General features: G+C 32.3%; 54 protein-coding genes and 1 pseudogene (1 of these 55 running past the window's edge). 29 read left to right on the top strand and 26 right to left on the bottom strand.

The annotated features are described in order from the left end of the window. Window positions 1-560, top strand: the final stretch of a protein-coding gene (locus tag ACVC5O_RS06440) for a S46 family peptidase (RefSeq protein ID WP_452220650.1). 1,531 nt of this gene lie to the left of the window's left edge; the window shows 560 of its 2,091 coding nt (coding positions 1,532-2,091); its start codon lies off the left edge, out of view; its stop codon occupies window positions 558-560. A gap of 252 nt (window positions 561-812) precedes the next feature. On the opposite strand, the gene ACVC5O_RS06435 is transcribed toward ACVC5O_RS06440, so the two are convergent. From ACVC5O_RS06435 to ACVC5O_RS06425, 3 genes are all read right to left on the bottom strand, one after another. After that, complete coding sequence (locus ACVC5O_RS06435) at window positions 813-1,508, bottom strand: LytR/AlgR family response regulator transcription factor (protein WP_452220649.1); 696 nt, start codon at window positions 1,506-1,508, stop codon at window positions 813-815. Between the two features lie 344 nt (window positions 1,509-1,852). After that, window positions 1,853-1,954: a GIY-YIG nuclease family protein gene (locus ACVC5O_RS06430; RefSeq protein ID WP_452220648.1), complete on the bottom strand. Its 102-nt coding sequence runs from the start codon at window positions 1,952-1,954 to the stop codon at window positions 1,853-1,855. Between the two features lie 143 nt (window positions 1,955-2,097). Then, on the bottom strand, window positions 2,098-3,069 hold the full coding sequence (locus tag ACVC5O_RS06425) for a sensor histidine kinase (protein ID WP_452220647.1): 972 nt from the start codon (window positions 3,067-3,069) through the stop codon (window positions 2,098-2,100). 185 nt (window positions 3,070-3,254) lie between these two features. On the opposite strand from ACVC5O_RS06425, the gene ACVC5O_RS06420 reads away from it, so the two are divergent. Continuing rightward, complete coding sequence (locus ACVC5O_RS06420) at window positions 3,255-4,160, top strand: thioredoxin family protein (protein ID WP_452220646.1); 906 nt, start codon at window positions 3,255-3,257, stop codon at window positions 4,158-4,160. Between the two features lie 82 nt (window positions 4,161-4,242). On the opposite strand, the gene ACVC5O_RS06415 is transcribed toward ACVC5O_RS06420, so the two are convergent. Further along, window positions 4,243-5,127 carry a hypothetical protein gene (locus ACVC5O_RS06415; RefSeq protein ID WP_452220645.1) on the bottom strand — a complete coding sequence of 295 codons (885 nt, stop codon included), beginning with the start codon at window positions 5,125-5,127 and terminating at the stop codon, window positions 4,243-4,245. Between the two features lie 189 nt (window positions 5,128-5,316). Between ACVC5O_RS06415 and ACVC5O_RS06410 the strand changes: the two genes are divergently transcribed. Genes ACVC5O_RS06410 through ACVC5O_RS06400 form a run of 3 tightly spaced genes read left to right on the top strand, consistent with a single transcriptional unit; the run spans window position 5,317 to window position 9,371 of the window. Next, complete coding sequence (locus ACVC5O_RS06410) at window positions 5,317-5,829, top strand: RNA polymerase sigma factor (protein ID WP_452220644.1); 513 nt, start codon at window positions 5,317-5,319, stop codon at window positions 5,827-5,829. Window positions 5,830-5,876: 47 nt separating this feature from the next. Further along, entirely contained in the window at window positions 5,877-6,785 is a 909-nt protein-coding gene (locus ACVC5O_RS06405) for a FecR family protein (RefSeq protein ID WP_452220643.1), read from the top strand. Window positions 6,786-6,788: 3 nt separating this feature from the next. After that, on the top strand, window positions 6,789-9,371 hold the full coding sequence (locus ACVC5O_RS06400; protein WP_452220642.1) for a TonB-dependent receptor: 2,583 nt from the start codon (window positions 6,789-6,791) through the stop codon (window positions 9,369-9,371). A gap of 7 nt (window positions 9,372-9,378) precedes the next feature. Here the strand turns inward: ACVC5O_RS06400 and ACVC5O_RS06395 are convergent, their stop codons facing one another. From ACVC5O_RS06395 to ACVC5O_RS06365, 7 genes are all read right to left on the bottom strand, one after another. After that, a complete protein-coding gene (locus tag ACVC5O_RS06395) occupies window positions 9,379-11,148 on the bottom strand; it encodes a MutS-related protein (protein WP_452220641.1) in 1,770 nt (589 codons plus the stop codon). Between the two features lie 2 nt (window positions 11,149-11,150). After that, window positions 11,151-12,104, bottom strand: coding sequence for a M28 family peptidase (locus ACVC5O_RS06390; RefSeq protein WP_452220640.1), 954 nt, complete (start codon window positions 12,102-12,104; stop codon window positions 11,151-11,153). Window positions 12,105-12,197: 93 nt separating this feature from the next. Then, the gene (locus ACVC5O_RS06385) at window positions 12,198-12,944 is read right to left on the bottom strand and encodes a succinate dehydrogenase/fumarate reductase iron-sulfur subunit (protein WP_452220639.1); all 747 of its coding nucleotides are present in this window, start codon (window positions 12,942-12,944) and stop codon (window positions 12,198-12,200) included. A gap of 9 nt (window positions 12,945-12,953) precedes the next feature. Then, window positions 12,954-14,951, bottom strand: coding sequence for a fumarate reductase/succinate dehydrogenase flavoprotein subunit (locus ACVC5O_RS06380; protein ID WP_452220638.1), 1,998 nt, complete (start codon window positions 14,949-14,951; stop codon window positions 12,954-12,956). Window positions 14,952-14,966: 15 nt separating this feature from the next. Then, window positions 14,967-15,653, bottom strand: a complete 687-nt coding sequence (locus ACVC5O_RS06375) for a succinate dehydrogenase cytochrome b subunit (RefSeq protein WP_452220637.1) — start codon at window positions 15,651-15,653, stop codon at window positions 14,967-14,969. A 97-nt stretch (window positions 15,654-15,750) separates the two neighbouring features. After that, entirely contained in the window at window positions 15,751-17,001 is a 1,251-nt protein-coding gene (locus ACVC5O_RS06370; RefSeq protein ID WP_452220636.1) for a hypothetical protein, read from the bottom strand. A gap of 117 nt (window positions 17,002-17,118) precedes the next feature. Further along, on the bottom strand, window positions 17,119-19,956 hold the full coding sequence (locus tag ACVC5O_RS06365) for a WD40/YVTN/BNR-like repeat-containing protein (protein ID WP_452220635.1): 2,838 nt from the start codon (window positions 19,954-19,956) through the stop codon (window positions 17,119-17,121). A gap of 173 nt (window positions 19,957-20,129) precedes the next feature. Between ACVC5O_RS06365 and ACVC5O_RS06360 the strand changes: the two genes are divergently transcribed. Continuing rightward, entirely contained in the window at window positions 20,130-21,422 is a 1,293-nt protein-coding gene (locus tag ACVC5O_RS06360; protein WP_452220634.1) for an aminopeptidase P family protein, read from the top strand. Between the two features lie 77 nt (window positions 21,423-21,499). Here ACVC5O_RS06360 and ACVC5O_RS06355 read toward each other — a convergent pair whose 3' ends face one another. From ACVC5O_RS06355 to ACVC5O_RS06325, 7 genes and pseudogenes are all read right to left on the bottom strand, one after another. Continuing rightward, window positions 21,500-21,886 (bottom strand): cupredoxin domain-containing protein, encoded by a 387-nt coding sequence (locus ACVC5O_RS06355; RefSeq protein WP_452220633.1) that lies wholly within the window; start codon window positions 21,884-21,886, stop codon window positions 21,500-21,502. Between the two features lie 34 nt (window positions 21,887-21,920). Continuing rightward, a complete protein-coding gene (locus ACVC5O_RS06350; protein WP_452220667.1) occupies window positions 21,921-22,481 on the bottom strand; it encodes a carboxymuconolactone decarboxylase family protein in 561 nt (186 codons plus the stop codon). Between the two features lie 42 nt (window positions 22,482-22,523). Further along, window positions 22,524-22,820 (bottom strand): annotated as a pseudogene (gene trxA, locus ACVC5O_RS06345) (thioredoxin); the annotation flags it as partial. A gap of 171 nt (window positions 22,821-22,991) precedes the next feature. Continuing rightward, window positions 22,992-23,369: a DoxX family membrane protein gene (locus ACVC5O_RS06340; protein ID WP_452220632.1), complete on the bottom strand. Its 378-nt coding sequence runs from the start codon at window positions 23,367-23,369 to the stop codon at window positions 22,992-22,994. Window positions 23,370-23,607: 238 nt separating this feature from the next. Then, window positions 23,608-24,450: a helix-turn-helix domain-containing protein gene (locus tag ACVC5O_RS06335; protein WP_452220631.1), complete on the bottom strand. Its 843-nt coding sequence runs from the start codon at window positions 24,448-24,450 to the stop codon at window positions 23,608-23,610. 14 nt (window positions 24,451-24,464) lie between these two features. Beyond that, window positions 24,465-25,766, bottom strand: coding sequence for a branched-chain amino acid transport system II carrier protein (gene brnQ, locus ACVC5O_RS06330; protein ID WP_452220630.1), 1,302 nt, complete (start codon window positions 25,764-25,766; stop codon window positions 24,465-24,467). A 1-nt stretch (window position 25,767) separates the two neighbouring features. Further along, complete coding sequence (locus ACVC5O_RS06325) at window positions 25,768-27,315, bottom strand: serine hydrolase (RefSeq protein WP_452220629.1); 1,548 nt, start codon at window positions 27,313-27,315, stop codon at window positions 25,768-25,770. A 96-nt stretch (window positions 27,316-27,411) separates the two neighbouring features. Between ACVC5O_RS06325 and ACVC5O_RS06320 the strand changes: the two genes are divergently transcribed. Further along, the gene (locus tag ACVC5O_RS06320; RefSeq protein WP_452220628.1) at window positions 27,412-28,191 is read left to right on the top strand and encodes an alpha/beta fold hydrolase; all 780 of its coding nucleotides are present in this window, start codon (window positions 27,412-27,414) and stop codon (window positions 28,189-28,191) included. 59 nt (window positions 28,192-28,250) lie between these two features. Continuing rightward, window positions 28,251-28,517 carry a hypothetical protein gene (locus ACVC5O_RS06315; RefSeq protein WP_452220627.1) on the top strand — a complete coding sequence of 89 codons (267 nt, stop codon included), beginning with the start codon at window positions 28,251-28,253 and terminating at the stop codon, window positions 28,515-28,517. Here the strand turns inward: ACVC5O_RS06315 and thiL are convergent. Next, entirely contained in the window at window positions 28,507-29,553 is a 1,047-nt protein-coding gene (gene thiL / locus ACVC5O_RS06310; RefSeq protein ID WP_452220626.1) for a thiamine-phosphate kinase, read from the bottom strand. The two genes, ACVC5O_RS06315 and thiL, sit on opposite strands and share 11 nt — an antisense overlap. A 185-nt stretch (window positions 29,554-29,738) precedes the next feature. On the opposite strand from thiL, the gene ACVC5O_RS06305 reads away from it, so the two are divergent. The 11 genes from ACVC5O_RS06305 (at window position 29,739) to ACVC5O_RS06255 (ending at window position 41,395) form a co-directional block, all read left to right on the top strand. Then, on the top strand, window positions 29,739-31,256 hold the full coding sequence (locus ACVC5O_RS06305) for a choice-of-anchor B family protein (RefSeq protein WP_452220625.1): 1,518 nt from the start codon (window positions 29,739-29,741) through the stop codon (window positions 31,254-31,256). Then, window positions 31,256-32,734 carry a choice-of-anchor B family protein gene (locus ACVC5O_RS06300; RefSeq protein ID WP_452220624.1) on the top strand — a complete coding sequence of 493 codons (1,479 nt, stop codon included), beginning with the start codon at window positions 31,256-31,258 and terminating at the stop codon, window positions 32,732-32,734. The genes ACVC5O_RS06305 and ACVC5O_RS06300 overlap by 1 nt, the downstream gene beginning before the upstream one ends. After that, the gene (locus ACVC5O_RS06295) at window positions 32,734-34,083 is read left to right on the top strand and encodes a hypothetical protein (RefSeq protein ID WP_452220623.1); all 1,350 of its coding nucleotides are present in this window, start codon (window positions 32,734-32,736) and stop codon (window positions 34,081-34,083) included. The genes ACVC5O_RS06300 and ACVC5O_RS06295 overlap by 1 nt, the downstream gene beginning before the upstream one ends. A gap of 4 nt (window positions 34,084-34,087) precedes the next feature. After that, window positions 34,088-34,852, top strand: a complete 765-nt coding sequence (locus ACVC5O_RS06290) for an MbnP family protein (RefSeq protein WP_452220622.1) — start codon at window positions 34,088-34,090, stop codon at window positions 34,850-34,852. A gap of 2 nt (window positions 34,853-34,854) precedes the next feature. Next, entirely contained in the window at window positions 34,855-35,922 is a 1,068-nt protein-coding gene (locus tag ACVC5O_RS06285) for a cytochrome-c peroxidase (RefSeq protein WP_452220621.1), read from the top strand. Window positions 35,923-36,121: 199 nt separating this feature from the next. Beyond that, the gene (locus tag ACVC5O_RS06280) at window positions 36,122-36,451 is read left to right on the top strand and encodes a HesB/IscA family protein (protein WP_452220620.1); all 330 of its coding nucleotides are present in this window, start codon (window positions 36,122-36,124) and stop codon (window positions 36,449-36,451) included. A gap of 168 nt (window positions 36,452-36,619) precedes the next feature. Beyond that, on the top strand, window positions 36,620-38,068 hold the full coding sequence (sufB, locus tag ACVC5O_RS06275; RefSeq protein ID WP_452220619.1) for a Fe-S cluster assembly protein SufB: 1,449 nt from the start codon (window positions 36,620-36,622) through the stop codon (window positions 38,066-38,068). A gap of 55 nt (window positions 38,069-38,123) precedes the next feature. Then, complete coding sequence (locus ACVC5O_RS06270; protein ID WP_452220618.1) at window positions 38,124-38,543, top strand: hypothetical protein; 420 nt, start codon at window positions 38,124-38,126, stop codon at window positions 38,541-38,543. Between the two features lie 5 nt (window positions 38,544-38,548). Beyond that, window positions 38,549-39,301 (top strand): Fe-S cluster assembly ATPase SufC, encoded by a 753-nt coding sequence (gene sufC / locus ACVC5O_RS06265; protein ID WP_452220617.1) that lies wholly within the window; start codon window positions 38,549-38,551, stop codon window positions 39,299-39,301. 138 nt (window positions 39,302-39,439) lie between these two features. Next, a complete protein-coding gene (gene sufD, locus ACVC5O_RS06260; protein ID WP_452220616.1) occupies window positions 39,440-40,753 on the top strand; it encodes a Fe-S cluster assembly protein SufD in 1,314 nt (437 codons plus the stop codon). 51 nt (window positions 40,754-40,804) lie between these two features. Beyond that, window positions 40,805-41,395, top strand: coding sequence for an outer membrane beta-barrel protein (locus tag ACVC5O_RS06255; RefSeq protein WP_452220666.1), 591 nt, complete (start codon window positions 40,805-40,807; stop codon window positions 41,393-41,395). A gap of 187 nt (window positions 41,396-41,582) precedes the next feature. On the opposite strand, the gene ACVC5O_RS06250 is transcribed toward ACVC5O_RS06255, so the two are convergent. The 3 genes from ACVC5O_RS06250 to ACVC5O_RS06240 are packed head-to-tail and all read right to left on the bottom strand — an operon-like array spanning window position 41,583 to window position 42,536. Then, window positions 41,583-41,762, bottom strand: coding sequence for a hypothetical protein (locus tag ACVC5O_RS06250; protein WP_452220615.1), 180 nt, complete (start codon window positions 41,760-41,762; stop codon window positions 41,583-41,585). Between the two features lie 10 nt (window positions 41,763-41,772). Further along, window positions 41,773-42,201: a hypothetical protein gene (locus ACVC5O_RS06245; protein ID WP_452220614.1), complete on the bottom strand. Its 429-nt coding sequence runs from the start codon at window positions 42,199-42,201 to the stop codon at window positions 41,773-41,775. Then, window positions 42,201-42,536 carry a PadR family transcriptional regulator gene (locus tag ACVC5O_RS06240; RefSeq protein ID WP_452220613.1) on the bottom strand — a complete coding sequence of 112 codons (336 nt, stop codon included), beginning with the start codon at window positions 42,534-42,536 and terminating at the stop codon, window positions 42,201-42,203. Before ACVC5O_RS06240 ends, ACVC5O_RS06245 begins: the two co-directional genes overlap by 1 nt. Window positions 42,537-42,645: 109 nt before the next feature. Between ACVC5O_RS06240 and ACVC5O_RS06235 the strand changes: the two genes are divergently transcribed. From ACVC5O_RS06235 to ACVC5O_RS06210, 6 genes are all read left to right on the top strand, one after another. Continuing rightward, window positions 42,646-43,860 (top strand): aminotransferase class V-fold PLP-dependent enzyme, encoded by a 1,215-nt coding sequence (locus ACVC5O_RS06235; RefSeq protein WP_452220612.1) that lies wholly within the window; start codon window positions 42,646-42,648, stop codon window positions 43,858-43,860. Window positions 43,861-43,904: 44 nt separating this feature from the next. Continuing rightward, the gene (locus tag ACVC5O_RS06230) at window positions 43,905-44,381 is read left to right on the top strand and encodes a hypothetical protein (RefSeq protein WP_452220611.1); all 477 of its coding nucleotides are present in this window, start codon (window positions 43,905-43,907) and stop codon (window positions 44,379-44,381) included. A 47-nt stretch (window positions 44,382-44,428) separates the two neighbouring features. Beyond that, on the top strand, window positions 44,429-44,854 hold the full coding sequence (locus ACVC5O_RS06225; protein WP_452220610.1) for a SufE family protein: 426 nt from the start codon (window positions 44,429-44,431) through the stop codon (window positions 44,852-44,854). A gap of 108 nt (window positions 44,855-44,962) precedes the next feature. Then, the gene (locus ACVC5O_RS06220) at window positions 44,963-45,289 is read left to right on the top strand and encodes a DUF59 domain-containing protein (protein WP_452220609.1); all 327 of its coding nucleotides are present in this window, start codon (window positions 44,963-44,965) and stop codon (window positions 45,287-45,289) included. A gap of 150 nt (window positions 45,290-45,439) precedes the next feature. Then, complete coding sequence (locus tag ACVC5O_RS06215; RefSeq protein WP_452220608.1) at window positions 45,440-45,943, top strand: DUF2480 family protein; 504 nt, start codon at window positions 45,440-45,442, stop codon at window positions 45,941-45,943. A 107-nt stretch (window positions 45,944-46,050) separates the two neighbouring features. Further along, window positions 46,051-46,989: a DUF3078 domain-containing protein gene (locus ACVC5O_RS06210; protein WP_452220607.1), complete on the top strand. Its 939-nt coding sequence runs from the start codon at window positions 46,051-46,053 to the stop codon at window positions 46,987-46,989. A 75-nt stretch (window positions 46,990-47,064) separates the two neighbouring features. Here ACVC5O_RS06210 and hflX read toward each other — a convergent pair whose 3' ends face one another. Continuing rightward, window positions 47,065-48,279 (bottom strand): GTPase HflX, encoded by a 1,215-nt coding sequence (hflX, locus tag ACVC5O_RS06205; protein ID WP_452220606.1) that lies wholly within the window; start codon window positions 48,277-48,279, stop codon window positions 47,065-47,067. A gap of 74 nt (window positions 48,280-48,353) precedes the next feature. On the opposite strand from hflX, the gene ACVC5O_RS06200 reads away from it, so the two are divergent. Next, on the top strand, window positions 48,354-49,337 hold the full coding sequence (locus tag ACVC5O_RS06200; protein WP_452220605.1) for an endonuclease/exonuclease/phosphatase family protein: 984 nt from the start codon (window positions 48,354-48,356) through the stop codon (window positions 49,335-49,337). Here the strand turns inward: ACVC5O_RS06200 and ACVC5O_RS06195 are convergent. The 3 genes from ACVC5O_RS06195 to ACVC5O_RS06185 form a co-directional block, all read right to left on the bottom strand. Further along, a complete protein-coding gene (locus tag ACVC5O_RS06195; RefSeq protein ID WP_452220604.1) occupies window positions 49,318-49,695 on the bottom strand; it encodes a hypothetical protein in 378 nt (125 codons plus the stop codon). The two genes, ACVC5O_RS06200 and ACVC5O_RS06195, sit on opposite strands and share 20 nt — an antisense overlap. Window positions 49,696-49,762: 67 nt before the next feature. Then, window positions 49,763-51,148, bottom strand: coding sequence for a DUF5689 domain-containing protein (locus ACVC5O_RS06190; protein ID WP_452220603.1), 1,386 nt, complete (start codon window positions 51,146-51,148; stop codon window positions 49,763-49,765). A gap of 31 nt (window positions 51,149-51,179) precedes the next feature. Continuing rightward, the gene (locus tag ACVC5O_RS06185) at window positions 51,180-54,044 is read right to left on the bottom strand and encodes a carboxypeptidase regulatory-like domain-containing protein (protein WP_452220602.1); all 2,865 of its coding nucleotides are present in this window, start codon (window positions 54,042-54,044) and stop codon (window positions 51,180-51,182) included. Window positions 54,045-54,185: 141 nt separating this feature from the next. Here ACVC5O_RS06185 and ACVC5O_RS06180 point away from each other — a divergent pair, with 141 nt between their 5' ends. The 3 genes from ACVC5O_RS06180 to ACVC5O_RS06170 are packed head-to-tail and all read left to right on the top strand — an operon-like array spanning window position 54,186 to window position 57,414. Further along, a complete protein-coding gene (locus ACVC5O_RS06180) occupies window positions 54,186-55,238 on the top strand; it encodes an endonuclease/exonuclease/phosphatase family protein (protein WP_452220601.1) in 1,053 nt (350 codons plus the stop codon). 40 nt (window positions 55,239-55,278) lie between these two features. After that, entirely contained in the window at window positions 55,279-55,719 is a 441-nt protein-coding gene (locus ACVC5O_RS06175) for a LexA family protein (RefSeq protein WP_452220600.1), read from the top strand. Between the two features lie 42 nt (window positions 55,720-55,761). Then, complete coding sequence (locus ACVC5O_RS06170) at window positions 55,762-57,414, top strand: MFS transporter (protein WP_452220599.1); 1,653 nt, start codon at window positions 55,762-55,764, stop codon at window positions 57,412-57,414. Window positions 57,415-57,671: the final 257 nt, after the last annotated feature.

The raw sequence follows: 57,671 nt of genomic DNA, 5'->3' as shown, positions 1-57,671 counted from the left end.
ATAGAGAATTTCAAGAAAAAAACGAGCCAATTACAGCATTGCAAACCAAATATATGACTGCCTTAATGGAGGCTTTACCAAATGCACGCTATTTTCCTGATGCCAATGGTACGCTACGTATTACTTACGGACAAGTTAGAGGTTACTCTCCAAGAGATGCTGTATATTACAATCCTGTGAGTTATTTAGATGGAGTTGTTGAAAAATATGTGCCAGGAGATTACGAGTTTGATGTGCCAGAAAAACTTTTAGAGCTTCACAAAAACAAAGATTACGGACAATATGCAGATAGTAATGGTAAAGTGCCTGTATGCTTTTTAGGAACCAACCATACAACTGGAGGAAACTCTGGAAGTCCTGCAATTGATGCACATGGAAATTTAGTTGGTTTAAACTTCGACAGAGTTTGGGAAGGCACAATGAGCGACATGAATTACGACCCAGAAATTTGTAGAAATATTATGGTAGATGCACGTTATATACTATTTATTGTCGATAAATTTGCTGGTGCAACCCGATTAATTGACGAAATGAAATTAGTGCATCCTAAGAAGAAGTAATTAGTATTTAGCTTACAGTCTCAGTCTTAGTTTCATTTTACTATTATTAAACTTAATAGGTTTTATAATAAGTAAATGGGTCTCGATACAATTTTTTCGTGCCTCAAAAATCACTCGAAGTGACGACATCAAAAAAATTATGGGAATAATTGTTATTTTGATAGAGCGAACTATTAGCGACGAGAACTCTCACTTATTACTGTTTTAAAACTATTAGATTTCTCCTCGTACCTCGTTAGGAATGACATATCTTTAACTAATCCTCAACTGCTTCAACAACTCCTGCTTAAAACTTCTACCAATTGGTAGTTTATTATCGTAGATATAAATAGTATTTCCTGCAATTTTATTTACATATTTACTGTTAATTATAAACGATTTATGAATTTGAATAAACTGATTATCGTTTAACTGTTCTCTCCATTTTTTTAATGAATCTATAAACGAGAATTTTTTAGTTTTGGTTACTATAGTTATATAATTTCTATCGGATTCTAGATATAAAATATCGTCAATTATTATTTTATGAAGCGTTTTATCGACGTTTAAAAAAAGTGATGCTTTAGTGTCGTCTTCTGGTTTAGGCTTAGTGTTTGCAAGTCTTTGTTCTACTTTTTTTACGGCTTTTAAAAAGCGATCAAAACTAAAAGGTTTTACTAAATAATCTACAATAGTGTCTAACTCAAAACTAGGTACTGCATAGTCTGCATAAGCAGTCGTTATAATTACAGCTGGTGGATTTTTTATGGTTTTAATAAAATCTAATCCTGAAATATCTGGTAAATTAATGTCTAAAAAAACAACATCAACTGTATTGTTTTGCAAAAACGAATGCGCTGTTATGGCTGCATTAAAGGTCTCCACCAATTCTAAATTAGGAAGTTTACTCAAAAAATTTTTAATTATTTTTTGAGCAGGTATTTCGTCTTCTATAATAATACAGGTCATATATATTCATTTGTGGATTCTTGCCTTCGCAGGAATGACAAGCTTTTTTTGTTAAAAAAACGAAACTAAAATCACTTTAGTAATAAATTTCAAAGAAATATAGGTTTTTTAGTCTTTCTCTTTTGTCATTCCTGCGAAGGCAGGAATCCATTTATATCTTCCAATCTTTTGATAAATCATTCCAATTAAGATTATCGTCTTCGATAAGATTAATCTTCCACTGACGTTTCCATTTCTTCATGTTCTTTTCTCTTCTTATAGCATCATTAACATATTGATAAGTTTCAAAATAAACCAATCGATTTAAATCATATCGCTTTGTAAATCCTTCATTTAATTTGTTTCTATGCTCTTCTTTCTAAGTCATTTGTAACTCCTATGTAAAGCGTTCCATTCTTCTTATTAGTTAAAATATATAAGTAATATTGATGAATAGTATTATACATAATTTAAGTTGTGGATTCCTGCCTTCGCAGGAATGACAAAAAAGGTCAAACTTATTGTGTTTTCTTAACCTCTTGTCTTCTCGAGCGTAGTCAAAAGGGTTTAAAACTTTAAGGTCTCGACTGCGCTCGAAGAGACGTTAGTATCATTTCAGTTTCAATTTTAAATATACTTTGTATGTTTCAGCTTTAGTAATTTCAAATTTATAATTATCCTTATAAATAAGTTGCAATCGTTTTTCTAAATTCTTTAATCCTATTTTAAAATCTTCTGTACTTACTTTTTCTTTATCGTATTCATTTAAACAAACACATTCTAGAACACCGTTTTTTTCAGAAATAGACACAGAAACATCACTATGCAAAGTACTATGCTTAAACGCATTTTCAATAATTGTAATTAATAATAAAGGTGCGATTTTTTGAGTGCTATTGCTTATAGATTTTGTGTAAGTAATTTGCTTTACACCTTCGGTTCTAATGGTTTGAAAAGTGATGTAATTATCTATAAACTGAATTTCTTTTTCTAACAAAATTGTTTCAGCATTACTCTCATACAATACATGTTTTAAATTATCGGATAGCATTAAAATAAGCTCTGGTGTTTCGTTTGGCTTTTCTAATGCATAGGAATAAATGGTGTTTAAATTATTAAATAATACATGCGGATTTATTTGTGATTTCAAAAATTTAAGCTCCATTTCTGTATGCTGTTTTTTTATTAATTCTACTTCATTTTGTTCGTCTATAAAACGATACAGCATCCAAATAAAAGAGAAAAAAATGAGAGGCACTAAGGTTTGCCACAGGTAATCGCTAAGGCATTTCATTATAGAGCAACCACATTGCGCAAACACATTACAATACAATTGTGTAGCAAAAAAAGAAATGGCTGCAAAAACAAAAACGTAAGGTATATAAAGCTTCTTTTTTATAAAAAATGGAAGCAACACTAAGTTATTAGCATACACAATGACGACCAAAATGGATAGATATTGTAAAAATGGATTTTCTCGCCAATAATAATCCGAAAAAATAAATAATGAAACAATAACAAAAAGCATCCAAAATAAGATGTGTACTAAAATTTGTGAGGTATGTTTTTTAAGCAGTGTCATTATAATATGTTGAAAGTAATTTAAAATGCCAAAACCATCAAAAATTAGGTACAAAATCCAAACTTAACCTTGCAAACAACCATTTTTTGTGCTGTTTGTAAATTTAAGTCTGTTGTTTATCCTATTTATTGGTTTTAAAATAGGTGTACACCTAAGTTTGTTACCATCAATAAAACCGAACTATTATGAAATTAAAAGTACTAATTTTTTTATTTATGAGCTTACAATATGGTGTCGCTCAAACTAGTAATCAAGAAGTTATAGACGATAAAGGTAAAGCAAAACTTTTAGGCGTAATAAATAAAGAGGGCTTAAAAAAACCAGCTTATGCAGAGTGGTTTAACAAAAATTATAATGATTACGCTGTAAATAAAACTATTGTAAAACAACTTAAAGCGTCTTTAAACCATTATACAATTAAGGTGTTTTTAGGCACTTGGTGTGGAGACAGCAAGCTAGAAGTACCACGTTTTTATAACGTATTAGAAACCGCAAAATTCCCAACAAATCAACTAGAAGTTATTGCTTTAGACAATACTGAAGACGCTTACAAACAAGGTCCAAATGGAGAAGAAAAAGGCATGAATATTCATAGAGTGCCAACATTTATTCTTTACAAAAACGGAAAAGAAGTAAATAGAATTGTTGAGCATCCAAAAGAAACTTTAGAGCGCGATCTCCTTAAAATTGTAACTAATAAGCGTTACACACCAAATTATGTTGCTGCTAATTATTTACAAAACGAATTAGAAACTAAAGCTTTAGATACGCTAAAAAAGGAAACTACTTTTCTGGTTTCTATGCTATCAGAATACACTAAAGGCAGTAGAGAGTTAAATACATTAGGCTATGTGTATTTAAGAGCTAAACAGTATGAAAAAGCATTATTTGTGTTTAAATTAAACGCGCTTATTTTTCCTTATAAATATACTGTTTACGATAGTTTAGCTGAAGCTTATTTTGTGATAGAAAATTATACTGAAGCGTTAAAGACGTATTACAAAGTATTAAGTTTACAACCAGACGACAACAATGCTTTAGATATGGTAAAGAAAATAACTGAATTACAAAGGAAAGCCAAAGAATTATAAAAATCCTTCGGCTCTTCCTGCTATTAATCAACTAACTAACCCTTAACTACCTAGTGATTATATTGAGTTTTGACTATAACTTTTAGTTATAACACGCGTCTAAAATAGCGTCAAACTCTTCGTTACTATTTACAGTTTGTTGTGTGCCATCTTCAAGCTCTACAGTTACAGGATATGATAATGCAAATCCAGCTGTTGTTGGATCAAGCGACTCTAAGTAAGTCCAAAAAGCATCATCACTATCAATAGTTACAACTGTACCATTATCTTCTACTAAAGTAAGTGGATATACTAATTCAAAACAATTTACTTCACAATCTGTACAATCTTCATAACCATTACAGTCATTATAAATAGAGTCAAACGCATCAGCATCTTCAACAGTTACTGCAGTTCCATCTGCAAGAGTTCCTGTAATTGGGAATACAAATGATACTACATCTGGTAATGTGTAAAAATCTTCTTCAGAGTTTGCAGTATATTCAGTACCATCTTCATCTACAACTGTTACTGGATAACCAAGTATAAAACAGTTATCGTCTCCGCTACCACCTTGGATATCACAAGCTTCAATTAATGCAGCAAATTCGTCTATTGTCGCTATAGTTTGTACTGTTCCATCACCAAGAGTAACATTAAATGGATATTCTATTGCAAAATTTCCTCCTTGATTTTGACTTTGTAAATAAGCTGCTAATTCTGCATCATTATTAACAACAGTAGATGTTTGACCATCTGTAAAAGAATATGGATAATTAATTACAAAACATTCGCCATCTTCTGAGTTAAGAAAATCTTCTTCTTGGTTTGTAGTTGCAGCAGTTCTTGCATAACTCGTTAAGTTTTCAACTAAAGTTACAGGTGCAGCTGCATTTTCTGGTTGTAAATCGATGTCTTCGTTGTTGTCTTTTGTACAAGATGTAAATACTAATACAAAAACGAGTGCTAATTTTAATACGTTTTTCATTTTGGTGTAATTTTAAGTTATTATTTGTTTTATAAGGCCGTTACAAATTATAAACAACGCAGTTTTAATTAACCCTACAAAAAAACTGACTTTTTTTAAAATAGTTATTTAAACCTCTGTTTTTCAATTGTTTAATGATTTAAAAAAAATTACATAGCTTTGATTTTTATAAATGTCATAAGATACATAATGTCAGAATCTAAAAAATCTATATGCGAAACTAATCATTTTGAAGCGCTTTTTAATGAGCACTCAAAAACCTTAAGAAATTACATGTATTATAAATGTGGTGATAAAGATTATGCTGAAGATATTGTGCAGGAGGCTTATATTAAATTATGGAATAACTGTGCAAAGGTTGTTTATAATGAAGCATTATTTTTTTTAAAACGGATTGTCAACAATACCTTTTTAAATAAAGTAAAGCATGATAAGGTTAAATTAAATTACAGCAAACAAAAAGTACAACAAGTTAATATCCAAAGTCCAGAATTTGTATTGGAAGAAAAAGAGTTTATGGCAAAACTAAAAGCTGTAATCGAAAGTTTACCAGAAAAACAACGCGAGGTTTTTTTACTTAGTCGTATTGATAAAAAAACCTATGCAGAGATTGCAGCACTTTTAGACCTCTCTGTTAAAGCAGTTGAAAAAAGAATGAGTAGTGCACTAATAATAATGAGAGAAAAAATTGGCAAGGTATAAAGTAGGGTATTCTATTTTTAAGTTGTTTATAAAGTATTAAAGCGAATATGAAAGAATTAGACATTAACGAAAACGAATTTTTAGCACGTTGGCTAGACAACCAATTAACGCCTGAAGAGGAAGAAGCGTTTAAAAAAACAGATGCTTACGCTACCTATAGTAAAATTAACGAGTATGCTCAACATTTAGAGGCTCCAGAATACAATAAAGAAAAGGTATTTAAAAACATACAATCAAAAACCACAAAACAAACCAAAGTTAGACGGCTATCTTTTGGTTGGGTTTCTGGTATTGCTGCATCTATTGTGGTATTACTCGGTGTGTTTTTCTTATTACAAAATAACGACACGCAATACACTTCTGGCTATGGAGAGCAATTAGCTGTTGTTTTGCCAGATGGTAGTAATGTAACCTTACATGCTAATTCTACACTGTCTTTAAATGAAGATGACTGGAAGGATGGTAAACGCAATTTAAACTTAAAAGGAGATGCCTATTTTAAAGTCGAAAAAGGCTCATTATTTGCAGTAAATACAGCACATGGTAAAGTTGAAGTGCTCGGAACTCAATTTAACGTTAATGCGCATGCTAATAATTTAGAAGTAAAATGCTACTCTGGCAAAGTACGCGTAACAGATAATTTAAATGAACGTATTTTAACAAAAGGAAAAGCCATTAGATTAATTAATAATACGACAGAAGCTTGGACGTTTGACACCCAAAAAGAAGCAGTAATTTCTAATCAATTTGCGTTTAATAATTCGCCATTATCTAAAGTGTTTGCCGCTTTAGAAAATCAATACAATCTTTCGTTTACTAACAAAGACTCTTTTGGCAACAAACGGTTTACAGGTCGTTTTTCTAAAACCTCTAAAGACGAAGCTTTACAAACTGTTTTAGAAGCCATGAATATAGATTATACTATAGATAATAATACTGTTAAGCTTACTAAATAATGTATGAAACACACTGCATTCGCCTTACTTTTAACACTATTAGTTTCTGTTTGTAATGCGCAGCAAGTAACACCTAAACCTTTTACAGACCAACCTTTAAATCTTATTTTAAAACATATTGAAAGTGCTTACGATGTTGCATTTTCTAATGATGCTAGCCTAATCGAAAACACTAGTTTAAGTCTTACTGTTAAAGGTAGTTTGCTACAAAATCTAAAAAAAATAGAAGAGTATTCTGCTCTTCGATTTAAAAAAATTGGTACTAAAAGTTTTATAATTCAAAAGCAAAGCAACACTCAAATTGTAAATATTTGTGGTTATATTAAAAGTCAATTTAGTAAACTTCCTATTGAATATGCTTCGGTTTACACATCAGATAAAAGCAAACATGCTATAACTAATAATGAAGGTTTTTTTTCAATATATGGATTACAACCAAACCAAGAATTAACACTTCAAATATTAGGTTTTAAGACTTTAAAAATTGTTGCCTCTAAACCAAATACAACAACTTGTAATACGTATTTTTTAATTGAAGACACTCAAGATTTAGACGAAATTATAATTACTAATTACCTCAATAACGGATTTACCAAATACAAAGATGGTAGTATAAAAGCAAAATTAAACCAGATGAGTGTTTTACCTGGTTTAATAGATAATGATGTTATGCAAGCTGTGCAAATTATTCCTGGCGTACAAAGTCCAGATGAAACTGCTACAGGATTAAATGTACGAGGTAGTACATCAGACCATAATTTGATTTTATACGATGGTATTAAAATGTACCACTACGATCATTTTTTTGGGATGCTCTCTGCTTTTAATTCCTCTATTATAGATAATGTCGTGCTTTCTAAAAGTGCAAGTTCGTCTAAATACAGAAGCCATATTGCAGGTGTTGTAGATATAAAAACTCATAGTGATATTCCTGAAGAAATTGAAGCTGGTATTGGTACTAATTTAATTTTTGCCGATGCTTACGTTCGTACTCCAATTGGCAAAAAAACAGCTATAACAGCTTCTGCTAGACGCTCTTTTACAGATGCTTTTCAGACTGTAACTTTCGATGATTATTCGGATCACGTTTTTCAGAATACAAAAATTTCTGAAGTAAATTCTAATGTTTCAACTGAAACGCCTAAGAATAATTACTCGTATTATTTTGAAGATTATACTTTAAAAACGCTTCATAAATTTAATGACGATAGTAAACTTACTTTTAGCGGAATCTATTCGTTTAACGACTTAGATTTTAGGTCCTTGTTTTCAGAAATAAATCAAATATCCAACGATAAATTAAAAATTAAAAGTTTTGGCGCAACACTTAATTACCAAAAACAATGGACTGATAAACTGAAAATTTCTACCTCACTTACTTACTCCAATTATAATTTTGATTATAATGGCAATCAAATATTAGATGCTTTTTTTAACTATAATACAGTAAAGCAAAATGACATTAATGATTTTAATTTTTCTATAAATGCAAACTATACATTAAGCAAAAACAGTTCTATTGCAGCAGGTTACGATTATATTAATGACGAGTTAAGTTATACGATTGGCAACACTTCTGATGTGGAATTTGAAGATGATTTTAGGATAGAACAAAGCAACTCGCAAAACAATACGCATGAAGCTTTTGCAGAATATAGTTACAATAAGAATAAATGGAGTGTAAAAACAGGCTTAAGAACTTCTTACGTCAACAAGCTTAAAAAAGCATTTTTGCAACCTAATGTAAATATAAGATATGCGTTTAATTCTAAGTTTAGTTTGCAATTGCTTGCAGAACAAAAAAACCAATTTATTAGCCAAATTGTGGAGTTTGAAACCGAAAATTTTGGCTTAGAAAATCAAGTTTGGGTGTTGTCTGACGAAAAAACAGTTCCTGTTTTACAAAATAAGCAGGTAAGTTTAACAGGTATTTACAAGCAAAAGGATTGGTATATTGATACTGAGGTTTTTGTAAAAAAAAGTAGCGGAATTACCTCTTTAACCAAAGGGTTTAATAGAGAAATAAATAATTTTTCCGTTGGAAAAAATAAGGTTAAAGGTCTTGAAGTATTAGTAAAAAAACAATTTAACAATTTCTCCACCTTAGTGAGTTATGCTTTAACCTCTAATAAATCTCAATTTTTAGATCTTAATAGTGCGCAGCGTTTTGATGGTAATTTGGATATAAGACATTACCTGAGTGTTATTCAAAACATGAAAATTAATAGATTAGAACTCTCTGCTGGTTGGCGTTTTAGAACTGCGCGAGCCTACACTCCTGCTTTAGGATTATCAGGTGATAATGCAGATAATATTGCTATTAATTATGGTGAAATTAATAGTGCGAGACTAAACGATTATAATAGGTTTGATATATCCTCAACCTATAAATTTACACCATTTAACAACAAGAAGGTTAAAGCAAAGGTTAGTTTGTCTTTACTTAATGTGTTTAATAAGCGAAACGATATTAATAGATCGTATCGAATTGTTTTAGATTTAGACGATACTACTTTTAAACTTAGAGTACTCAATAAGTTTTCTATTACAAGAACTCCGAATCTATTGGTAAGGTTGGATTTTTAATACTCGTTTAAACTATCTCCATCTTCTTTAACAAGAAACTCGCATTCATATTTTGGCAAATGCCTTTTTTAAAGGTGTAATCAAAATACAATTCGTCGTCAACTATTTGTGCATCAAAATAGTAATTTTTAACCTCTTCTAATTCTTTTTCAATTTCACAAAGGCTTAAATCGTGTGTTGCAATAATTCCTGTAGCATCACTCGCAACTAATTTCTCAACAAATTTACGAGAGCCAATAGCTTTATCTGTACTATTTGTGCCTTTTAAAATTTCATCTAAAATAATGAAATAAGGTTCTTTTTGTATAGCATCTACAATACATTTTAAGCGTGTTAATTCGCTAAAAAAATAACTACTTTCATCGGTTAACGAATCGCTTGTACGCATACTCGTTATGAGTTTTACAGGATTATATACACTAGAAGTTGCACAAACAGGCAGTCCAATATTTGCCATAACAATATGTAAAGAAATGGTGCGTAAAAAGGTACTTTTCCCAGCCATATTTGCTCCTGTAACTATAAAAAATTCTTCATTATTAATGGTCACATCACTAGTAACTAGTTTTGCTTTATCTAATAATGGATGTCCTAACTGTTTTGCTTTAATAATGCTAGAGTCTTTAACGATATCAGGAAACACAAAATCTGGATGGTTAAAAGTATAATTTCCTAATGTGTTGTAAGCATCGAAAAAAGACACCACTTCAAACCAATCGTTAACCTTAGTATTATAGGTTAGTATCCATTGTTCTATTTTATAGGCATTTTTTATATCTGTTAAAAATAGTCCATTCCCAAAAATGGCAGAAATCAGGTTATTTCTATTATCTAAAGCATCAATAGCCTTAGAAAGTTCTGTAAAAATAAGCGATGCCTTTTTTTCTTCAGATTTAATTAATTGCTGTTTTTCTAGTAATAACTTAGAGGTAAATTTTTCGCTTTCAATTTCGTTTAAAAGTTGCGCATATTGCTTAAATGTATCTTTTACTTTATCTGTATTTGCTGCTAAGCTATTAATTTTTTTTAGGTATTTCCCTGTTAACGCTAAGCCTAATAATAACCAATAGCCTAAAATTTCGGGAGAGATTATTTTAAATAAAATAAGTCCAAACAACACTAATGTAGCAATAGAAAACACTAATGGTAACCATTTAATTAATTTTGGCATAAACGATTTATAATCTCTAAGCCAATCTGTAATAGTTTTAGCAGGTGTTTCTACTTTAATTAGACTTGCAATAGCGTTGTAATACTGTCTCCATTTAGGTTTAGCGCTCAACTCTTTAATAGCGTCTTGTTTAAGCGGAATGTTATTAATAGAATTGGCTAATAATAATGTTGCAAACTTGCTTTTGCCTTCAATTGTTGCTGTTCTGTTTATAAATTGAAAGAAAGAGCCTCTTCCAAATAAATCGATATCTAAACTATAATGATGCGTTGGGTTTTGAAACTCTAAACCTTCTGCTCTATTATAAAAATCACCTGAAGCAATATTTATTTCGTCAGTATTAATATGTAATAGTGCTTTATGAATAATATGTTTTTTTTTAATATCTGTGTATTTTGATAATAAATACACAAAACCAATACCACCAAATACAATAACAGCAACCATTATTTGCCAATTTGGATAACTAAAATAAGCTCCAATTGCTGTTGCTAAAAACACTAAAATTCTTGCTGTACTTAAGGCAGTTAGCTGCTTATAAAGTTTAGAGACTTCGGTTTTATAACGCTGTGCTTCTTGCTTATAGAAATTGTTAGGATTGTTCATAATTACAGCGTTGTGTTATCTAATTTTTTTAACACTTCTAAGATAGTTTGCACTGTATTTTGGTAAAATTCTGGATGAATATTTTCGAAATCGTCTGTTGGTTTATGGTAATCTTTATGGTCTTCTACTCCAAAGTAAATAAAAGGAATACCTGCTTTATGAAATGGCGCGTGGTCTGATGCAAATGTCCAATCGTCTAATCCATCTTTCCCATCATGACCTTTTATTAGTTTAACATTTCCAATACCTTTAGTTGCATCTATTGCAGGAACTAAAACTTGGTTATATCTGGTTCCAACAGCCCAAAGTTCGTTTTTATCGCTTCTGCTTATCATGTCCATATTAAGATTTAATACAAGGTTCCTTTGTTTTATAACATTGTCTTTTACAAAATATTTAGAGCCTACTAATCCTAATTCTTCCGCATCGAAAGCAGCTAAAATAACATTATGTTTTGGTGGGTTTTTCTTAAAATATTCGGCAAAAGCAATTAAACCAGCTATTCCTGAAGCATCATCATCTGCTCCATTATAGATTTGACCATTTTTTATTCCTTCGTGATCGTAATGTGCTGAAAGTACTATGTATTTTTTTGTATGTTTTGTACCTTTAATAACTCCGAGTATATTAATACCACTGTAGTCTTTACCTCTGGCTTTAAAATCGAAATGCTGCTCGAAATGAGCGTTTAATGGCGTTACACCTTGTTTGCTAAAGGCCTCAATTATATACGTTTTTGCTTTAAAAGCGCCTTCGGTTCCTGTTTTTCTGCCTTGATATTCATCGGAAGATAATTCTTTTACATGCTCTAAAAGCGCTTCTTGGTTATAATCGTATGTAACAGTAGTTTGAACTTCAATAACATTATTATTGTTGGCATTGCCTACAGATTTGTTTTTAGTTTTGCAACCAATTAACATTAAACTTAAGACTATTAATAATGATACTCTTTTCATAAATAAACTATTAAAATGTAAATTTAATTAAAAAACCCAAGCGAATTGCTTAGGTTTTTTATTGTTAGATTCCTGCCTTTACAGGAATTTATGTTATCCTTTTAAACTTGCGGCTAAGTACTCACGATTCATACGTGCAATGTTTTCTAAAGAAATACCTTTAGGACATTCTACTTCGCAAGCTCCTGTATTGGTACAATTACCAAATCCTTCTTCATCCATTTGTTTTACCATATTTAAAACTCTGTCTGTAGCTTCTACTTTACCTTGTGGCAATAAGGCAAATTGAGAGACTTTTGCGCCAACAAATAACATAGCAGATGAATTTTTACAACTTGCTACACAAGCACCACAACCAATACAGGTTGCTGCACTAAATGCATCGTCTGCGTCTTCTTTGTTTACAGGTATGGCATTGGCATCTATAGTATTACCTGAAGTGTTTACAGATATAAATCCTCCTGCATGCTGTATGCGATCAAAAGCCGTTCTATCTACTACCAAATCCTTTATTACTGGGAATGCAGAAGCTCTAAAAGGTTCTATAAAAATAGTATCGCCATCTTTAAACATTCGCATGTGTAGTTGGCAAGTAGTGACTCCTCGGTCTGGACCATGTGCTTCTCCATTTATGTATAGCGAACACGATCCACAAATACCTTCACGACAATCATGATCGAATGCAACTGGCTCATCACCTTTTTCAATGAGTTCGTTATTTAAAACGTCTAACATTTCTAGAAAAGACATATCTGGAGACACATCGTTGATTTTATAATCAACCATTTTCCCTTTATCGTTAGCGCTTGCTTGACGCCATATTTTTAACGTTAAATTCATAGCTTTTCTTTATTTATAACTTCTTTCTTTTACTTTAATATTTTCGTATGCTAACTCTTCTTTATGAAGTACTGCATCTTTAGGTTCTCCTTTATATTCCCAAGCAGATACATATTGAAATTCTTTACGACGCATTGCTTCACCTTCTGGAGTTTGGTATTCTTCTCTGAAATGTCCTCCTGCAGATTCTTCACGTTGTAAAGCATCTTTTGCGAACAGCTCTCCTAATTCTAAAAAGTCTGCTACACGTCCTGCTTTGGCTAATTCTTCATTAAATTCATTTGCAGTTCCAGGAACTTTAACATCCTTCCAGAATTCTGCTCTAAGTTCAGAAATTTCAGTAATTGCAGATTTTAAATCTTCAGCATTTCTTGCCATTCCACATTTATTCCACATAATTTTTCCTAATCGTTTATGGAAATAATCTACGGAATGCGACCCATTATTATTTATTAAGTGGTCTATGTTTTTACGTACTTCAGCTTCAGCTTCTTCAAACTCTTTGGTCTCTGTAGAAATTGGTCCTGTTCTAATATCGTTAGATAAATAATCTCCAATAGTATAAGGTAACACAAAATAACCATCTGCCAACCCTTGCATTAATGCAGAAGCTCCAAGTCTGTTAGCACCATGATCTGAGAAGTTTGCTTCTCCAATAGCGTATAAACCAGGAACGGTTGTCATTAAATTATAATCTACCCAAATTCCTCCCATTGTATAGTGTACTGCTGGATAAATCATCATTGGTGTGTTGTATGGATCTTGATCTACGATTTTCTCGTACATCTGGAATAAGTTTCCATATTTATTTTTCACCACTTCTTGTCCTAATTTTTTCACTAAAGCAGCATCGTTTACATCTAAATGTCTTACTGTGGCTTGTTCTTTACCATAACGTGTAATTGCCGAAGCAAAATCTAAAAATACAGCTTCTCCTGTTGCATTGACACCAAATCCTGCATCACAACGTTCTTTTGCAGCTCTAGAAGCTACGTCTCGAGGTACTAAGTTTCCAAACGCAGGATAACGACGCTCTAAGTAATAATCTCTATCTTCTTCTGCTAGATCTTTTGGTTGCAATGTTTTGTTTCTAATAGCCTCAACATCTTTTTTATGTTTTGGCACCCAAATTCGTCCATCGTTACGTAAGGACTCAGACATTAATGTTAATTTAGATTGATGGTCTCCTGAAACAGGAATACACGTTGGGTGAATTTGTGTGTAACAAGGGTTAGCAAAGTAAGCACCACGTTTGTGTGCTTTCCAAGCTGCTGTTACATTAGATCCCATTGCATTTGTTGAAAGGAAAAATACATTTCCATAACCACCAGTTCCAAGAACAACTGCATGAGCAGAATGACGTTCGATTTCTCCTGTAATTAAGTTACGTGTTATAATTCCTCTCGCTTTGCCATCTACTTTTACAACGTCTAACATTTCGTGACGGTTGTACATTTTTATTTTACCACGACCGATTTGACGGTTCATTGCAGAATAAGCTCCTAATAATAATTGTTGTCCTGTTTGTCCTGCTGCGTAAAAAGTACGTGATACTAACACTCCTCCAAACGAACGGTTGTCTAACAATCCACCATATTCACGTGCAAAAGGAACACCTTGTGCCACACATTGGTCGATAATATTAGCAGAAACCTCAGCTAAACGATATACGTTAGCTTCGCGCGAACGATAATCTCCTCCTTTTACGGTATCATAGAATAATCTATAAGTAGAATCTCCATCGCCTTGGTAGTTTTTTGCTGCATTAATTCCTCCTTGTGCTGCAATTGAGTGTGCACGTCTTGGAGAATCTTGGAAGCAAAATGCTTTTACATTATAACCCAATTCTGCTAAAGTTGCAGCAGCAGAGCCACCAGCTAATCCTGTTCCAACAACAATAACATCTATGTTACGTTTGTTAGCAGGATTTACTAAGTCTATGTGATTTTTATAATTAGTCCATTTGTCTGCAATTGGACCTTGAGGTATTTTAGAATCTAAAGCCATAAATCTCTCTGTGTATTAATGATTAAAAAAATGATAAAGTGCAATGAAGATAAAGCCTAACGGAATACCTATTGCATAAACTTTACTAAATCCTTTTAATCCTTTTGTGTATTTGTTATTTGCTCCAACAGATTGAAATGCGGAGTTAAAACCATGTAATAGGTGTAATGCTAAAAATATAAAGGAAACCACATATAGTGCGACTCTCCATCCATCTACAAATTTATGTTGTAAATGCTCTAAATATCTGTAACCACTATCTGTATTATTGGGATCTATTAATCCAGACATATCACCTTCAATAAATTTAATATTTATTTCTGGAAACCAAAAGTCGTAAAAGTGAAGTGCCATAAATCCTAAGATTGCTAAACCACTCCAAATCATATTACGACTCATCCAAGATGAATTTGCAGAGCCATTATTTTTAGCATAGCTAACTTGCCTTGCTTTTCTATTTCTAATTTCAAGTACAAATCCCATAACAAAATGGAAAATTACTCCCAAAATAAGTACTGGTTGCAACACATACTGTATTACCCAAAAAGTACCCATAAAGTGGGAAACATCATTAAAAGTATCTGGTGCTAATACAGATAGTAAGTTTATAGAAAAATGTTGTAGTAGAAATACCATTAGAAAGAATGCCGAAAGTGCCATGGCAAACTTTCTTCCTATTGAAGAATTTAAAATTCCGCTCATTATAATTGTAGTTAATTATTTGTAACACAAAGATAAGGCGCAACTCATACGCAAGCAAATTTTAAAAGATTTTTAAAATTATTTAGAATTGTTATAATTAAAAGTTGAATCGTGGGTTTACTATAGAGTTATAAATAGATCCAAATTGGTAGCTAAAGCCTATGTTTACCCAATAGTTGTAACCTGATTGCAATTGTTGTTGTTGTAGTAATAGCTCTTCTAAAGAGACATTTCCTGCAGGAAGATTAATTTGATTTCTTGTTATTCTATAATTTCCTCCTACATTAAAGTTAAATCCTTTAAAAACTCTAACGTTTGCTCCTAAATAAAAGCCTAAAGAGTATAGTTTAGTATCATGAAGATATTGATTAAAAGAAGCTTCTGCATTTAAGTTTCCCCATTCTTGCCTTAAACTTCCTCCTAATAATGCGGAGTGTTGCCAAAGCAACTCATTTACTTCCCCAAAAACAGAACGCTCTACATAATCATTATACCTTAATCCATTCCTGTAAGAGAATACAAGTTGTTTTTTTGCAGAATTTTCGTATTTAAAAAAATTATATTCAATTGCTGGTTGTAGTGTCCAATAGGCTTCATAATTACTAAATGTAGATGTTCCTAAACTTCCAAAAACACCATAAGACCAATGGTCGTTTATAGTTAAAACATCACTTATATTTAAATACTTACTGTTATTAATTGCTATAATATCTTCATCATCGTAAGTGAAAGTAGATTTGTTTTCACTAAATCCAATTCGCATAGCAAATTTGTTATGTTCTGTTACTCGGTTTGCTCTAACATTAAAATTTAAATTGCCAGATTTGTTAGATTCTTGTCCATTAAAATACCCACTAGCTGCAAGTCTAAATACCCAATAATTCCAAGGATCTTTTACTTCAATTTTTTCTTCCTCATCTACAGGTTTTGGTACAGAAACTGTAACTTCTTCTATAGATTTATTGGCTATCCAAAAACGTACTAATCCTAATTTTATATACTTTAATATTTCGTTTCTTACATCATCACTGGTCATGTTAGAGTCTGTAAAAAATTGTAGCTTGTAATTTATAGCTTCAAAATCTGTTTTGCCAATAAAATCAATTTCGTATTGTCTTCCTCCAGACCCATTACCTTGTGTGACAAAAAACAAATGAACATCTCCTAAACTTTGATCTCTAACAAATTGAACATTACCAAGGTTTTGTTTAATGTATGTGTTATCACAAACATTACAATCTAAAAATACTTTTAGTTCGTCATTTTCGTCTATTTCTATTAGGGTTTCTTGAGCAAAAACAATTCCAACAGAAAATAATGCAATAAAAATTGCAGTATATTTTAGCATTAATAATTAGTTTAGTTGTAACGAAAGTAGCTTTATTAATAAAAGTGATAAATCATTTTAGTTTATTTTAACATAAAGCTCTAATAGTAATAACTCTACATTTAACTTATTATTACATTATTCTACTTCAAAACTTGTTTTTTCAGAATCTATTTGAATGAAATATTTTCCTTTTGGCAGATAGTATTTTTCGTTTTTAGCTTGGTTTATATCTATACTAGTATTTTCATTTAACAATTTTTTTCTGCCTTTATCAGTAATTGACATGTCGTAGTCAACATAGTTAAATCCCTTGTCAGCTTCAACAGTAATTGTATTTAATACTGAACTATTTTCCGATAAAATTTTAACCTCTTTTTTTGCTGAAGTATTTGAGAAAAACTTAATAGTCTTAGTTGGAGAGTTAGCTTCAAACCATTTACTCCAAGAACTTCCCCATCGAGGAGAAAACTGAACATTTTCCGTAGCAAAAAGTGTTATACTTTTGTTTAATACACTTTCGTTCATTTGTTGTAGTGGCTTTATGTTGGTTTTGTAAATGCTTCTGCCATGTGTACCCAACAATAAATCATTTTCTGTATCGTGTAACACAATATCGTGCACTGCAACTGCTGGTAAATTTTTAGAAAATGCTTCCCATTTTTCACCTTTGTTAAAACTTACATAAGCACCATTATCTGTTCCTAAATACAAAATGTTTTCGTTTACAACATCTTCTTTAATTACATTTACAGGAGATTTTGGAATATTAGAGCTTATATTTTTCCATGTATTTCCATAATCTTCCGACATATATACATATACATTAAAATCATCCCATCTATAGCCATTTAATGTTACATAAACGCGCTCTTTTTTATGTTGGGAAGCAATGACTCTGGTTACCCAAAGGTCTTTAGGGAAACTATTAGAAATATTTTGCCAGCTTCCTCCAGCGTTTTTGGTAACGTGCACCAAACCATCATCACTACCTGTATAAATTAATCCAAACTCAAAAGGCGATTCGCTTATACTTGTTAGTGTTCCGTAAGCAACATTTCCTTTTTTTCCTCCTTTTGTGAGGTCATCACTTATGGCTTTCCAATCGTCTCCTCTATTCATGGAGCGCATTAATTTATTTCCTCCTAAATAAAGAATATCTTGATTGTGCGACGACAATAAAATAGGAGTTTGCCAATTAAAACGGTATGGATTTTCGCCAAGTTCGTGCTTTGGCTGTATGTATTTTTGGTCTTTGGTTTTTCGATTAATTCTATAATAATTTCCAAATTGATATCCTGTATATACAATATTAGAATTGCGTTTATCTATTTGTACATGCATACCATCTCCTCCCATAATGCTTTCCCAAGGATGTTGGCCGCTTTGATGCCAGGCTTTATTTTGCGAGGCATTGTTTGCTCCAACCCAAACGCCATTATCTTGCAATCCACCATACACATTGTAAGGTTTTTCGTTATCTACGTTTACAGTGTAAAATTGACCAACAGATATTACATTTAGCTTTTCCCAACTTTCGCCATCGTCGTAACTTATATTTAATCCTCCATCATTACCATCTATTAAATGGCCCGAAACTTTAGGATTTACCCAAAGCGCTTGGTGGTCTGCATGTACATTTTCTCTACTAATGGATGTAAATGTTTTTCCAGCATCTTTAGACTTTAAAATAGGGACTCCCATTACATAAATGCCGTTTTTATCTTGTGGATCCACACGTATTTCTCCAAAATAGTAACCATAACTATAATACAAATCGTCCAAAAACTCGCTGTGCGTTTTTTTCCATGTTTTTCCGCCATCTTCACTTTTAAACACCTCAGCTCCAATTACAGGAGAATCAAAAAGCATAGAGTTCGCATCTTCTAAATATTTAGCAAGGTCAATAGGCTTAACGTGTCCGCTACGTACCATGTGTTTTACATTTTCGGATTTATATTTTTCTTGGAAACCATTAGTTTTTAAAAAATTGTTTAGTTTTTTGTCTTCAAGATTTAAAAACGCAGCAGTACTCATGGTTTTAAAATCGTCCTTTTCTAAGCCTCTTTTAGATTCTTTGGCTTCTAATGGTCGCCTAAACTGGCTATCGTGTAGCGCGTAAATAGTGTTTTCATCGTAAATTGCCAATCCTATTCTACCAACACCTTCTCCTGTAGGGAAACCACTAGCTTTTGTAGAGATTTTTTGCCAAGTTTCGCCAGCATCTGTACTTTTATATATAGCAGAATTGTTTCCGCTTCCTGTAAAATTCCATGCTTTTCTATCTCTTGTCCACGAGGAGGCAAACATAATATTAAAGTTATTTGGTGCGTGTTGTACATCTATAATTCCGCTTAAATTATCAACAAATAACGTTTGCTTCCAGGTTTGTCCTCCATCTGTAGTTTTATAAATGCCACGTTCGTTATTTGGCGAATATAAATGTCCAATTACACCAACAATAACCTCGTCTGGGTTTTTTGGGTTTAAAAGTATGCGTCCAATATGGTGCGAATCTCTTAAACCAACATTTGTCCAAGTTTTTCCGTTATCTGTAGATTTTAAAATGCCTATTCCTGCGTAACTAGATCGCGAGGAGTTGTTTTCTCCTGTACCAACCCAAAGTGTTCTATTTTGCCAATCTACAGCAATATCTCCAACATTTTGAGTTGGTGAGCTATCTAAAACTGGTGTAAATGATGATCCATTATTAATTGTATGCCAAACACCACCAGAAGCGTAACCAACGTAAAATTCTGTAGGATTATTTGGGTTGACATCAATATCTACCACACGACCACTCATTACTGTTGGTCCAATATTTTCAAAAGGAATATTTTTTACTAAAGACTGTGCTTTTAATTCTGCTTTTTGCTCTAAGGCTTGTGTAATAACCTCAGGATTTGTTGCTGGTTGTTGTGCTTCAGATTTAAAAATACAGAAGAAAAATACGATAATAAGAATTTTAAATTTCATAGAGATAACTATTAAGACCTTGAAGGTAACGATTATGTTAAATATGAACAAAACTGAAACGCTTTTTAGTAATAAAATGTTATTTTTACAACTAGATACTTTTCCGCTTGACGGGAAATTTAAATACACTAACAAGATTCCCATTTTCAGGGGAATTAAAAACAATTTTTTAGATGAAATACCACCAAATAGACAACAAACTCTTTATAAAAAACCGTAAAAATTTCGTTTCGCAAATGAAGCCTAACAGCCTTGCTGTTTTTAATTCTAACGATATTTATCCTGTTAGTGCAGATAGCACAATGCCTTTTGAGCAACACAGGGATATTTTTTATTTAAGTGGTGTAGATCAAGAAGAAAGTATTTTAATGCTATTCCCAGATTGTCCAAATCCTGCAAATCGCGAAGTGTTGTTTTTAAAAGAAACTAACGAACATATTGCAGTTTGGGAAGGCGAAAAATTAACCAAAGAGGCTGCTTTAAAAACTAGTGGAATTAAAACTGTGTACTGGTTGCAAAATCTCGAAAAAGTGCTTTTTGAAATGATGACGCAATGCGATACAGTATATATAAATACTAATGAGCATTATAGAGCAAATGTAGAAACTCAAACGCGCGAAGACCGTTTTACAGAATGGTTAAAAAATAAATATCCAGCACATAGTGTTGCAAAAAGCAATCCAATTTTACAGCGTTTACGCTCTGTAAAAGACCCAATAGAATTAGACCTTTTACAACAGGCTTGTGATATTACCGAAAAAGGATTTCGCCGCATTTTAAATTTTGTAAAACCAGGGATTTGGGAGTTTAATATTGAAGCCGAATTTATGCACGAGTTTTTAAATAACCGCTCTAAAGGGTTTGCTTACACACCAATTGTGGCTTCTGGAAACAATGCCAACGTGTTACACTATATAGAAAATAACCAGCAATGCAAAGCAGGCGATTTAATCCTTTTAGATGTTGGTGCAGAGTATGCCAATTACTCTAGCGATATGAGTAGAACTATACCTGTTTCTGGTAAATTTACTAAGCGACAACGCGAAGTTTACGATGCTGTAAATAGAGTAAAAAACGATGCTACTAAACTATTAGTGCCTGGAACACTCTGGAAAGAATACCATGTAGAAGTTGGCAAATTAATGACTAGCGAATTATTAGGCTTAGGCCTTTTGGATAAAGCAGACGTAAAAAATGAAAATCCGGATTGGCCAGCTTACAAAAAATATTTTATGCATGGCACGTCACATCATATAGGATTAGACACACACGACTATGGTTTACTACACGAGCCAATGCAAGCCAATAATGTGTTTACTGTTGAGCCTGGAATTTATATTCCTGCGGAAGGATTTGGAATTAGATTAGAAGACGATGTTGTAATCCAAGAAAAGGGAGAACCATTTAATTTAATGCGAAATATCCCAATTGAAGCAGAAGAGATTGAGGATATTATGAATGGGTAGATTTACATAAATTTAATTAAAAAAAGCGAGCCTCACAGCTCGCTTTTTTACTACTATTAATCAACTTAATCTACAAACTACTCTACTACTAAAGTATATTGTGGTGTGTTATTAAAAGGACAGAAATACTTATAAGTTCCTTTTGTAAGTGTTACTGCTTTAGACGATTCTGTTTTACCATGTTTTACCATTTGAGACACGTATGCATCTGCAATATGATTTTTTGGATCTTCACCATCTTTTCCTGCTTCTATTAATACTAATCCTACTTCTGGAGCAGCATCTGTATTAGTTACATTAAACACATAAGTACCTTCGCTTAACGTTAATGCTTTTTGTGTAAACTCACCTTTTGTTTGTTCTAAAGCTACAGTTTTAACTGCTGTTTTTTTATTCATTTTGTGTTGTGCAGTAGCTGTAAATGTGAATGCTACTAAAAATAATCCTACTATTAAATTTTTCATTGTTTTGGGTGTTTATTGTTTATATATGCTCTAATTAGTTATTTGTTACTGTAAATTTTCCTGTTTCTACACTAGGGAAATCGACTTCAGTTTCGGCAATATGATTTACATAATTTGTAAGTGTGTTGGACACAACGTTTAATACAATTTCTAAAATATCGCTATCGTTGTAACCTGCTTCTTTTACTGCTTTAATAGCGTCGCTAGAGACTTGACCTCTATTTTTTGTTACTGCTTGTGCAAATTGTAATCCTGCTTGTGTTTTAGGGTCTGCAGCAATACCTTGTCGGCTTAATTCGGTTTGCTCGTCTGTTAAACCATTCATTTTTCCAATTGCTGTGTGTGCAGATAGGCAATAATTACATGCGTTTTCTTCTGCAATAGCAAATGCTAATTGTTCTCTAAATTTGCTGCTAAAGTTTCCACTGGCTGTTAATTCGCCTAAACTTAAATAGGTTTGTAATGTTGCAGGAGAGTTCCCAAATACTTTAATTAAGTTTGGAATAAAGCCTACTTTATTTTGTACAGCATTAAATAATTCTTTTGATTTTCCTGTTGTTGTTTCTGGGTTTAATGTTTTGATTCTAGTTTCCATTTTTTCTGTTCTATTAGTTGTTATTTTTAAATTGTTTATTTTTTCTCTAAGCTCTTTTTCTGTAATTAGCCCTGTATGTCTATCTGTAATTTCCTCGTTATTAATAAAGACTAGTGTTGGGATACTTCGTACTTTAAATTGTGCTGCCAATGCTTTGTTTTGATCTACGTTTACTTTTTTAATAATGACGTCGTTTTGAATTTCTTCTGCTAACTTGTGTATTGTTGGTAGTAAAGTTTGGCAAGGTCCACACCAATCTGCATAAAAATCAAGTACAACGTTTTTATTGTTTTGTATTGTTGTTTTAAAATCTGTTTGGTTTAATTGTATATCCATTTTTTTGTGTTTTTGTTTAACACTACAAAGATGTAACGAGAACTGGCTTTAAAAAATGGACAAAAGTTCCTAACGCTTGCACTTAAGTTATTGTTAACAGAATAAAAATCTTTTTAAACTAAAAACCCAACGCTGTTAACGTTGGATTTTAGCTTGATAATAATTTTTGTGTGTTTATTCTTTATGATTAAGCGCTAATCCTGCTAGTGAGAATAGTAATGCTACGTGAATCATTATGTTCATCCAATTTCCTGATGGAATGTGGACTAATACTAAAGCCATTAACATAATGAATGCTAAAAAGGCATAGGCTTCGAACATTTTTTTGTTTACTAATAATAATATTCCTGCTAGTAATTCTAGTGCTGCAAGTATTGCGCCTACAATATAGGTTCCTGTGTCGCCTAAAAAGGCAAGACCGCTAGATTTTAAAAAATTGGCCATGTTTTCTAATCCAACGCCTCCTAAAAATCCTTCGATAAATTTTTCTAGTCCGCCCCAAACAAATAATAGTCCAAATCCAATTCTAATTAATAAGTTTCCGTTTTTCATTGTTGTAATAGTTAAGTTATACTTTGTTTTAAATTCTTTACAAAGATGCGACTGTGTTTAGCTATTAAAAATGGACAAAGGTTCTCAATGCTTGGACTTATCTAATTTTAGAGGGTTTTATTGGGTTTGGGACTTGTAATTACTGCGTGAAGGATGGAAATGGCATCCTTTTTTTGCTGCCATATATGGCAAAAAAAGATATAATGGACAGCCTGACCTGCAAGGTCACGCCAAAATTTTAATGCTCTTTTTTAAACTGAAGTGGTGATTTTTGGGTTGCTTTTTTAAAGTAGCGCGTAAAATAGGCTGCATCGTTAAATCCTAAATCGTAGGCTATGTGTTTTACAGACTCGTTGGTGTAAATGAGTTGACGTTTGGCTTCGAGAACGATGCGGTTTTTTATAAAATCGCTTGGTGTTTGTACGCCTGTTTTTTGAAAATGCTTGGTTAATGATTTTGGAGAAAGTCCTAATCTGTTGGCATAATCCGTTACTGTGTGTAGTGTTTTGTAATTTTGCTCTACTAAAACGCTAAAGTCTTTAAAGAGCTTGGTTTCTGTATCTTCCTTGATAGTGTGGTGTTCTTTTTTTACGCGTACTGCATGTATGATGAATTGTTTGAGATAGGTTTGAAGCATATCGTATTTTGCAGGTGCATCCTCGCGTTTAAACTCGTCTATTAAGCTATCTAAAATAAACTGAAGCTTTTGCGTATCGCTTTCAGAGGGTTTTACAAAAGGGGTTTCGTAAACGTTATTAAAGAGAATTCCGTTGCATGCGACTTCTTTATCGTGTGTTTGAATACAGTAAAAATCTCTAACAAAATTGAGTTTGTAGGCTTGTTTTATTTTTTCGGAATCTACAGAAAATACTTGTCCTGGAGAAAGAAACACCAACACATTGCTGTTAAATGTATAGCTTTTAAAATCGATGTTATAAGTGCCTTTACCTTCTTTTATCCAATAGACACTATAGGTGTTTATTTGTTCTGGTTTGTTAAACACACAGGCTTTTTCAAATTGAACAACACTTAAGGAAAATATGTTTTTATAAGAATATTTTTTAATGTCTTCTACAGCCATGTTTAATATGTAAATTAATGAGATGTAGTTTTAGTCGTAAAATTTTTAAAATTTAACACTGTAAAGAGAATTAAAGCTGGCAAAACCCAACCTAAACTGTGTTTTGCAAATGGAATGCTATTTATTAGCTCGGTTAAGCCTTTTGAAGGCATTATAAAATTTAGCACATCTGGAATACTAAACAAAAACGTAGTAACTACAACCACTCTAAATACAGTTTGCGAAGCAAATTTTTGATGTATGGCATTAAGTAAAATAAGTACAATTGTTATTGGGTAAATAAACAATAATACTGGTAATGCAATGACTATAATGGAGTTAAAATCTAATTGTCCAACAACTACACCAAGCACACAACCAACTATTGCTGTTATTATGTAAACGGTTTGCGAATTATTTAAAAGGCCTTTAAAATAATCTGCTGTACCAGTAATTATACCAACTGCTGTTGTAAAACAGGCTAAAGAAATTAAAATACTTAATACTGTGTTTCCAAAAGCACCTAAACTTGCAATACTAATACCTCTTAATAAATTTGCACGTTGCATATCGCTACTTAAATTAGCGTTTAAATCGATTTCTGATCCATAAAATGCGCCAACCGAAATTAAACCTGCATAAATAAGAAACAACCCTAATCCTGCAATGAATCCTGCTTTTTTAATGAGTTGTTTTTTCTCTTCAAAAGGTGCTTTTGTTTTTAAATTTATAGAGATAATTATTACTGCTCCTACTACAACTGCTCCAATAGCATCAAAGGTTTGGTAGCCTTCTAAAATACCACTTACTATTGGTGCTTGAAAAGTTGATGGATTTGTTACCATTGAGGTTGAAAACAACCCAATACCAATAACTAGCATTAACATAATAACTATAAAAGGCGTGAGGTATTTACCAATTAAATCTAATATTTTAGACCGATTAAGTACAAAAACAAGCACCAAAATAAAATAGATTGCACTTGTTAATAATGGCGTTGTCCCAAAGGCTGGATGGATTGCAATTTCGTGCGTGGCTGCTGCTGTTCTAGGCGAAGGGATAGCAACTGCAATAACATAAATAAGGATGCAATACATAAAACTAAATGGTTTAGATACTTTTTTACCAAAATCGAATAAAGTACCTTGTAGTTTAGAGTGTGCAATAATACCTATTATAGGAATTACCACTGCAGTAATCATAAAACCAATGGCTACCCAAAACCAATCACTACCTGCATTATAACCTAATAATGGTGGAAGTAGCAGGTTTCCTGCTCCAAAAAATAAAGAAAATAAGGCGAAGCTGGTAACTAGTAAATCTTTTGTTTTTATCACATTACTGGTTTTTAATTAGTGTTAAGTCTTCAAAATCGAAGCTAAAATCTGTTACAGGCGCAATAGGCTTTAGCGTCGCACTTACTGCTTCTCCTTTTTCGTTAAATGTAAATTGCATAAAGCAATCGGCATCATAACTTCTGTTATCCCATTTTGCAATATAAGTTGTTGCGTTATATGGCAATAAGCTACCAACTAAAGTTGGTGACTTTTTGGAGGCAATTTTTAAATCGCTTCCGCTTTGCGAAATCAGCACATCTCCAAACCAGGCGTCTGTATATGTTCCTGTAAGTTGTTGTGGTTTTGGTATTGAGTTACTGTTTTTCATTTTAGCAACTTGATTAAAAACTGCTGTTTTAATACTATCGTTGTATTTGTACCACTCTTTATTGTTTTTGCCTAATCGTTCTAACCAATTTCGATCTTCGTAACCTAAATAACTATCTTTTATAGTATTGGTAATGGTGTTAAACGCAGAACCATTCATTTGATTAGTTAAAACTACAATGGCTAAATCCAACTCTGGTATCATGGTAAATTGTGTAACTGTCCCTAACAAACCTCCTGTATGATAGACTTGCTTATAACCACCTTTAACATCTGTTACAAACCAACCTAAACTGTAACCTTTAAAGTGCGAATTATACATATCGCCTTTTCTAACTTTTAATGGTGTTTGTAATTGCCAAAGCTCATGAAATTGTGCTTCGCTTAGTAATCTCTCACCATTTTCGGTCACAGCATCATTCATTAAAAACTTAGACCATGTTAGCATATCTGTTACATTACTTACTATGCCTCCTGCTGGATTTGCTGTTGGACTCCAGTCGTGTGGTATTTGAACTAATTTACCATCTGCAAGCGTATGTGCTTCGATTATATTGGATTTATTGGTTACACGATTGTAGGATGCTTTACTGTTTTTCATCCCAACTGGTTTCATTATTTTGGTTTCAATAAACTCTTCCCAACTTAATCCACTAACGCGTTTTAATACTTCTCCTGCTATAATATACATGTTATTATTGTAAGCAAAAGTGCTTCTAAAAGAGCTTTCTGGCTCTAAATGGTTTACATTATTAATAACATCATTAACATTAAAGCTTGCTTCTGGAAAAAACATTAAATCTCCTGCACCAAGTCCCATTCCGCTTCTATGGGTTACTAAATCTCTAACTGTAAATTCTTCGGTTACCCAAGCGTCATTCAATTTAAATTCAGGAATGTGTTGTCTCACTTTATCATCCCAATTGAGTTTACCTTCGTCAATCATCATCGCTAGTGCAAAACAAGTAAATCCTTTACTATTTGAGGCTACACCAACCAAGGTGTTTTCATTCATTTTTTTATTATTGGATAAGGCTCTTACACCATGACCTTTGGCATAGACTACTTTTCCGTTTTTAATAATACCAACGGAAATACCAGGAACATTAAACGTTTTTAGAGTGTTTTGTATTAGGTTATCTAATTTAGCGTCTTCTAGTTGCGCATAGATTAAATTACTACAAAGTATTAGCGAAAGTAAAACGGTTTTTTTGATGTTCATTTTTACGGATTTAAATATTGAAAGTCTCCAAATATAGTAAAAATACTTACTGAAGTTGCTGAAGACAAAACACAACAAATACTATATTTGTTACTTATGACGATTTCTTACAAAAATTCAACCGTTTGGTATTCGGTTACTGGAAAAGGCTCTGCGATAGTTTTACTGCATGGTTTTTTAGAAGATAGTAGTATGTGGAATACTATGGTTCCTTTGCTAGCTAAAAAAAACAAAGTGATTTGTATTGATTTATTAGGTCACGGAAAAACAGAGGCTATAAGTTATGTGCACACTATGGAAGATATGGCAGATGCTGTATTTGCTGTTTTAAAACATTTAAACTTAAGAAAATATACTTTTATTGGACACTCTATGGGAGGTTATGTTGCTTTAGCGTTTGCGAAAAAACATCCTGAAAGCATAAAAGGATTATGCTTAATGAATTCTACTTATGAAGCTGATGATGACGAACGAAAAGAACTAAGAACAAGAGCTAATAAAATGGTACAAAACAATTTTGAGAATATGGTAAGAATGTCTTTCGCAAATTTGTTTAGTGTAGAGAGTAAAACACGTTTTAAAGCTGAATATGAAGCGGCTTTAAAGATAGCTCTTAACACATCTCTACAAGGCTACATGGCTGCAAATGAAGGTATGAAGATTCGTGAAGAATCAGTCGGATTTTTTAGTACAGCAAATTTTAAGAAAATCATTCTATTGGGTAAAAAAGATACTATTTTAGACTCCACTAAAATGCTTCAATTTGCTAAAAAACATCAAATTGAAGCACATATATTTAGCGAAGGACACATGAGTCACATTGAAAATAAAGAAGAATTGGAAAATTCTATTTTGCAGTTTATCGAAAAAAAATAGCTTTTTATCGATAATTTAATTTATTTTTTTATATTAGCCTACCGCTAAATTTGAATACAATGAAAAAGCCTACTTTATTTTGCTCAGTTTTTGGACACAAATATGAAATTTCCAAAAAGGTAACCTATCATGTTCACGAATATAAATGTAAGCATTGTTATAAAGAATTAACAACAAATGGAAATGGCAATCTAATAGAATTAACTCCAAAATTTAAGGAGATTAATGCAATCCTAGAAAAAATTCACACCAACAAAATGATGCGCTTAAATAAAGAAAACAATTACAATCAACAGCGTCAATTGGAAACGATGCTTAATCTTTAAAATTTTTCCAGCCTTGCGCTTTTAAAGGTATTTTGGTTTCGGCTCTAGTTACTAAATGCATTCCTGCAGAGGCATCTGTAATATAACCTATAACTGTAAAATTAGGATTCGCTTTAATTTTTGGGTAATCTTCTTGAGAAATAGACATTAATAGCTCGTAGTCTTCACCTCCATTTAAAGCAATAGTTGTACTATCTATATCAAATTCTTCGCAAGTAGAAATAACTTGAGGATCTAAAGGTATTTTACTCTCATACAAATCACATCCAACGTCACTTTGTTTACAGATATGAATAATTTCTGAAGACAAACCATCACTAATATCAATCATAGAAGTTGGTTTTACCTTTAAATCGGCTAAAAGTTTAATAACATCTTTTCTCGCTTCTGGTTTTAATTGACGCTCCATTATATAAGTATAAGCATCTAAATCTGGTTGATTATTTGGGTTTACTTTAAAGACCTCTTTTTCGCGCTCTAAAACTTTTAGACCCATAAAAGCACCTCCAATATCTCCTGTTACTACTAATAAATCGTTTGGTTTAGCTCCATTTCTATACACAACATTATTTTTTTCGACTTCACCAATTGCAGTGACAGAAATTAATAATCCAGAAACCGAAGAGGTCGTATCACCTCCAACCACATCTATATTGTAAATATTTGCAGCAGTTTCAATACCTGCATACAATTCTTCTAAAGCTTCTAAAGGAAAACGGTTAGACACAGCAATAGATACCGTAACTTGAGTAGCCATGGCATTCATTGCAAAAACATCAGATAAATTTACTATAACTGCTTTATAGCCTAAGTGTTTTAGAGGCATGTAACTTAAATCAAAATGCACACCTTCTACCAATAAATCTGTTGTCACAACAATCTGTTTCTTTTTAAAATCTAAAACAGCTGCATCATCTCCAATGCCTTTTACTGTAGAGGTTTGAGAAATTTTAAAATTTTTAGTTAAATGGTCTATCAAACCAAATTCACCAAAATTACTTAATGGTGTACTTGAGTTATTTTTATCTTCAATCATGCCACAAAAATAACAACTTGATAACTAAAATTAGGGTTTTTTTAGTCTAAATTGTTTTATAATTAAGTACTCCCTTTTTTTAATAATAACCAAGAATATGCTTTTGCTTATTTTTTTAACATTAAAATTCGCTGTATTTACAGATTATTCTATTAATTTTAAGCCTTTTAAACTATTTTTCCCAAATGAAATACTCTAACATTGTTGTCCTATTTTTTGCATTTTTAAGTACAACTATTTACAGCCAAAACCCTTGTATTGATGGTTTTGCAACACATATACAAAATGGTGTACAAACACAATATCCTTGTAACGATTATGACTTAATGTCTAGAATACCTGTTTCTATATTAGCAAACGGAAATGGGAACCCAGAAGGTAGCGATATTTGGGGCTGGACAGATAGCCTTACAGGAAAAGAATATGCGCTTTTTGCAACCACCAATAGCACAGCTTTTATAGATATTACTAATCCTACAAATCCTATATTTTTAGGACGATTAAATTCTTCTGCAGGAAATAATGTATGGAGAGATGTTAAAATATATAATGACTACGCTTTTATTGTGGCAGATAATGTTGGTTCTCACGGAATGCAAGTTTTTGATCTTACCAAATTAAGAACAGTATCTTCGCCACCAGAAACTTTTAATGCAGATGTTGTTTTTAAAGGAAATGGTGGAAATGGAGATATACAAATTGGAAGCTGTCATAATATTGTGATTAACGAAAATGAAGGCGTTGCTTATTTAGTAGGTTGCAATTCAGCAAATGGTGGAGGACCTATTTTTGTTGATATTTCAAATCCGCTTAGTCCAAATACATTAGGAGATTATACAGGAGCTGGTTACACACACGATGCTCAAGTAGTGACTTATAATGGTCCAGACACAGAGCATGTAGGAAAACAAATTTTTATAGGAAGTAATGGCGACTCTAATCAGGTAGTAATACTTGATGTAACAGATAAAAATAATGTAAGCGTAATTAATCAATTTTCTTATCCGCAAATTGCTTATGCTCACCAAGGCTGGTTTACAGATAATCAACGTTATTTTCTATTAGGTGATGAAGTAGATGAACAAGCTTTTGGAATTAATTGTAAAACATTAATTTTTGATTTTCTTGATTTGGATGCTGATTTTTCAAATCCTGCATTACTTAAAACATACACAGCTCCTTTTAGCGCTATCGATCATAATGGATACGTTAAAGGGAATAATTTCTTTTTAGCAAATTATAGAGCAGGCATGCGAGTGTTTGATATTAGTAACATAAGCTCCTCAACAAATCCAATGGCAGAAATAGGATATTTTGACACCTATCCCGCAAACAATAATACAGCATTTAATGGTGTTTGGAGTGTATATCCCTTTTTTAATAGCGGTAACATAATTATTAGTGATATTGAACGTGGATTGTTTATAGTAAGAAAAAGTGGCACACTTTCTGTTGAAAACCTAGAAGCTTCAGGAAATAATATAAGTTTAACTCCAAATCCTGCAATAAACTCTACAACTATAAGTAATACAGGTACTAAAAAAATAAATACTATTAAAGTGTACGATATAATAGGTAAAACGATACTAGAAAAAAGTAATATAAATAGTAGTTCTTACGTTCTCTCTACACAACAACTTCCTAAAGGCATTTATTTAATTAAAATAAATAATTCCGTAACAAAAAAACTAATCGTTAAATAATGAATTATTCAACAAAAAAAATAGCATACATTTTATCATTATTAATTTTTGCGCTAGTCGTATTTAATTGTTCTGATGATGAATCTTCAAGCATTGTAGATAGTGATAACGATGGTATAGCTAATAATTTAGACAACTGTCCTAATCTCGCTAACCCAAATCAAGAAGATACAGATGGTGATGGTATAGGAGATGTTTGTGACACTGAAAACAATTTAGATTCAGATGGAGATGGTATAAATAACGACCAAGATAATTGTCCAAACACAGCCAATCCTGGTCAAGAAGATGATAACAGCAATGGTATAGGAGATATTTGTGAAGACACACAGCCTTTAGCGCCATGCGAAAATGGTTTTGCAGGCCAATATCCTTGCGATGGTTATGACTTAATGGCACATATACCAATAGATATTTTAGCAACTAGTGTAGGAAATCCTGAGGGAAGTGATATTTGGGGTTGGACAGATCCAACAACAGGGAAGGAATACGCTATACTAGCAACAACAAATAGTACTGCCTTTATAGATATTACTAATCCTGTTGAACCTGAATTTTTAGGAAGAGTAAATACAAATGCTGGTTCTAACTACTGGAGAGACGTAAAAGTTTATAATAATCATGCTTTTATAGTTGCAGATGGTGTTGGAAACCATGGCATGCAAGTGTTTGATTTAACACGTTTAAGAAACGTTGCAAATCCACCAGAAACTTTTAATGCAGATGCAATTTACAATGGTGTTGGTAGCTGCCATAACATCGTTATAAATGAGAGTGAAGGGGTTGCTTATTTAGTAGGCTGTAACTCAGCAAATGGAGGAGGACCTATTTTTGTTGATATTTCAAATCCTACTTCGCCAACCTTTATAAACGATTATACTCAAGCTGGCTACACACACGATGCTCAAGTGGTTACTTACACTGGTCCAGATACAGATTATACTGGAAAACAAATTTATATAGGAAGTAATGGAGACACAGACAAAGTAGTTATTTTGGATGTTACAGATAAAAACAATGTAATACTAATTAGTGATTTTAGCTACCCTCAAACAAGATATGCGCATCAAGGTTGGTTTACCGAAGATCAACGTTATTTTATAATGGGCGATGAATTAGATGAACAATTTTATGGTTTTAACACAAAAACCTTAATTTTTGATTTTTCTGATTTAGATAATCCTACACTATCATCAACTTACACTGGTCCTACTCGTGCAATAGATCATAATGGCTATGTAAAAGGTAATGAATTCTTTTTAGCAAACTATCGTGCTGGATTAAGAGTTTTAGACATTTCTAACATATCATCACCTACAAATCCTATGACGGAAACTGGTTATTTTGACACTTATCCAAATAGTAATAGTGCTAATTTTAATGGTGTTTGGAGTGTGTATCCTTACTTTGCAAGCGGAAATATAATTCTTGGAGATATTGAAGGTGGATTATTTATAGTAAGAAAAAGTGGAACATAATGAGACTTCAAAATTATTCAAAATACATCGCTCTTTCTCTAGTATTATTATTTATAAATACAAGCTGTAAAGAAAATGATGACACCATGCCTTTAGCTCCTTCTTCTATAGGAGAAATTGATTATGTCACAGTATTAGGTGGATCAAAAAACGAAAGTGCACAGTCTGTAAAAAAAACTATTGATGGAGGCTATATTATTTTAGGATTTACACAAAGTAATGATCAAGATATTACAGACAAGCAAGATGAAAGTTACGATTATTGGATTTTAAAATTTAATGCGCAAAATCAATTAGAATGGTCTAAAACCTATGGTGGTTCGCAAAATGACAGAGGCAACGAAATTATACAAACTCAAGATGGTGGTTACGCTATAGTTGGTTACAGTAACAGTAATAATGGAGATGTTACAGAAAACGCAGGATCATTAGATTATTGGGTAGCAAAATTAGATCCATCAGGAAACATAACTTGGCAAAAATCATTTGGTTATTCTGGTGCAGATTCTGGCACTACAATTATTCAAACAAACGATAATGGATATTTAATTTCTGGTGTTTTAGATGTTTCGGCATCTGGCGGAGAAGGTAATACCAGAAATGCACAAGCAAGACATGCTGGTGGAGATTATTGGACAATAAAATTAGACAGCTCTGGTGCATTAGAATGGAGCAAATATTATGGCGGAAGTTTTACAGACACGCCCTATGGAGTGGTTCAAACCGAGGATAATGGATTTATTATGGTTGGATCATCAGATAGTGCAGATGTAGATATTACAAACAACAAAGGATCGTACGATTTTTGGGTTATTAAAATCTCAAATACTGGTGAAATCCTTTGGGAAAAAAATTATGGAGGATCCGAAATTGATGAAGCTAGAAACATTACTGCAACCACTGATGGTAACTATATAATTGCAGGAGATACAAGAAGCAATACTACAGACGTGTCCTCAAATAATGGAGCTGCCGATTTATGGCTTGTAAAAATAAATCCATTAGGTGAAATTATTTGGGAACAAAATTATGGCGGAACAGGTTTTGATGTGGCTAGAGATATTAAAAACACACAAGATGGTGGATTTATAATCTCAGGAAGCTCCAGAAGTGCAGATGGAGATGTTACAGAAAACAAAGGACAAAATGATGCTTGGATAATAAAAGTAAACAGCTCCGGAAGTTTACTATGGCAACAATCTGTTGGAGGCAGCGATATTGATTTTTCTTATGGTGTTGCAGAGTTAAACGATGGAAGCGTTGTTGCTGTTGGAGAATCTAATAGTAACGATGGAGATATTTTAGAAAATAAAGGATTTACAGATTTACTATTAATAAAAATTAAATAATAAAATGAGAAAAATTTTAATGCTTTTAGCAATTTCAGCTTTAACATTTAATTCTTGTCACGAAGATAATGATGATAATACCACTGCAAATGCTAATGTAAGTTTCAATTTTACACATCATTGGGAGGACACTGCTATTAATAGTACAAACTTAGAAACTGAAACCGTTGTAAATGCAAATGGTGAATCTATGTCTTTTGCAAGATTAAGATATTTGGTGTCTAAACTACAATTAGTAAATACAAATGGAGACATTTATACTTTTAATGGTTACAAGTTTACAGATTTATCTAATGAGTCAACATATAATTTTACACCAGAAAACAATACGATTCCAATTGGTGAATATACCTTAAAATTTATTTGGGGTTTTAATGAAGAAGACAATATTGATGGTGCATACCAAGATTTAAATAGTGCTTCTTGGAATTGGCCTGCAATGTTAGGTGGAGGTTACCATTTTATGCAGTTTGATGGCATGTATAATATAAATACTACTCCAATGCCTTTTAATTTTCATAATGGAACAGCACGAGTAAGCATGGATGAGTTTGAACAAAATTTTGCAGTAATAGAGTTAACTACTCCAATCACTATAACTCAAAATACTTCTATTGATGTAAAAATGAATATCGCTGAATTTTTCAAAAACCCAAATACTTGGGATTTAAATGTTTTAGACACACCATTAATGCCTAATTACGAAGCTCAAAAAATGATGCAGGAAAATGTGATGTCAGTATTTTCTATAGGAACAGTATCTCAATAAAAATGAAAATAAAATTAGTACATATCTTACTTCTAACCCTTCTTTTAGCGTCGTGCTCTAAAGATGAAGATAATAATAATGGATATGTACCAACACCTCTGGCTCTCGAAATCCCAGAGTTATTTGAGCAAAGCATATTACCTCCAGTAATTCCTATTAATAATCCTCAAACAGTTGAAGGTGTAGCCTTAGGAAAAAAATTGTTTTTCGATACTTTACTCTCTGGAGATAATACAATTTCATGTGCTTCTTGCCATTCGCCTCAAAATGCATTTACAGACCATTCGCAATTTAGTGTTGGTATAGATGGAATTGCAGGCACAAGAAATTCAATGCCTTTATTTAATTTAGCTTGGAATTATAACGATCGTTTTACTTGGGATGGAAAAGAATTAGGATTAGAAAAACAAGCATTAGAGCCTGTAGCAAATCCAATAGAAATGCATAGTGATTGGGACAATGTTGTAAACGATCTTACCAACCATTCTGAGTATCCTATTTTATTTGACCAAGCCTTTGGTAGCACTACAATTACTAAAGAATTGGTAGCAAAAGCACTAGCGCAATTTCAAAGAACACTAATTTCCAGTAATTCTAAATTCGATAGATACCTACTTGGCGAAGCGCAACTCACACCTCAAGAATTAAATGGGTTAGATGTATTTATGGACGAGTCCAGAGGCGATTGCTTTCACTGTCATGGCAATCCTAACAATCCATTATGGACAGACAATAGTTTTCATAATAATGGATTAGACAGTTCTTTTTCCGATTTAGGTTTAGGAGCAGTAACAGGAGACCCAAACGATAATGGGAAATTTAGATCTCCTTCTTTAAGAAACCTTGCTTACACAGCACCTTATATGCACGATGGTAGATTTAGTACTTTAGACCAAGTAATAAACCATTATAGCGAAGGTTTACAAAACTCGCCAACCATAGATCCATTAATGAAAAAAATAGACGAAGGTGGCGTACAACTTACAAACCAAGATAAAGCAGACTTAAAAGCCTTTTTATTGTCACTATCAGACCCTTCCTTTCTTAACAATCCAAATTTTATAAATTAATAGCTTTTTACTATTATAGTATATGCTAATATAATGTTAGGTTATATGGAAATCCATGACTTATATCGTATATTTGCACTCTATTTAGAAGCGCTCTTAATAAAATTCGAAAAGCTTTTAAATAATTAAATTAATAAAACACTCTAAATTAACCAGTTTTGAGTGCCTTTCTCACAGAAAGGTTAGGATGGAAAAGACTATGATAAAAGTATCTGAAACAGCTAAAAAAAAGGTTATTGAATTAATGACCGAAGATGGCTATAATGCAGCAACAGACTATGTACGTGTTGGTGTAAAAAGTGGTGGTTGTTCTGGTTTATCTTACGATTTAAAGTTTGATAAAGAAATACAAGAAGAAGACAAGGTGTTTGAAGACAATGCTATCAAAATTATTGTCGACAAAAAAAGCTTTTTATATCTTATTGGAACAACACTAGAATATTCTGGAGGATTAAACGGAACAGGTTTCGTGTTTAACAATCCAAATGCCAATAGAACTTGTGGTTGTGGCGAATCATTTAGTTTGTAAAATTGAAACATCTCTTCTTTTAAAAAATTATAGAGTAGAGAAATTAAATGAAGCATTCTAAATAAAATAAATTTTAAAGTAAATGATATATCAAAAAGAATAAGTGAATTATAAAGTTTCGCAATCTAACTTTTTAAACATTTAACTTTTTAACATAATAACAATTTTATGTCAAAATATACAGAAGATGACCTTAGGGAAGAATTAAAAACCAAAGAATATGAGTATGGTTTTTTTACAGATATAGAATCTGAAACGTTTCCTATTGGTTTAAATGAAGATATCGTTCGTGCTATTTCTAAGAAAAAAGAAGAGCCAGAGTGGATGACAGAATGGAGATTAGAAGCTTTTAAGGTTTGGAAAGCAATGGAAGAACCAGATTGGGCAAATGTAAATTATACAAAGCCAGATTTTCAAGCAATCGCCTACTATTCTGCACCAAAAGCAATTGATCCTAATAAAACATTAGACGATGTAGATCCAGATCTATTAGCAATGTATAAAAAATTAGGCATTTCTTTAGACGAGCAAAAAAAGATGAACAATGTCGCAATGGATGTTGTTGTAGATTCTGTGTCTGTAGCTACAACCTTTAAAAAAACATTAGCAGAAAAAGGGATTATTTTTATGCCAATTTCTGAAGCAATACAAGAGCATCCAGAATTAGTTAAAAAGTACATTGGTACAATTGTGCCAACAACAGATAATTTTTATGCAGCATTAAACTCTGCTGTATTTAGTGATGGCTCGTTTTGTTACATTCCAAAAGGAGTAAAATGCCCAATGGAACTCTCTACTTATTTTAGAATTAACCAAGGAGGAACAGGACAATTTGAACGTACATTACTAGTCGCAGACGAAGGCAGTTATGTATCATACCTAGAAGGCTGTACAGCACCAAGCAGAGACGAAAATCAATTACACGCAGCAGTTGTAGAACTTATTGCTTTAGAAGATGCAGAAATAAAATACTCTACAGTACAAAATTGGTATCCTGGTAATGCCGAAGGAAAAGGTGGAGTTTACAACTTTGTAACAAAACGTGGTTTATGCGAAAAAAACGCAAAAATCTCTTGGACACAAGTAGAAACAGGTAGTGCAGTCACTTGGAAATACCCAAGCTGTATTTTAAAAGGCGATAATTCTGTGGGCGAATTTTACTCCATTGCAGTCACTAACAACCACCAACAAGCAGATACTGGAACAAAAATGATTCATTTGGGAAAAAACACCAAATCAACCATTATTTCTAAAGGAATTTCCGCAGGAAAATCTCAAAACTCATACAGAGGTTTAGTGCAAATAAACGCACGAGCAGAAAACGCACGTAATTTTAGCCAATGTGATAGTTTACTTATGGGAAATGAATGTGGAGCACACACTTTTCCTTATATAGAAGCAAAAAACAAAACAGCACAAATAGAGCACGAAGCAACAACTAGTAAAATTGGAGAAGACCAAATTTTTTACTGTAACCAACGTGGTATCGATACCGAAAAAGCCATTGCATTAATCGTTAATGGGTTTAGTAAAGAGGTCTTAAATAAATTACCAATGGAGTTTGCTGTAGAAGCTCAAAAATTATTAGAAATCTCTTTAGAAGGAAGTGTAGGATAATTATTATTCTTGCCTTTGCAGGAATCTTATAAATTGAATTCAAATTAATAACAAAATGAAAAAAGTATTAATTCTACTTGTTACAATTGTAGCGTTTATAAGTTGTAAAAACGACGCTAAAACAGACAGTCCAGAAAACATTAAAAATATAGATGGCCCAGAAAAAACCAGCAAGCAAAACGATGGTTTAACATTGTTAGTTGGTGACTTTGTGTATTATGCAGATGCTGCAGTTTTACAAACTCACAAAGAAGTTTATGGTGTAGTTTTAGACGAGAAAATGCAAACCCTTAGTACTATGGCTAAAGAGTTTAAAAAAGAACCAACAGATATGGTTAAGGTCCAAGTGAGAGGTAAAATTATACCTAAAGACTCGCTAGAGGAAGGTTGGCCATATAAAGTAGAAATAAAAGAAATTATGAGCGTTAAACCTATTGACGCCAAAAAGAACGAAGTGATTAAAATCGGAAATTAAAGCGCATGTTAAAAATAAATAATTTACACGCAAGTGTTGAAGGCAAAGCCATTTTAAATGGAGTTAATCTTGAAGTAAAAGCAGGAGAAGTTCATGCTATAATGGGACCAAATGGTTCTGGAAAAAGTACATTAGCTTCAGTCGTAGCTGGAAAAGAAGAATACGAAGTAGATAAAGGAGAAATCTTACTAGATGGAGAAGATATTGAAGACCTAGCTGCCGAAGAGCGTGCACACAAAGGCATCTTCCTTTCGTTTCAATATCCTGTAGAAATTCCTGGAGTTTCTGTAACCAACTTCATGAAAACAGCAATAAACGAAACTCGTAAAGCAAAAGGCTTAGCAGATATGCCTGCAAAGGACATGCTTAAAATGATTAGAGAGAAGTCTGAAATGCTAGAAATAGATAGAAAATTTTTGTCTCGATCTTTAAACGAAGGCTTTTCGGGAGGAGAAAAAAAACGTAACGAGATTTTTCAAATGGCAATGCTAGAGCCTAAACTCGCTATTTTGGACGAAACAGATTCTGGTTTAGATATCGATGCCTTACGTATTGTTGCCAATGGTGTAAACAAACTAAAAAGCAAAGACAATGCTGTAATAGTAATTACACATTACCAACGTTTGTTAGACTACATCGTTCCTGATTTTGTACACGTTTTATACAATGGTCGTATTGTGAAATCTGGCGGAAAAGAATTAGCACACCAGCTAGAAGAAAAAGGATACGATTGGATTAAAGAAGAAGTGAACGCTTAGCACTAGCTTGCAGTATTCAGTCACAGTTAACAGTAGCTAACTCAAAACTGAAAATGCAAAAATTGAAACATAGTATAACAGTCTATTTCTTCTATTTCATCTTCTGAAAACTGAGACTGCGACTGAAAACTTAACACAATGGATTTAAAAGAAAAATTAATATCATCATTTTTAGCATTTGAAAATCAAGTCGATATAGACTCGCCTATACACGATATTAGAAGCGAAGCTATAGATACTTTCGAGAAAAAAGGGTTTCCGTCTAAAAAAGAAGAAGCTTGGAAATATACCTCACTAAAAAGTGTTTTAAAAGAAGATTATAGCGTATTCCCTAAAAAGGATAATGCAATAGAGTTTAATGATGTAAAAAAATATTTCATCCACGATATCGATTCTTATAAAATCGTATTTATAGATGGAAAATATTCTTCGCATTTATCGCAAACTACACACGATGGGATAGATGTGTGCTTAATGTCTTCTGCTTTAACAAAGCCTAAATACAAGTTATTTATAGAAAATTATTTTAATAAAATTGCTGCTAAAGACAGCTTAACCTCTTTAAACACAGCATTTTCTAACGAAGGTGCTTATATACACATCCCAAAAAATAAATTGGTAGAAAAACCAATTCAAATTTTACATTTTTCTACAGGAAACGAGGCTGCCTTAATGTTACAACCACGTAATTTAATTATTGTAGATGAGAATTCACATGTTCAAATTATTGAGCGTCACCAGAGTTTAACAGACAATCCTGTTTTAACTAATTGCGTTACCGAAATTTTTGCTAATAAACGCGCAATTGTTGATTGCTATAAACTGCAAAATGATAATAAGAATGCATCTTTAATAGACAATACCTTCATTAATCAAAAAGACCAAAGTCATGCCTTAGTACATACATTTTCTTTTGGAGGAAAATTAACTCGAAACAATCTTAACTTTTATCAAAATGGAGAAGGTATAGATTCTACTTTAAATGGCGTAACCATTATTGGAGACAAACAACATGTAGATCATAACACTTTAGTGCATCATATAGAGCCTAATTGTGAGAGTCACCAAGACTACAAAGGCATTTTTAACGATAGTGCTACAGGTGTTTTTAATGGTAAGGTAATTGTTAACAAAGAAGCTCAAAAAACAAATGCTTTCCAATCTAATAACAATATTTTATTAAGTGACAAAGCAACCATAAACTCTAAGCCACAATTAGAAATTTTTGCAGACGATGTAAAATGTTCTCATGGCTGTACTATTGGACAATTAGACGAGAGTGCAATGTTTTATATGCGTTCTCGAGGTATTCCTGAAAAAGAAGCTAAAGGATTATTAATGTACGCGTTTAGTAATAACGTACTAAGTTCTGTAAAAATCCCAGAAGTAAAACAACGTATTACCAAACTTATTGCTAATAAATTAGGCGTTAATATTGGCTTTGATCTTTAATTCCTTTATTCCTGCGAAGGCAGCAATCTCATAATGTTATTAGGAATCTAAATTTTATTAGCTATACTTTCTACTAATGCTCAAGAAAATTTTTCTTATGGAGTGACTTTTGGTGGATTTTATCACGACTATCAAAGTGTTGGATCTGTAGATATTAGACATTCCGATTTTTATAATCTATTAGACTTAGGTGTTTTCGGTGAATTTGAAATTAATGAATTTTCAGGTGTACAAGCTGCCATTAATTATAGTGTTTTAGGTGTAGATAGAGGATTCATTTTTAGAACACCTGGTGGACCTGTAAGAGAAGACTCTAAAATTTCTGCAATAAATTTTTCTACACATTATAAATTCGATGTTAATAAAGATATTGGTAAAGGTTTTTATTTATTAGCAGGACCAAGAATTTCGTTTCTTTTAAATGCTGAAACAGATTCAGGCCAAGATACAATTGAGCTTTATAACACTACTAGGTTTGCTGGTCAGCTAGGTTTTGGAGTTGATTTTTTAAAGCATTATTCATTTGAATTTATTGGTGACTATGGTTTTAATACTCCTTTTGATTCTGATGTTATTGAAATTCAATCCTATGGTATTCATTTTAATTTTAAGGTTAATTTAGAATCTCTTATAAGCAATTAATACTGGGTATTATTAAATTACGCAAAGACTTCCTTTCCAATTCTGATCTCTAAATTTAATGGCAATCCTTTGGTGTGTTTTATAATAAATTAAATAACGAAAACATTAATAGAGTTGTATATCCCTTAAACCAAGAAATTTCAATTTTGACAATATTTATGCCTTTTATAAATATTAAATCTAAGCACTAACTTTTCACTTCCTGATATTTCTGATAAAAATACATTGGTATAAAACCAAAGTTTAAAAATACAAAGCCAATAAAAACTATAACTCCTCTATAAGGCCATGTTAAAAATTCAAACATAGCTCCAATACCCAATATAAAAAAGGTTAAAAAGCCAACAACGTAAAATGATTTTTTCATAATATATGATTTAAGAAAATTTATATATAGATTGTTTGTAGTTAGCATAAAAAAGCAACGGAAGTATTCCTAAAGCAAAAACAACTATTGCTCCTACTAACATAGAACTAGCATAAGGCCAATGCATAATTTTAAATAATAAACCAAAAACCAATAGTAAAACCATTGTACCTCCTAGAGTGACTTTTAGTTTATTAAGCACTTGCCTTTCTTTTGCAAACTTTTGCAGGTTAGTTTCCAATTGTAAGTTCTGAAAACTCGCATAGCCTCCAAATTTCTGTAAAGCGTCTTGGTATAAAGTATTAAAATCATTAGAGTCTTGATTCTCCATATAAGTGCAAATATGGTCCAGCAAGTCTTCGCGTAAGCCTTTAGATTTTACACCATAAAGTTTTAAACTGTTTTCTATAAAATCTATATGTTGTTCTGTTAGTATCATTATACAGCTGGTTTAGGATTAAAAATTAAATGTAATGTTTCAATAAAATTATTGATTTCTTTTGTTACTTCTTCTGCAACTTTCTCACCTTCCGTTGTGACTTTATAATATTTTCTTACACGTTTTCCTATATACACCTTTTCGGTTTCCAGAATTCCTTTTGCTTCTAACTTGTGTAAAATAGGATATAATGCACCTTCCGAGATATCAATTTTTCCTAAAGTAAGTTTCCTAACCTCTTGTGTTATCTCGTAACCATACATTTTATCGCTTTCACTAATCAACTTTAAAATAATAGGTTGCAGTGTTCCTTTTGTTAATTGTTTGTCATACATAGAACAAATATACATTTTATATAAATGCATCCAAATTATATGCTAATTATTTTTATCTTTTATCTTTTTCTTTACACTTCATTTATCAAACAAAGCGTAAATTTGTAGTATGTTAGATTTGAATAAAATAAGAGCAGACTTCCCAATACTCCAACGTAAAGTAAATGGTAAACCGTTGGTGTATTTTGATAATGCTGCAACGTCGCAAACACCACAACACGTTATAGATGTTATTGTAGATTATTATTCTAATTACAATGCAAACATTCATCGTGGTGTACATACCTTAAGCCAAGAAGCAACAGATAAATATGAGGCTGCACGACATACCATCCAAAGGCATTTTAATGCTAAACATGCCTACGAGATTATTTTAACTGCTGGTACTACCGAAAGTATAAATTTAGTGGCTAGCGGATTTGCTTCAGTTTTACAAAAAGATGATGAAATTTTAGTTTCAGCTTTAGAACACCACAGTAATATTGTGCCTTGGCAAATGCTATGCGAAAAAACAGGAACAACTTTAAAAGTAATTCCAATGAACCAAGAAGGAGAATTGGAAATGGATAGGTACTTAGAACTACTTTCAGATAAAACAAAACTAGTATTTGTAAATCATATATCTAATGCGTTAGGCACCATAAATCCTATTAAAACAATAATAAAACAGGCACACAAAGTTGGTGCTGCTGTGTTGGTGGATGGTGCACAAGCTTGTCCGCATTTAAAAGTAGATGTCCAGGCATTAGATGTAGATTTTTACGTGGCATCTGCTCATAAAATTTGTGGACCAACAGGAGTAGGCTTATTATATGGTAAAGAAGAGTGGCTCACAAAATTACCACCTTACCAAGGAGGTGGCGAAATGATAGATCAAGTCTCTTTTGAGAAAACAACCTATGCTGGTTTGCCTCATAAATTTGAAGCTGGTACTCCAAATATTTGTGGTGGTATTGCTTTTGGCGCTGCTTTAGATTATATGAATGCTATTGGTTTTGATGCTATTGCAGACTATGAGCACGAACTTTTAGAATATGGCACACAACAATTATTAGAAATTGAAGGCTTAAAAATTTACGGTACATCTAAACAAAAAACCTCTGTCATTTCTTTTAATTTAGAAGGGATTCACCCTTACGACATTGGCACTTTATTAGATAAAATGGGAATAGCTGTACGAACAGGACACCATTGTGCACAACCTATAATGGATTATTTTAAAATTCCAGGTACTGTTAGAGCTTCTTTTGCTTTTTATAATACAAAGGAAGAAATCGATGCTTTAGTCGCTGGTGTTAAAAAAGCAAAAATGATGTTATCTTAAATTTTGGCTTCTTTTTTGTATATTCATTTTAAAACACATGTATTATGAAATTTATATTAGTTATTTTAAGTGTACTACTTGTAGAATCTTGTGGTACTTCAAAACAAAATGCATCTAATGCTATGAGTGAAAATGACACTAAAACCGAAGCATTAAAACGTATTACAGACTTTAAAAGTATAGAATACTCTGCTTTGGCAAGAGGCTCCTTTACTAAAATAACAATTAAAGATAATACGCTAAGTACACAATTAGCACATAACGAAAAACCAGAAACCAGACCACTTACTAATTCTGAAATTGAAGAATTAGCAACACTACTTTCTGAGATAGATTTAAAATCCCTTTCTGATTTAAAACCACCAAGTAAAGCACACCAATACGATGGAGCTGCAGGAGCAACATTAATTGTTGAAACCAATTCTGAAAGCTACACCACACCAACTTTTGATCATGGAAAACCACATACTGTAATTTCGCCTTTAGTGAGTAAACTACTTTCAATGATTGAAAAACGGTAAATAATTGAACAAACCCTTTAGTTATTGTATTTTTGTAAAAAAATAATATGCCAAGTATAGAAGACATACAAAACGACATTATTGAAGAATTTTCGATGTTTGAGGATTGGGAAGAGCGCTATCAATATATGATAGATTTAGGTAAGGATTTGCCTATAATTGACGACCAATTTAAAACAGAAGACAATATAATTAAAGGTTGTCAAAGCAAGGTTTGGGTTCATGCAGAATTAGAAGACTCTAAAATTGCGTTCACTGCAGATAGTGATGCTATAATTACTAAAGGTATTATTGCCATTTTAATTAGAGTATTTTCTAACCAACATCCAAAAGATATAATTGAAGCGAACACTAATTTTATAGACGAAATTGGATTAAAAGAACATTTATCTCCAACACGAGCAAATGGCTTAGTAAGCATGATAAAACAGCTAAAAATGTATGCCATAGCATACCAAACTCAATTAAATTAATATAAAATATTGAAAAGGAAGCCATCTATTTTATTAATAAAATAACCAGCTTTAGCAGAAATAAACACAAAGATTCTCATGTTATGAGAATTTAAAATACATTTTATAATGAGCGACACAACAATAGATACAACAGAATTAGGCGAAAAAATAGTTCGCGTATTAAAAACAATATACGATCCAGAAATCCCTGTTGACATTTACGAACTAGGATTAATCTACGATGTATTTGTTAACGAAGATTACGACGTTAAAATTTTAATGACCTTAACGACACCTAATTGTCCTGTTGCCGAAACGCTTCCTCTGGAAGTTGAAGAAAAAGTAAAATCGTTAAACGAAGTAAAAGATGCTGAAGTAGAAATTACTTTCGATCCTCCTTGGACACAAGAGTTAATGAGTGAAGAAGCAAAATTAGAATTAGGAATGCTTTAATTTTAGTTAGCAGTGTTAAGTCACAGTATTTAGTAACTACTCGACTACAACTACTCGAACTCTTTAGTACTAATATTTTATCTAATGTCATTCTGAGCGCAGTCGAAGAATCTTGCACTATAAAATTTAATAAATTATTACACATAAATTTTGAAAGACGAAATTATAAATCGCGTAGCAAATAGCAAACTAGTTACTTTTGATCTTGAAGAGCATTACCCAAAAGGCGAACGCTACTTGTTTGATATAAAAAATTGGTTATATGAAGGTTTTGTGCTGCGCGAAAAAGAATTTCGTGAGCAGATAAAAAACTACGATTGGTCGCAACATAATGAGCAATATGTTGCAATTACTTGCTCTACAGATGCTATTGTACCTGCTTGGGCATTTATGCTAGTAAGTATGCATTTACAACCTTACGCAAAACACACTGTTTTAGGAACATTAGAAGAATTAGAAACTGCGCTCTACCAAGATATTATTAACAACTTGGACGTTTCAGAATTTAAAGATAAGCCTGTAATTATTAAGGGATGCTCTAAAAAACCAGTTCCAAGAAGTGCCTATTTAATGATCGCCAATAAAATTAAACCTATCGCAAAATCCATAATGTTTGGCGAAGCATGCTCGTCTGTACCATTATATAAGCGTTAATTGTCGATAAAAACACGCGTTTAATCGTATATTTTCTCAAAATATCTTATTCTGTTCAATTAGTTATATCTATTTACTATACTTTTGCAATTCAAAAATTTAAAACAATGAAAAAACTATTATTTTTATTAGCTTTTAGTGTTGGAATAGTTTCAATACAAGCACAAACAAAAGAAGAATTAGTAGCACAAAAAAACGAAAAACAAGCTGCTGCAGATGCTGCACAAGCAGAGGCTAATGCTCTACAAGCTCAAATAGATGCATTACCAGGTTGGAGAGTAGGTGCTTTTGGTACTATTGGTGGAAGCATTTCTAACTTTAGTAACTGGTACGCACAAGGTGCTCCAAACAATTCGTCAGGAAACATTGGTATTTCTGTAAATGGTTATGCTAATTTAATCGAAGATAAATTTTTCTGGAGAAACGCATTAACTTCAAACTTAAACTGGGTAAAATTAGACAATAAAGATACTAATTTAGATAGTGAGAAATTTAACCCAACAACAGATGTATTTAATTTGTCGTCTTTATACGGAAGAAAATTAAGCGAAAAATTTGCTGTGTCTGGTTTAATGGAATACAGAACTACTTTATTAGATAACTTTAACGATCCTGGTTATTTGGATGTTGGTGTTGGTGGAACTTGGACTCCTATTGATAATTTAATAGTAGTAATTCACCCATTAAACTACAACTTTGTTTTTGCTGATAATGATTCTGTTTTCGAATCGTCTTTAGGTGCAAAAATTGTTGCAGATTACACACGCCAAATTGGTAAAGTAAGCTTTAAGTCTAACCTATCTATGTTTCAAAGTTATAAGAGTGGAGATTACTCTAACGTAACTTGGACTAACTCATTTAGCTATACATTATGGAAAATGATTGGTGTAGGATTTGATTTTGGTTTAAGAAGCAACAAACAAGAAGCGCTTAACTACGCTTTGGGACAGTTTGATCCAATGTCAACTGCTGCAACGCCAAGCTTTGATAATGTAGATAATAAATTACAGTCTTATTGGTTATTAGGATTAAGTTACAACTTCTAATCCCAATTTATTATAAACTAAAAAAGGCATTTTCATATTTTGAAAATGCCTTTTTTTATGCTCAATAGTTTCTTATTATTCCTCTTCGCTGTAATCAGGATATAAAAAATGATTGTAAGGAAAACGAGTAACGTGTATTTCTCTAACTTCATCGTAAACGCGTTTTTTAAATTCGTCTAAATTCTTTTTATTTAAAGCCGAAATAAAGAGCGCATTATCTTTTCCTACTTTATTCATCCATGTTTTTTTCCATTCTTGCAAGGTGTAATGTTCCTTGGTTCGTTCTGCAATTAAATCTGTATGGTCAAAAGGTTCTGCTTTATAAGCATCTATTTTATTAAACACCATAATCGTTGGCTTATCAGAGCTATCTATTTCGCCTAAAATTTTATTTACAGACTCAATATGCTCCTCATAATTTGGATGCGAAATATCTACAACATGTAATAACAAATCTGCTTCCCTAACCTCATCTAATGTGCTTTTAAAACTTTCGACTAATTGTGTAGGTAGTTTGCGAATAAACCCAACAGTATCGCTTAATAAAAAAGGTAAATTTTGTATTACAACTTTACGAACTGTGGTGTCTAAAGTTGCAAACAACTTGTTTTCGGCAAAGACTTTACTTTTACTCACTACATTCATTAACGTGGATTTTCCAACGTTGGTATAGCCAACAAGCGCAACTCTAACCATTTGTCCACGATTACCTCGTTGTACAGACATTTGTTTGTCTATAGTTTTAATTTTAGCTTTTAATAAAGAAATTCGGTCTCTTACAATACGTCTATCGGTTTCAATTTCTGTTTCACCAGGTCCACGCATTCCAATACCACCTTTTTGACGCTCCAGGTGAGTCCACATTCCTTTTAAACGTGGTAATAAATATTCGCATTGCGCTAACTCTACCTGTGTACGTGCGTAACTTGTTTGTGCACGTTGCGCAAATATGTCTAAAATGAGGTTGGTTCTGTCTAATACTTTACAATTAAGTATTTTACTTATGTTGCGTTCTTGTGCTGCAGAAAGCTCATCGTCAAAAATGGCAGTTCCCACATCATTATCTGCAATAAATTGCCTTACATCCTCCATTTTACCTGTTCCTATAAAGGTTTTAGGGTTGGGCATGTCCATTTTTTGAGTAAATCGTTTTAAGACTTCTCCTCCAGCTGTGTAAGTCAAAAACTCCAACTCATCTAAATATTCTTTAGACTTTTCTTCGTTTTGTTCTTTGGTTATTACACCTATTAGTACTGCTTTTTCAAGCTCTATATCTTTTTTTTCTAGCATATATAAATTTAAAGTACAAAGTTAACACTTAAATTTTCATATTTTTAACGCAATAACTATTCATTTTAAATCATTTGGAAGAAAAACATTCACTATATGAGTTGCTAACTGTGGCCTTTTATAATATAGAAAATCTATTTGATATTTATAATGAGGTTGGTAAAAACGATACAGATTTTTTACCAGCTTCTAACAAACGATGGACTTTAAAACGCTATAAAAATAAACTTAGAAAATTGGGATATGCTATTTCTAATATTGGCGTAAAACAAACAAATTTACACCCTATTTTAGTTGGTTTGGCAGAAGTTGAGAATGCAAAAGTACTAAAGGATTTAATACAATCGAAGCATTTAGAAGCGCTACCTTATGATTTTGTGCACTACGACTCTCCAGACGAACGTGGTATTGATACTGCTTTACTCTATGATAAAAACAGATTTAAAGTTATAGAATCTAGCATTTATGCTATTGAATTAGTTGATGACTTAGGAGCTATAGATTACACCAGAGATATATTATTAGTTACTGGTTTTTTAGATGGTTATAAAGTGCATATTATTATAAACCATTGGCCTTCGCGACGACAAGGAAATGTGGAAACAGAGAAGAAACGTATAACTGCTGCCAATAAAGTTATTGAGATTATAACTAATTTAAGAGCTAAAAATGAAGATGCTAAAATTATTGTAATGGGAGATTTTAATGATGATCCTGCTAGTAAAAGCATTAAACATTTGGTAAAAACACATGGGCTTTATAATCCTATGGATACCTTATTGTCTTATACTAGAGGTACAACTGTCCATCGCAGAAAATGGAATTTATTCGATCAAATAATAATTACAACAAATTTCTTTGAGCGTAAGCCAGAAGTATTGCGTTATTATGATGCCGATATTTTTGATGCCGATTTTTTAAAACAAAACGAAGGACGTTTTAAAGGTAGTCCTTACAGAACTTTTGTTGCTAATAAATACAAAGGTGGTTATAGCGATCATTTTCCTGTGCACATAACCCTTAAAAAGAATAAAGGGACTAAACCGCTTGAAGAATAATTATGGCTAATCCAATTAAAGCAAATGGTAATAACCACAGCATAGTTATAGGATAGTTTAACGTTTTTTTCTTGGAGAGTTTTGCGTTTAAAATCATTCGTTTTTTGCCATTATAGGTCATCCAGTTTTTAAAATAAATAAAACCAACAAGTATAACAAAAAGGCTCCATGCTTTTTTACTAGACATGGTATCTACATTCATTTGGTCTAAAAAACCAGCCAATAATACACCAAAAAGTAAAACTAAAGCAGATTGTAATAAAGTTAAATACACTAAAGCTATTGTATTTGCTCTTTTTGTATTAGAGCCTTTATAGTGTTTGAAAAATTTAACAAAAAAGGTATCGAAAGCAGACATAAAGTATTGGTATTAAAAAGAAAACCACATCGTTGAGATGTGGTTTTCTATATATAAATTTTAAGAATTAGTTACCTGTAACCTCAACGTTATCTACGTGATATCTTGTAGTTGCTCCAGGATCTGAACCTTCGTAAAAGAAAGCAAAGTGTACATCGCCATCTAAACAAGATACGTTTACTGGCCCTACAGTTTCAAAGTTTCCAAATGTTCCTCCTGGTCCTGTAGGAATAGAAGCATCTAAAATAGACCAAGTAGCCGTTGTTGGATCTCCTGTAAAGTCTGTAGAAACTAAAACAGATAAATTTGTTCCATTGTCAAAACTAGCCTGAACATCGAAGAATAATTCTTCTCCAGTAGTACCATCCATGTTAATAGCTGGAGTTACTAAATATACATCTGCTTCTGCATTACCAGAACTAAATGCAGAGATACGAGAGTAATTGTTTCCTCCAAATCCGCTAATAAACCAATCTGTATCAGTTCCGCTTACATTAGTGTTAGTCCAACCTTCTGCAGTGTAGGTTCCAAAACCTTCAAAATCCTCTGAGAAAAATGCTGCTCCTCCTCCAGATGCTTCATCGCACTCAAAGAAATCAGGATCACAACGTGTTCCATCATCAAAGTTAATATCTTCTGGTGAGTTTAAGTATATTGTATAAAAATCATCGAAGAAATCTCTTGTTAAAATTGCATCAATACTACCTTGTCCTGCAGGTAATAATAATGATTTAAAGTCAGAAAACGTACTTGTACTTAATATTACAGATCCACCTTCTACACAACTTTCTAAATTACGTTCACCATCAAACTGGTCGTCATCTTCACTTGCAAAAGTTTTAGGGTCTTCTCCTAAAACATCGTTACGATTAAATTGCATATTTGTTAATCTAATAAACTGACTTTCTAACTCGTCACTAAAGTCAGCTATTGTCACTTCTTTAGGAACAATAGTTGCAACCTCAGCACTCCTTAATACAACGTTGTTTACCATTGGCTCAGAAATACGCTCTAATTCGTTTCCTGCAGCACGACCAATTTGGATAACTCCATTATCTTCTGCTACAGATAAACCTTTAAGGTTAATGTAAACTTTGCGACCAAATTCATAGCGTGTAAACAATGGATTTACATCTAATTGTATAACAATACCAGCAGTTGGACTTTCAGGTTTATCTTGTAAAACTAATGATTTGAACCAGTTTCCTCCTTCATCACTAGAAATCACATAACCTTCCATATAAAGATTGTTTTCTCCATCGTAAGTTATTAATTCTCCTTCTTGGTTATAAGCTCCAAGTACAGCGTCGATATCTGTAATTGGCCCATCCAATGTTGGCTCAGTAACTGTTAAGTTTGGTGCGCTAAAGTCGTCGTCTTCAACACATGCTGTAAATATTACCATACTTAATAGTAATACTACTAGATTATTTATTTTTATTGCTTTTTTCATTTTATATAAATTTATTTTTTTAGTAAAGGTATTAAAATCTTACGTAAACGTTTAAGTAATAAGTGGTTCCATAACCAAAGAAGTAACGATTACCAAAAACAGGTCCGTTTTCGTTTGTTTGTTCTTGTAGTTGGTTTCTGTAATCTACTCTACGCGATTGTTCGAAACCTCCTGTTTTATATTCTTGATTAAAAACATTATTAATAGTTGCAAAGAAACCTACAAAGTAATCATCTACTTTCCAAGATTTTCCTCCAATTATGTTAACTAACATATAGTTATCAAATTGTTCTTGCTTTAATAATCTGTTTGCTACGTCTTCATTATAATCATTAATTGGTGTTCCTGTAATGTTTCCTCCTTGTTGGAATACTTCATCAGAAATAATATCCTGATCTAAAGCAAAAGCGTCTGAACGTTTTAACGCACTAGCATCTACATAAGCATTTGAAAAAAAGTTAGAGGTAATACCAATATTCCAATATTCTGGGTCACGATATTCGAAACCTAATTGGTAAGCACGTTCTGGGCCACCAGCAACGTGAAGATCTTCTAAATACGCTTTACCACTTCCAAAAGTTAATGGGTTTTGAAAATCATCACTTGTGTAATATAAGTTAGGATTATTGCTATACGTATATTGTCCAAAAGAAGCTGCACCTTTTAATTTAATAGTAGGTGTTACTTGTGCTTCGATACCAAACTCTGCTCCTATGTGACGCTTATCGATACCTGTTTGAATTTCTTGTACAAATGCATTTCCTGCAGCTTCAGTAAAAAAGAAACCAATATCAGTTCCATCTTCAAAAGTGGAATAAAACCCTGTTAATCTCGCTTTAACTATTGGAGATCTAAAAATATAACTTGCATCTACAGATTTTATTTTTTCACTTGTAACTCCATTAATAGTATTATTATTTTGTCTGGCGTTTTCAAATGAATTTCTAATACTTGGCGCTTTTGTCATATATGCACCATTAAAATCCAATAAGTGACGCCCTGTAATTTTATAAGTTGCTCCTGCTTTAACTCCATAATTAGAAAAATCTAATTTTTCGCCTTCTCCAAAAGAGTTGTTTTCGAAATAACCATTTTGGTATAAACCATTTCTTTGGTAAGATGTTTGGCTTAAGTTAGCCGCTAAAAAGAAATCTACTTTATTGTATTTAAATTGTGCTTGAGCAAAACCGCTAACTACATTAGCATCTATTTCGTAGTTGTATTTATAACGCTCACCTTCTGTTACAATTCTATTAGGGTTTCTAACATCTGATTGTGCAAGATTGGTAAGGTTTTGCGTAGGATCTGTTTCTTCTGCAAAGAAATCTACATCTAAATATCCTGTTCCTCCTAAAAGGTCTTTAATTTCAGCAAAGTTTTCACTTTTAAGCTTTCTATAATTAACAGCTGCGTTTAAACGTATATTATCATTTATTTCTGTATCAAAAATAGTGTTAACAAATAATGTTTTGTCGTCTACTCTATCTTCTTGTACTGCAAATACAGAATTGTGTCCTTGGTTTCTTAATATAGCGTTTGCTCTATATAATGAGTTCCAATCTAATTGTCCATCATTAACAAAATCTTGTTGCGCAATATAAGCTTGCTCGTAATCATTTGCAGTTGGCGTTCCATCTACATTTAAAATGTAGCTTGGCAAGTTTTGGTAATAAGATGGATCTGGATTACGTGCTCCTCCAATGTAAGCATCTTGTCCATCTAAATTTACTAAACGTGTTCCTCCATTATCTAATCGTGTATTTCCTATTTTACCAAATTGGTAAGCGACATTAGTATTTAAAGAGGTTTTGTCCGAAATTGTCCAGAAATGGTTTAACATTAAAATTGGTTCTTCAATACGACGCACTCGTGAGTTTCTTAACTCACCATCCAATTCTCCCCATAACGGATTGTATTGTCTTCCTTTTAACTCATTAATCTCATCTGTAAGTGCTGTAGTTTTTCCTCTACGATTTTGTGCGTATATAGATGTAAAGTTAATACTATGCTTATCGTTTATTTTCTTTTCTACAGAAGCAAAAAATGAATTGGCATCGTAAAGAGATCCCTCTACATAACCACCATCTCCATAACGTCTAGACGCTAAAATGGAATAAGACCATCCACCTTCTAACATTCCAGAGCTATAGCTTCCCATTATTCGCCCTTCGTAACTTCTGTTTGAAGAAGCGAAAGATATACGACCACCTTCTCTGTACTTAGAGGCACGCATTATAATATTATTAGTACCAGCTAAATCTCCAAAAGTATAATCGTTAGGAGATATTCCCATTGAAAATTCTTGGTTACGCTGTACATCGTTTAATCCGCCCCAATTTCCCCATTGTGGTCTTCCAGTATCTAATTTATTCATTTCGATACCATTGATTAAAACTTTACCGTTAGCATTGTCTAAACCTCTAGGCCTAAAAAATGTAGCACTAAAATCATACGCAGCAGCATTTAAAAATGCATCCCTAGAAGATTGTAGTAGCCCTGAAACGTTACTAGATAATCCATCATCATCACTGTTTAATTGGTCTTCAGAGATTGAAATAACATACTCGTCCTGATTGTTTATAACATATTCTAATGTCATATCAGTAATGTTAACTGTTTTGCCTTCGTTAACCACAATTGGGTATCGGTTAGGTTCAAAACCTTCTTTAGTTAATCTAAGCATTTGCTCTCCTAAAGGAATAATACCAGGAAACTGAAATTCTCCTAGCTCATTGGTTTGAGTAGATAGATCTGACTGTTCAATGGTAACAGTTACATCAGGAATAGGTTCGCCAGTAGAAGCGTTTTTAACACTTCCTTTTACAACTGTTTGCTGAGCATAGGCTGTAAAGGCTGAAAAAATCCCGAATAAAAAAATAAATAAACTTTTTTTCATACTTGAATTTATTGTTTAAAAAAATTGGTCTTACGTTAAATATTAATTATTTAAGGCGTGCAAATTTACATTATTTATAATAAATATCTACTTTTGGCAAGAGATTTGTATTAACATAACTATAACATAACACTCATATTAATGAAAAATTTAAAATTTTGGATATCCATATTGTGCTTAACAGCGTTTACGCTAACTAATGCTCAAGAAAAAAAGAAGTTTAAAATTCATACTGTAGCTTTTTACAATCTTGAAAATTTATTTGACACTATAAATGATCCTACAAAAAATGATGAGGCAAGTCCGATTATGGAAATGCGTGCAAATCAAGGAGAGATTTATAAAAAGAAAGTACACAATATGGCTAGAGTTATAGCAGATATTGGTAAAGATGTTACTGGCAACACTCCAGCAATAATTGGTGTTTGCGAAGTGGAAAATAGAGAGGTTTTAGAAGATGTGGTAAATGACCCTTTGCTTTTGGCTAAAGACTATGGCATTGCGCATTTTGAGTCTCCAGACAGAAGAGGAATTGATGTTGCATTACTATACCAGAAAAAATTATTTTCTCCAATAAATAAGAGTACACATACCTTAAAAATTTATGATGACGAAACAAGAGAGCGAATAGACACCAGAGATCAATTATTAGTTAGCGGAAAATTAGAAGGAGAAATGATACACCTAATTGTTAACCACTGGCCATCAAGACGTGGTGGAGAGGCAAGAAGTAGGCCAAAACGTGTAGCTGCAGCAAAATTGAATAAATACATCATGGATTCTATTCAGGTTATTGATCCTTACGCTAAAATTATTACAATGGGAGATTTAAACGATGATCCTACAAATGCTAGTGTTAAAGAGGTTTTAAAAGCACAAAGAAAAAAAAGTAAAGTAGGTTTTAAAGGCATTTATAATCCTTTTATAGATATGTACAAAAAAGGATTAGGCACAGGTGCATATAGAGATGCTTGGAGTTTATTTGATCAAATAATGGTAACTAAACCATTAATTGAAAAAGATTATTCAACATTTAGGTACTACAAAGCTGGCATATTTAATAAACAATACTTAACTAATAAAAAAGGACGTTGGGAAGGGTATCCTTTTCGTAGTTTCGCAGATGGAGGATATACTGGAGGATTTAGCGACCACTTTCCTGTGTATATTTATCTTATAAAAGAAGTTAAGTAATACGCTGTTTTTGAAACATGGTTAAAAATATATAATATTAATGGTGGCTAACACATCAGGAAATTTAACGTTTTTTACTCCAGAAATTGTAGAAGGTTCTGGAGCACATTTTTTTGATGCTGGTATTTCGGCAGGATTTCCTTCTCCAGCAGAAGATTTTCATGAAGAGCGATTATCGTTAGATAAAGAATTGGTTAAAAACAAAGAGGCCACTTTTTTTGCTAAAGTAAGTGGACAATCTATGATTGGAGCCGGTTTAGACGATAGTGATTTGCTAGTAATTGATAGAAGTTTAGAACCCGAAAACAATAAAATAGCAGTATGTTTCTTGGATGGTGAATTTACTGTTAAACGTTTAAGAGTAGATGAAGAAGGGATTTGGCTACAACCAGAAAATCCAAATTATCCCATTATAAAAATTACAGATACTAATGATTTTGTAATTTGGGGAATTGTTACCAATGTAATTAAAAAAGTTTAATTTGCTTAAAACTAACTAACCTTAATTTTTAACCAAAAACCAATGACAGAACAAAAAAACTATAAGCAAGCATTATCTACATTAGTAACAGTATTTTTCTTTTGGGGTTTTATTGCTGCTTCTAATGGTGTTTTCATCCCATTTTGCAAAACGTATTTTTCTATAGATCAATTTCAATCCCAATTAGTTGATTTTGCGTTCTATGGCGCATATTACTTTGGAGCATTAATTTTATTTGTGCTTTCCAATAGCTTAGGAAAGGACATAATGAATAAATGGGGTTACAAAAACGGAATAATTTATGGGTTAATTTTAAGTGCTATTGGAGCAGTAGTTATGTTTCCTGCAATAGAAGGTGCGCAGCCTGGAGATTCTAATGTGTTTTATTATGTTTTAGGTGCTTTGTTTATAGTTGGCTTAGGGTTTTCACTACAACAAACCGCAGCTAATCCTTTTACAATTGCCTTAGGCGCTCCAGAAAAAGGAGCACATAGATTAAACTTAGCAGGTGGAATAAACTCTTTTGGGACAACTATTGGACCAATAGTTATTGCATTAATTCTATTTGGATCTACTCCTAAATCAGGACCAGAGTTAGAAGCTATGATTGCTAATCAATCAATAACATTATCTACTATACAATATTTATATTTAGCAGTTGGTGCACTATTTTTATTAGCCGCTGCTTTATTTTATTTTTCTAAAAAATTACCACAAGGAAAAAACGATGCGACTATAATTAAAGCACCAAAAGCAGTTGTTGCTCTTACAGTAATGACTGTTTTATTAATACTTTGTTTTTATTTAACATTTGATCAATATAGAGGTACTCCAGATAATGATTTTATATTGAAACTTACTATTGCAAGTTTAGCTATAGTTGTTGGTGTATTGTTAATCTCTAATTTTTTAGCAAAGAAAAATAATGAAGGTTGGGGCGCAATGAAGTATCCTCAGTTGGTTTTAGGAATGTTAGCAATCTTTACTTACGTAGGTGTTGAGGTTACAATACAAAGTAATCTTGGCGAATTGTTGAAATTTGTAACTACTACTGTAGAAGGCATAGACTACAACGCTTTAGGAATGAAAGCAATGAGTGACAACGAAATCGCACCATTAATATCTATGTATTGGGGCGGATTAATGATTGGTCGTTGGGCAGGAGCTATTGCTGTTTTTAACCCTTCTAGTAAGGTTAAAACTTGGCTTTATATAATTGTACCATATATAGCTTTTGGTGTTGTATTACTTGTAAATTATATATCTGGTTTTAATGTAAATGCTTTGTTTTTGTTTGCTATTTGCATAGCTATTCAAATAGGTGGTTTTTTTGTTGGAAAAGAAAAACCAGCATTAACTTTAAAGATATTTGGTATGCTAGGTGTAATTGCAATATTAATAGGATTGTTTACTACTGGTAAAGTGGCATTATATGCTTTTTTAAGTGGAGGGTTATTTTGTTCTATTATGTGGCCTTGTATATTTGCTTTAAGCATAAAAGGCTTAGGAAAGTACACCTCTCAAGGTTCATCATTTTTAATAATGATGATTTTAGGAGGAGCAATTATTCCACCACTACAAGGTAAGTTAGCAGATGTAATAGGTATACATAGCTCTTACTGGATTGCTGCGGCTTGTTTTTTATACTTAGTGTTTTTTGCACAAAGCGCAGAGCGTATTGTAAAAAAATTATAACCTTATTTTGTAAAACTACTTTTATTTTAATTCCTGAGATACATTATTATTTACTGTTCGAAGTTGAAAGAATAAAAAAAATAAAGCCAAACATTAGTTTGGCTTTATTTTTTTTATTTGTCACGTCCTGAAATAAGTTGACACAAAATCGACTTATTATGAAAAACAAAGAAACCAAAAGAGTAAAACGTACCCAACGCGATTATAATTTAGGCTTTAAATTAGCCCTTGTATCAGAGGTGGAAAAAGGCAATTAC

It is taken from the genome of Lacinutrix salivirga (genome assembly GCF_053604675.1).
The sequence above is the reverse complement of the archived record's forward strand: the minus strand, read 5'-3'. Positions and strand labels throughout refer to the sequence as shown.

Coding starts and splice junctions, on each gene's coding strand:
- ACVC5O_RS06305 (WP_452220625.1), top strand. CDS start 29,739: ATGAAATACTCTAACATTGTTGTCCTATTTTTTGCATTTTTAAGTACA.
- ACVC5O_RS06235 (WP_452220612.1), top strand. CDS start 42,646: ATGTTAGATTTGAATAAAATAAGAGCAGACTTCCCAATACTCCAACGT.
- ACVC5O_RS06315 (WP_452220627.1), top strand. CDS start 28,251: ATGAAAAAGCCTACTTTATTTTGCTCAGTTTTTGGACACAAATATGAA.
- ACVC5O_RS06280 (WP_452220620.1), top strand. CDS start 36,122: ATGATAAAAGTATCTGAAACAGCTAAAAAAAAGGTTATTGAATTAATG.
- ACVC5O_RS06300 (WP_452220624.1), top strand. CDS start 31,256: ATGAATTATTCAACAAAAAAAATAGCATACATTTTATCATTATTAATT.
- ACVC5O_RS06210 (WP_452220607.1), top strand. CDS start 46,051: ATGAAAAAACTATTATTTTTATTAGCTTTTAGTGTTGGAATAGTTTCA.
- hflX (WP_452220606.1), bottom strand. CDS start 48,279: ATGCTAGAAAAAAAAGATATAGAGCTTGAAAAAGCAGTACTAATAGGT.
- ACVC5O_RS06390 (WP_452220640.1), bottom strand. CDS start 12,104: ATGAAAAGAGTATCATTATTAATAGTCTTAAGTTTAATGTTAATTGGT.
- ACVC5O_RS06250 (WP_452220615.1), bottom strand. CDS start 41,762: ATGAAAAAATCATTTTACGTTGTTGGCTTTTTAACCTTTTTTATATTG.
- ACVC5O_RS06350 (WP_452220667.1), bottom strand. CDS start 22,481: ATGGAAACTAGAATCAAAACATTAAACCCAGAAACAACAACAGGAAAA.
- ACVC5O_RS06360 (WP_452220634.1), top strand. CDS start 20,130: ATGAAATACCACCAAATAGACAACAAACTCTTTATAAAAAACCGTAAA.
- ACVC5O_RS06190 (WP_452220603.1), bottom strand. CDS start 51,148: ATGAAAAAAGCAATAAAAATAAATAATCTAGTAGTATTACTATTAAGT.
- ACVC5O_RS06380 (WP_452220638.1), bottom strand. CDS start 14,951: ATGGCTTTAGATTCTAAAATACCTCAAGGTCCAATTGCAGACAAATGG.
- ACVC5O_RS06270 (WP_452220618.1), top strand. CDS start 38,124: ATGAAAAAAGTATTAATTCTACTTGTTACAATTGTAGCGTTTATAAGT.
- ACVC5O_RS06430 (WP_452220648.1), bottom strand. CDS start 1,954: ATGTATAATACTATTCATCAATATTACTTATATATTTTAACTAATAAG.
- ACVC5O_RS06375 (WP_452220637.1), bottom strand. CDS start 15,653: ATGAGCGGAATTTTAAATTCTTCAATAGGAAGAAAGTTTGCCATGGCA.
- ACVC5O_RS06230 (WP_452220611.1), top strand. CDS start 43,905: ATGAAATTTATATTAGTTATTTTAAGTGTACTACTTGTAGAATCTTGT.
- ACVC5O_RS06365 (WP_452220635.1), bottom strand. CDS start 19,956: ATGAAATTTAAAATTCTTATTATCGTATTTTTCTTCTGTATTTTTAAA.
- thiL (WP_452220626.1), bottom strand. CDS start 29,553: ATGATTGAAGATAAAAATAACTCAAGTACACCATTAAGTAATTTTGGT.
- ACVC5O_RS06325 (WP_452220629.1), bottom strand. CDS start 27,315: ATGAACATCAAAAAAACCGTTTTACTTTCGCTAATACTTTGTAGTAAT.
- ACVC5O_RS06425 (WP_452220647.1), bottom strand. CDS start 3,069: ATGACACTGCTTAAAAAACATACCTCACAAATTTTAGTACACATCTTA.
- ACVC5O_RS06185 (WP_452220602.1), bottom strand. CDS start 54,044: ATGAAAAAAAGTTTATTTATTTTTTTATTCGGGATTTTTTCAGCCTTT.
- ACVC5O_RS06395 (WP_452220641.1), bottom strand. CDS start 11,148: ATGAACAATCCTAACAATTTCTATAAGCAAGAAGCACAGCGTTATAAA.
- ACVC5O_RS06245 (WP_452220614.1), bottom strand. CDS start 42,201: ATGATACTAACAGAACAACATATAGATTTTATAGAAAACAGTTTAAAA.
- ACVC5O_RS06170 (WP_452220599.1), top strand. CDS start 55,762: ATGACAGAACAAAAAAACTATAAGCAAGCATTATCTACATTAGTAACA.
- sufB (WP_452220619.1), top strand. CDS start 36,620: ATGTCAAAATATACAGAAGATGACCTTAGGGAAGAATTAAAAACCAAA.
- ACVC5O_RS06335 (WP_452220631.1), bottom strand. CDS start 24,450: ATGGCTGTAGAAGACATTAAAAAATATTCTTATAAAAACATATTTTCC.
- ACVC5O_RS06405 (WP_452220643.1), top strand. CDS start 5,877: ATGAAAGAATTAGACATTAACGAAAACGAATTTTTAGCACGTTGGCTA.
- ACVC5O_RS06175 (WP_452220600.1), top strand. CDS start 55,279: ATGGTGGCTAACACATCAGGAAATTTAACGTTTTTTACTCCAGAAATT.
- ACVC5O_RS06285 (WP_452220621.1), top strand. CDS start 34,855: ATGAAAATAAAATTAGTACATATCTTACTTCTAACCCTTCTTTTAGCG.
- sufD (WP_452220616.1), top strand. CDS start 39,440: ATGGATTTAAAAGAAAAATTAATATCATCATTTTTAGCATTTGAAAAT.
- ACVC5O_RS06420 (WP_452220646.1), top strand. CDS start 3,255: ATGAAATTAAAAGTACTAATTTTTTTATTTATGAGCTTACAATATGGT.
- ACVC5O_RS06290 (WP_452220622.1), top strand. CDS start 34,088: ATGAGAAAAATTTTAATGCTTTTAGCAATTTCAGCTTTAACATTTAAT.
- ACVC5O_RS06415 (WP_452220645.1), bottom strand. CDS start 5,127: ATGAAAAACGTATTAAAATTAGCACTCGTTTTTGTATTAGTATTTACA.
- ACVC5O_RS06355 (WP_452220633.1), bottom strand. CDS start 21,886: ATGAAAAATTTAATAGTAGGATTATTTTTAGTAGCATTCACATTTACA.
- sufC (WP_452220617.1), top strand. CDS start 38,549: ATGTTAAAAATAAATAATTTACACGCAAGTGTTGAAGGCAAAGCCATT.
- ACVC5O_RS06240 (WP_452220613.1), bottom strand. CDS start 42,536: ATGTATGACAAACAATTAACAAAAGGAACACTGCAACCTATTATTTTA.
- ACVC5O_RS06295 (WP_452220623.1), top strand. CDS start 32,734: ATGAGACTTCAAAATTATTCAAAATACATCGCTCTTTCTCTAGTATTA.
- ACVC5O_RS06320 (WP_452220628.1), top strand. CDS start 27,412: ATGACGATTTCTTACAAAAATTCAACCGTTTGGTATTCGGTTACTGGA.
- ACVC5O_RS06385 (WP_452220639.1), bottom strand. CDS start 12,944: ATGAATTTAACGTTAAAAATATGGCGTCAAGCAAGCGCTAACGATAAA.
- ACVC5O_RS06195 (WP_452220604.1), bottom strand. CDS start 49,695: ATGTCTGCTTTCGATACCTTTTTTGTTAAATTTTTCAAACACTATAAA.
- ACVC5O_RS06225 (WP_452220610.1), top strand. CDS start 44,429: ATGCCAAGTATAGAAGACATACAAAACGACATTATTGAAGAATTTTCG.
- ACVC5O_RS06435 (WP_452220649.1), bottom strand. CDS start 1,508: ATGACCTGTATTATTATAGAAGACGAAATACCTGCTCAAAAAATAATT.
- ACVC5O_RS06400 (WP_452220642.1), top strand. CDS start 6,789: ATGAAACACACTGCATTCGCCTTACTTTTAACACTATTAGTTTCTGTT.
- ACVC5O_RS06180 (WP_452220601.1), top strand. CDS start 54,186: ATGAAAAATTTAAAATTTTGGATATCCATATTGTGCTTAACAGCGTTT.
- ACVC5O_RS06340 (WP_452220632.1), bottom strand. CDS start 23,369: ATGAAAAACGGAAACTTATTAATTAGAATTGGATTTGGACTATTATTT.
- ACVC5O_RS06220 (WP_452220609.1), top strand. CDS start 44,963: ATGAGCGACACAACAATAGATACAACAGAATTAGGCGAAAAAATAGTT.
- ACVC5O_RS06370 (WP_452220636.1), bottom strand. CDS start 17,001: ATGCTAAAATATACTGCAATTTTTATTGCATTATTTTCTGTTGGAATT.
- ACVC5O_RS06410 (WP_452220644.1), top strand. CDS start 5,317: ATGTCAGAATCTAAAAAATCTATATGCGAAACTAATCATTTTGAAGCG.